The sequence below is a fragment of the Mesorhizobium sp. BAC0120 genome (assembly GCF_033542235.1).
Lineage (GTDB): Bacteria > Pseudomonadota > Alphaproteobacteria > Rhizobiales > Rhizobiaceae > JAWRCU01.
Window position 1 is genome coordinate 1 of the sequence record NZ_JAWRCU010000023.1, and the last position, 55,107, is coordinate 55,107.

Here is a 55,107-nt window from a genome sequence, read left to right on the forward strand (position 1 = left end):
GCTGGCGGACTTACCTTCTGTCTTGGTCATGGTGGCGTTCCTTGCAGGGAATCAGGTGACGTGAACATCACCAGCCTGCCATGACCGCCCTCTCTCAGCGAATTTGCAGAACTCTCAGCACACTACCTCCGACGTTTGAGAGTTGCAGTGAGTTAAATGCCAAACTCCCCCTTCTCCCCCTGTGGGAGAAGGTGTCGGCGCTTGCGCCGAGACGGATAAGGGTCCTCCAGTAGGCGAGTCTGACGGCGGGTTAGCTCACCACACGCCGCGCGTCAGGCCAGTCCAGAGATACTGCCAGACAGTCGGATGATAATACTGCCGCGAAGGCCCGCTAGCCGCGACAGGTCGAAGCTTGCCTTCGAGCGCATCGCGCACGCCCGAAATGCAGATGTCGCGCGAGATCGCGGCGATGCGGTGCGTGTAGGTCATGAGGTTGTCGTCGGGCGCCGGCAGCCCGCGCGCCTGATAGAGGATCGCCCCGGTATCGACCCCCTTGTCGACCAGGTGAACCGTTCCGCCGAAATTTCCCTTGTCGCCGGCAGCAAGCGCCCAATAGCCGCAGTTCATGCCGCGATATTGCGGCGTGATGCCGGCATGGTAGTTCAGGACCGGCATCTTGAGCGATGCAAGAATGGCCGGCTTGGCGATACGACAGCCGACCAACAATATCACTTTCGGACCGAGGCGTTCGACCGCCTTCAGAAAGTCGTCGGAGTTGATCGAGCCGATCTCGGTCACCCGATGTTCCGGCCCGGGCTCCTCTTCCAGGCCGTTTTCCTGGACGATGCGGGCGATGCGGGTGGCGAAGCGCTTCTTACCGAGCCGCACCAGCACCATGGTCCCGAACTGACCGGCGGTAGCAAACCAGCCGATCTTGCGCGCCCGGCGCTTCAGGAACATTCCGCGCGGCTCGGGCTCCTCCAGAATGACGTCGATCGGGCCGAATTCCTTGCCTAGCGCGTTGATGATGATCCACGGATACGGCCCGCCCGCCGTGACGACGCAGATGCCTGCATGAGCCTTTGATTGCAAGGTCGAAACTCCTCGGTTCCGTTCATGCAGGCTTGTAGCAGGAGTTGGTAAATATGTTCTGGAGGTTGGGGCGGTAGCCTGTTCGGCTAATCGCTGGGCGCAGGCGCTGCCCCTCACCCTTACCCTAACCCTTACCCTAACCCTTACCCTTACCCTCTCCCCGTCTTTCACGGGGTGAGGGTGAGGGGCGGCGCAAACCTCAAAGCAGAAGCCACCGAGCGGCGTTCAAGCAATTTCGGTGCAAGATTGCTGCTCCGATTTCTTCACTGAACCGGATCGCTACCCGACAGCTCGTCGAGGATCGGGCAGTCCGGCCGTTCGTCACCGTGGCAGGCATGGACGAGGTGCCGCAGCGTCTTCTGCAGGCTCACCAGCTCGGCGATCTTGCGGTCGATCTCGATGAGCTTGGCCTCGGCGACCGCCTTCACGTCGGCGCTCTCGCGCCGCTTGTCGGCGTAGAGCGAGAGCAGCTGCCGACATTCCTCGACCGAGAAGCCGAGGCCGCGGGCCCGCTGCAGGAAACGCAACCGGTGCACGTCCTCGCTGGAATAGTCGCGGTAGCCGTTCTCGCCGCGCGCCGGCTTCACGAGGCGGATATCCTCATAGTAGCGGATCGTCTTGGCCGGCAAGCCGGAGCGTTCAGCCGCATCGCCGATGTTCATCGTCTTCCTCGCTATAGTTTGATGCTTCTCAGCCTGAGCGCGTTGCCGATCACCGAGACCGATGAGAGGCTCATTGCCGCGGCGGCGATCATCGGCGACAGCAACGTGCCGAACACCGGATACAGGATGCCGGCCGCGACCGGAACGCCGAGCGCATTGTAGACGAAGGCGAAGAACAGGTTCTGCCTGATGTTGCGAAGCGTTGCCTCGGCGAGCGAGCGCGCTCTAACGATCCCGTTGAGGTCGCCTTTGACCAGCGTGATACCGGCGCTCTCCATGGCAACGTCGGCGCCGGTGCCCATGGCGATGCCGACATCGGCCGCGGCAAGCGCCGGCGCGTCGTTCACGCCGTCGCCAGCCATTGCCACCTTCGCGCCACGGGCGTGCAGCTCGTCGATCAGCAGCTTCTTGCCTTCCGGGAGCACGCCGGCGCGGATCTCGTCGATGCCGAGCTTCGCGGCGACTGCACGTGCGGTACGCTCATTGTCGCCCGTCGCCATGATGATCTTCAGGCCGCGCCCGTGGAGCGCCCGGATCGCTTCGGCTGTCGTCGCCTTGATCGGGTCGGCAACCGCCACGATGCCGGCGAGCTTCTCGTCCGCGGCGACGAACATGGCCGTCTTCCCGTGGGCGCGGAGGTCGGCAGCCTGGTTCCCAATCGGCCTGATGTCGATGCCGAGATCGGCCATCAGCGCCTCGTTGCCGATCGCGACGTTTCGGTCGCCCAACTGTCCGGAAACACCCTTGCCGGTCACGGATGCGAAGTTCCTTGCCTCGCCGATCCTTATGCCGCGATCCCGTGCGCCTTCGACGATCGCCTCGGCGAGCGGGTGCTCCGAAGCCTTTTCGAGGGCAGCAGCGAGAGCGAGAACCTCGTCCTCGGCGAAGCCTTCGGCTGCCGCCACGTCGGTGAGCTTCGGCTTGCCTTCGGTGAGCGTGCCGGTCTTGTCGACGATGAGCGTATCAACCGCGGCGAAACGCTCCAGTGCCTCGGCATTCTTGACCAGCACGCCGGCATGCGCGCCGCGGCCCGTTGCCGTCATGATCGACATCGGCGTGGCAAGCCCCAGCGCACAGGGGCAGGCGATGATCAGCACCGAGACCGCCGCGACAATGGCATAGACCATGCTCGGTTGAGGCCCGAGCAGCGACCAGACGACGAACGCTACGATGGCGACCAGCACCACCGCCGGCACGAACCAGGCTGAGACACGGTCAGCCAGACCCTGGATCGGGGCGCGGCTGCGCTGCGCCTTGGCGACCATCTCGACGATATTGGCGAGCATCGTCTCCGATCCGACCTTCTCGGCCTGCATGACCAGCGAGCCGTTCTTGTTGATCGTGCCGCCGATCAGGGCATCGCCTGCAGCCTTCTCCACCGGTACGGGCTCGCCCGTGATCATGGCTTCGTCGACTGAGGAACGGCCTTCCAGCACCGTGCCATCCACTGGAACGCTATCGCCGGGCCGTATGCGCAAGCGGTCGCCGGAATGGACCTCGTCGAGCGGCACGTCGGTTTCCGTCCCATCGGCCGCGATCCGCCGCGCCGTCTTCGGCGCGAGATCGAGAAGGGCTCGGATGGCCGAGCCGGTCCGTTCGCGGGCCTTGAGCTCCAGCACCTGGCCGAGAAAGACCAGCGCGACGATTACGCTCGCCGCTTCGAAATAGACCGGCACCGTGCCGCCATGGCCGCGGAACTGATGCGGGAAGATTTCAGGAAACAGCGTCGCAACAAGGCTGTAGACATAGGCCGTGCCGACGCCGATCGAGATCAGCGTCCACATATTGGGGCTGCGGTTGAGGATCGATTCCCAGCCACGATGGAAGAACGGGATTGCTGCCCACAGCACGACCGGCGAGGCGAGCACCAGCTCGACCCAGATGGCAGCGCGCTCGCCGATCCATTCGCGGACCGGCAGGCCGAGCATCGGCCCCATCGTGACCACCAGCAGCGGGATCGACAGTACTGCGCTCACCCAGAAGCGCCTGACGAAGTCGACCAACTCGGGGTTCGGCCCCTCGTCGCCGGTCGGCACGCCCATGGGCTCGAGCGCCATGCCGCAGATCGGGCAGGAGCCCGGCTTGTCGCGAACGATCTCCGGATGCATCGGGCAAGTGTAGAGCGTGCCCTTGGGCATCGGCTTCTCCGCCGGCCGCGGCCCTTCATATTTATGCGGATCGGCCTCGAATTTCGCCTTGCAGCCCGACGAGCAGAAATAGTGCTTGTGACCCTCGTGGCGCAGGAAGTGCTCGGCCGTGGCGCGGTCCACCTTCATGCCGCAGACAGGGTCGGTGGCCGTGAGATATGCCTCCGGCTCCGCCTCGAACTTCGTCTTGCAGCCCGCCGAGCAGAAATGAAAGGTTCGACCGGCATGCTCTCCTGTCGGCTTGCCCGCATGCGGGTCCACAGTCATGCCGCAGACAGGATCGCGGATGACGGTGTCGTCCGAATGCGTACCGCACGCCCCATTCGCGCTGCAGCAATGATGCTCGTCGCCGCTCGAATGGTGATGGTGATGCGCGTGCCTATCCATGATGCCCGATCCCAGGTCCTTCTTGATTTGCATCAGAGATAAGGGTTCCAGTCACTGGAAGGTCAAGAGGGGGTAAGGCAATAGGGCAATAAGGCAGTAGGGCAGTAGGGCATTAGGCGAGAGAGACTTCAGAGCAGGTAAATCGCGAGAACCTTACCTATTGCCCTATTGCCTTATTGCCCTATTGCCTTGCTGGTTTATCCGCTACTGCCGCCTCTTGACCTTCCAGTAACTGGAACCTGCATCTTCATGCCGAGTCGGAGCGTGGGCAAGTCGCCCCAGGGATCGCCGGCTTCAGGAAATCGAAATTGAAGGATATGTCATGAAGAAGATCGGTCTTGCTCTTTCAGCGGTGGTTCTGCTTTCGGCCGCGGCTTCTGCCGAAGAGGCATTGCCGGAAGCGTGTCGTGGCGGGCAGATGGGTCATATGGGGCACCAGATGCCCGGCAAAATGGATATGTCGGGCATGAACGACATGCAGAAGGCTCTTGCCGAGGGCATGGACAAGATGAACTCGGCAATGATGCCGGGCATGATGATCGAGGACCCGGATGTTGCCTTTGTCTGCAGCATGATTCCGCACCACCAGGGAGCGATCGACATGGCCAAGGTCGTGCGTCAGTATGGAAAGGATCCGTGGGTCAAGGAAATGGCCCAGAAGGTCATCGACGCGCAGACGCAGGAGATCGCCGACATGAAGAAGTGGCTCAGCGAGCACGCGAAGTAGTTTGGTAGCGAATAGTGAGTAGCGAATAGTGAATAGTGAATAGTGAATAGTGGACGACGAATAGTTGTCTGCTATCGCTACTCGCTACTCGCTACTTCACACGAAGGCCGCTTCGCCGCCGCTGACCGTCGACTTCACGCCGGTGATCAGCGAGACGACCTCGTTGCCGTCGGTCTTGTCGCGGTCAACGGCGCCGACGATCCGGCCGCGCCGGAAAACCCAGATGCGGTCGACGAGATCGAAGACCTGCCTGAGATTGTGGCTGATCAGGATGAGCGGGATGCCGCGCTGCTTCAGGCCGCGAATGATGTTCTCGACCTGAGCGGTCTCCTGAACGCCGAGCGCGGCGGTCGGCTCGTCCATGATGATGAGTTTCGAGGCGAAGCTCGCAGCACGGCTGATTGCCACGCATTGGCGCTGGCCGCCCGACATGTTGCGGATCTTGTTCTTCAGGTCCGGGATCTTGATGCCGGTCTGGCGCAACGCCTCCTGCGTGTGGGCGAGCATCTTCTTTTCGTTGAGGAAGCTGAACGGCCCGAGGTTGAAATACCGCTCCTCCCGGCCGAGGAAGAGGTTCGACGGCACGTCGAGGTCATCGGCGAGCGCCAGGTTCTGGAACACCGTTTCGATGCCGTGATTGCGCGCCTCGATCGGGTTCTTGAACTCGACGGGCTGGCCGTCGAAATAGATATTGCCCGCGGTGGGCTGCTCGACGCCGGTGATCTGGCGCACGAAAGTCGACTTGCCGGCCCCGTTGTCGCCGACCACCGCTACGTGCTCGCCGTCGCGGAGCTCGAAATCGGCGTCCTCCAGCGCATGAACGCCGCCATAGCGCTTGGTGAGCCCTTCGGTCTTCAGGATGATCTTCTGTTCGGCGGCCATTTCGCCTCCTGCTGAACTGTCGTTTCTAAAGGGAGCATGCCCCTAGACCCTGCCGCGCAGCCTCTGCCTGTAGACATCGAGCACCACCGCGCCGACGATGATCACGCCCTTCAGCATCTCCTGGTAGTAGGCATCGATCCTGAGGAAGGTGAAGCCGGAGATGATCACGCCGAAGATCAGCATGCCGAGCGTGGTGCCGACGATCGACCCACGGCCGCCCGAGAGCGACGTCCCGCCGATGACTGCCATGGCGATCGCGTCGAGCTCATACATGACGCCCATGCCGGACTGCGCGGTGAGGCCGCGCGCGGACAGGACAATGCCCGCCAGGCCTGCAAGCAGCCCGGCGATGACATAGACCAGGATCAGATGGGTCTCGACCTTGATACCGGACATGCGCGCCGCCTGCTCGTTCGAGCCGATCGCGTAGGTGTGCTTGCCGTAGACCGTGTATCTCAGGATGACCTGGAACAGCACAGCAACCAGGATGAAGATCAGCACCGGCGTCATGCCCGCGCCGATTGCGGCGTAGGAATCGGTCGGGAAGGAGACCGGCTGGCCCTTGGTGTACCACTTCGCGATGCCGCGTGCCGTCACCATCATGCCGAGCGTGGCGATGAAGGGCGGTATCTTCGTATAGGCGATCAGCGATCCGTTGATGAGGCCGGCGAGCAGCCCGCAGCCCAACCCGACAGCGAGCGGCACGATGACCGGCATATCCGTCATGCTCGGGAAAACAGCGCGCGGATAGGTGCTCACCTGCGCGAAGCTCATGGCGATCATCGCGGTCGCCCCCACGACCGAGCCTGCCGACAGGTCGATGCCTCCCGTGATGATCACTTGCGTCATGCCGACGGCGATGATGCCGACGACCGACACCTGCAGGATCATGATGCTCAGCCGCTCTTTGTTGAGCAGGAAGCTCTGACCCTGGAATATCCAGCCGAGGATCTCGAAAAGCAGGGCGATGACGATGAGCCCGATGAGAACATTCGCCTCGGCCGGGCGAGCGCGGCGCGCCCTCTTCTCAGCAGCAGTGTTATGTTCCGCGGAGAGTTTCTTCGCCGTCTGTGCAAGCTCTGCCATGTTCCTCCCCTTCGCGAGATGCGGGGTTCTTGTCGTTAGGCGTTACCCCTCCGCGGGCGTGGAATGCGTCAGGCGTAGGTTACACCCTCGCGCGACCTCGCGGCAGCGGATTCTCGAGGCCCACCGGCGCTAAAAGATGCCGGGTCAGCAGCATTGCTTTCATTCGCTTCGGTTATGATGCTGTCGGCACAGCAGGTAGCCGGAACGACATTTACCGGAGGGCGGCGACGACGCCGCCCTCACGTCGCATTGTGTCGGCCGGATCAGTTCTTGGCCATGAACTTGTCCATGTTTGCCGGCGTCACGAGCTGGAAGGGGATGTAGACCTTCTTGTCGACCTTCTCGCCCTTGACGAGCTTCAAGGCCGTGTCGACTGCACCCTTGCCCTGGCCGGCCGCATCCTGGAACACCGTCACCTTGAGATCGCCCGCCTTCATCGCGGCGAGCGCGTCCTGCGTGGCGTCGACGCCGCCGACGATCATCGTCTTCATGTCGGTATTGGCGGCCTTCAGCGCCTGAATCGCACCGATCGCCATCTCGTCATTGTTGGAGACCACCGCATCGAACTTGCGGCCGGCCGAGAGCCAGTTGGTCATCAGGTCGGTGCCCTGGGTGCGCTGCCAGTTGCCTGTCTGCTCCTCCACGATCTTCATGAAGGAGCATTCGGGAGTTGCGATGACGTCATGCACGTCGGCGGTGCGCTGGCGTGCGGCCTGGTTCGAGAGCTCGCCCATCATGACGACGATGTTTGCCTCCTTCTTGCCGGCTTCCTTGAGCAGACGGCAGACTTCCTTGGTCTCGAGGGTGCCGGATTCGCGCTCGTCGGAAGCCACGAAGGCTTGCTTGTCAGGCAGGCTGTCGACGTTGACCGGCTCGCGATTGACGTAAACCAGCGGGATGCCCGCGTCGGCTGCAATCTTCGACATGGCCGCGGTTGCGTCGGTATCGACCGGGTTGACGATGATAGCGCTCACGCCCGACGCGATGAAGTTCTGGATCTGGCTCTGCTGCTTGGCGACGTCGTTCTGGGCGTCCTCGACCTGCAGGGTCACGCCGTCCAGCGTCTTGGCGTAATCGATCATGCCGTTGCGCAGGACGGTCAGGAAATTGTCGTCGAACAGGGCCATTGAGACGCCGATGTTCTCGGCATGTGCATAGCTCGTCATCAGCGCCGAGATCGCGATGCCCAAGAGATACTTCTTCATTGCACTTCTCCTCCACAATGCAGTGTCCGGTGGCACCGCCTCTTTCCGGATACCCTTGCCTGAAGCGAGGCTTTCACGCCGTTCTCGGGCCTCCTGACCCGAAGCGCCCAATTGCCGCCCGGACCCTGCCCGCCTGCCCAATGCGCGAGCTCGGCGTGATTGCTCCATTCCAGGCAGGAAATAGAACATTCATACCATTCATAGCATTACATGAAACATTTATTCCGAGCAATAGGCAAGTCGAAATGGCGGAATCACGCATTCGCGAATCCCGCGTGCCATTCTCCGTGCCGGTGGAATAATCGTTCTGTTCTGAAACGTTTATTTCGCTTCAGGAGTTCCGTCGCCCAGCCCGCATCAGATGTTTTCCGAAACATGAATGTCGAAGGGCAGGAATGTCTGGCCGGACGTCTCTGCCGGTCCATGCTCGATCGACTGGACCATCTGGGCGACCAGCTCCCGCGACAGGCGCTCGATCGGCTCGGCGATCACCATCGTCACGATATCGTCGGCAAGCGCCTCACGCGATTGCGGCGACATCGTGCTGCAGACCATGGTCAGCTTGCCAGCGGCTTCTTCCTCCCTGAGAGCGTCGATCACGCCCTCGATGCCGCCGCCGGCGACATAGAGACCGCACAGATCGGGCGAGCGTTGCAGGAGGTCCAGCGTCGCCTCATAGGCGATACGTGGCTCCTCCAGATTGACGAGCGTCTCGATCATCTCGAATTCGGGCGCACATTCGCGGAAATAGCTCCTGAAGCCGATCTCGCGCATCTCATGGCCATGGAAGCGGTGACTGCCCACGAAGACGGCGATCTTCCCCGGTTTCGCGGCCGAGCGCGCGATCAGCCAGGCGGCGGTCCTGCCCGCCTTGCGGTTGTTGATGCCGAGATAGTTCTCGCGCACGTCGGCAGCGAAGTCCGACAGCAGCGCAAAAACCGGCACGCCTTTTTCCTTCAGTTCCGCCACGGCTGATGTAACCGTCGGGTGGTCGATGGCGACCATGGCGACGGCGCCGCAGCGCGTCCCGACCTGCCTGAGCTTTGCGGCGATCTCCGGCGGTGTCTGCGATTCCAGAAACTCCACCTGAGCTGTCCCCCGGAAGGTCCCGGCAGCCTTAACCGCGCTTTCGAGCTCACGGGCGAAGGACTGGTAGAAATAGTGGTCCGGGCGCTGCAGGATGAAGCCGAGCCTATATTGCGGAAGACCCACCTGCAGCCTTTGCCCGATGGCGACGGTCGCGTGATAGCCGATTGCCTGCGCCGCCTCATAGACGCGCCGCGCAGTTTCCTCGCGCACCGGCAGGCGGCCGTTCAGAACGCGGTCGACCGTGGCGACACTCACTCCGGAGGACCTTGCCAGGTCGCTTATCGTCGGTCGTCGCGCCATCGCGTCTTCCTGAATGAAAGCTGTCAGCGAATGATAGGGCGAAATGATAGGAAATGATAGAATCTATCATTGCCGGATTGAGCCTTTTTCCAAGTCGGCGTATTTAGATCGGCGCATGATGGTTTCGGGAGGATGCCATGGCGCCATCGAAGCGGGACTACAGCCTCATCGGCCGCGACGCCGAGGCCGCGGTAGCAAATGGGCTTGCTGCAGCCGAGTGGTATCACACCGACATTCCGCGCAAGCAGATGAAGGAGCTGATGAAGCGGAGCGACGGTCCCGCGATCCGCGACACAATCATCTGGCTCGCTGCTCTGATCATCTCGGCCGCCGGCGGCATCTGGTTCTGGGGTGGCTGGTGGTGCGTGCCCTTCTTCCTCGTCTATGGTGTGCTCTACGGCTCCTCGACGGATTCGCGCTGGCACGAATGCGGCCATGGGACGGCGTTCAAGACGCAGTGGATGAATGACGCCGTCTATCAGCTCGCCTGCTTCATGATCATGCGCAACCCGGTGATCTGGCGGTGGAGCCATACGCGTCATCACACCGACACGATCATCGTCGGGCGCGATCCCGAGATCGCTGTGATGCGGCCGCCGGATCTCGTCCGCGTCGTGCTCAATTTCTTCGGGATCTACGATGCCTGGTATGGCATGTCCGACATGGTCCGCAATGCCTTCGGCAATATCAGCGCGGCCGAGAAGACCTTCATTCCCGAGCAGGAGCAGCCGAAGGCGATCCGCATCGCGCGCATCTGGCTCGCGATCTATGTCGCGACGATCGCGCTTGCCGTCTACATGGGCTCGATCCTGCCGCTCATGCTGGTCGGCCTGCCGAGGCTCTATGGCTCGTGGCACATGGTGATGTGCGGCCTGCTGCAGCATGGCGGGCTCGCCGACAACGTCACCGACCACCGGCTCAACAGTCGCACCGTCTACATGAACCCGCTGAGCCGGTTCATCTACTGGAACATGAATTACCATGTGGAGCACCACATGTTCCCGATGGTGCCCTACCATGCCCTGCCGAAGCTGCACGAGATGATCAAGCACGACCTGCCGGCGCCCAGCCCGTCGATATGGGCCGCCTACAAGGAGATGGTTCCGGCTTTCATCCGCCAGCTGCGCAACGAGGACTATTTCCTGAAGCGGGAGCTGCCGGCGACGGCCAAGCCTTACCGGGACGAGCTGCACGGCGAAGCAATTTCGGTTCCTGCCGAGTAATTTTCCCGAGGCAGCCAGCAAAGTGAGCGGCGAGGCAGCCGCCCAGCCGGCAAACGCGTGATTTGCGGAGTGTTCCATGAGCAATTGGATCGAGGCCTGCGCCGCCGACGATATCGAGGAAGAGGACGTCATCCGCTTCGACCATGCCGGCCGCACCTTCGCCATCTACCGCAGTCCGGACGACGAATATTTCGCAACGGACGGGCTCTGCACCCATGAGCAGGTGCATCTCGCCGACGGGCTGGTGATGGACGACATCATCGAGTGCCCCAAGCATAATGGCCGCTTCAACTACAAGACGGGTGCGGCTCGGGGCGCGCCCGTCTGTGTCAATTTGAGGACCTATCCGGTGAAGGTGGATTCCGGAAAGGTCTTCATCGAGATCGGGTGACGGGCGATGAGCGCCGGGATGGTCATTGTCGGCGCCGGCGAATGCGGTGCTCGTGCCGCCTTCGCCCTTCGCGAGAACGGCTATGACGGCCCGGTGACGCTGATCGGCGACGAACCGCACCATCCCTACGAACGGCCGCCCTTATCCAAGGATGTGCTGACGGCCGACGAGCCGCCGGCTCCGAAATGGGTGGGCCTGCCGGAACGGTTTGCCGCGCTGAAGATCGATTGCATAACAGGCATGGCTGCGCTGGCCATCGACCGTCAGGCGAAAACGGTGCGGCTCGCGGGGGGCTCGAGCATCTCCTATGAGAAGCTGCTGATCGCGACCGGGGCCATGCCGCGCCGCCTGTCGCTTGCGCCGGAGGCCTCGGGCCGCATCGCCTATCTCAGAAGCTTCGCCGACGCGCAGCGCCTGCGTGACCATCTCAGACCCGGGAATCACATCGTCGTCATCGGCGGGGGCTTCATCGGGTTGGAGCTCGCCGCGAGCGCAAGGAAGCGCGGCGCCGCGGTGACGGTGATCGAGGCGCAGCCCCGCATTTTGATGCGCGGCGTGCCGGAGGAAATCGCGGAGGTCGTCGCCGATCGACACCGGGCCGAGGATGTCCGGCTCTTCTGCGGCCGCGGCCTTCAGGAGATTTCCGAACAGGGGCGCCGTCTTCTCGTTCGGCTGGCCGATGGGGAGAAGATCGAAGCCGATTGCGCGTTGATCGGCGTCGGCGCCCAGCCGGTGACGACGCTTGCCGAGAGCGCCGGGCTCGCGCTCGACAACGGCATCGCGGTCGATGCCACGCTCAAGACCTCGGACCCGGACATCCATGCGGCGGGCGACTGCTGCTCTTTCCCGCTTGCGATCTATGGCGGCCGGCGCGTGCGGCTGGAATCCTGGCGCAACGCCCAGGACCAGGGCACGCTCGCCGCTCGGAATATGCTCGGCGCGGACGAGCCCATCTCCGCTGTGCCCTGGTTCTGGTCGGATCAGCACGACCTGACGCTGCAGGTCGCCGGGCTCGCGGAGGGAGCGGCAAATGTCGTGCGCCGTGATCTCGGCGAGGGCGCCTTCATCCTATTTCATCTCGCCGCCGACGGCCGCCTCATCGCGGCGAGCGGAATCGGACGCGGCAACGCGGTCGCCAAGGACATCAGGCTTGCCGAGATGCTGATCGCCAAAGGTGCGCGGCCGCTGCCCGACCAGCTTGCCACGCCGGATGTGAGGCTGAAGACGCTGCTCGCTGCCTGAATATTCGGTTCGAGTTCATGCACGAGAGGGAGGGGAAATGAAGAGTTCAAGACCGACTATTGCCGATCTGCTTGCCATGAAGGGCAAGCGGCAGTTTGCCAAGCTGCGCGTCACCACGCTCGAGCAGGCGGCTGCCGCGCAGGCCGCTGGCATAGACATTCTCTCGGTCACGCCCGAACTGATGACCGACCCGCAATATCGCGACGCCGCGCCCGACTGCTTCACCATCCCGGGTAGCGTGAAGATGTTCCACGCGCTGAAAGAGGAGGTGATGGGCGAGGCGTTCCGCATGATGCGCGCCGGAGCCGATGCCGTCTATTGCGCAGCAAGTCTCGACACGATCCGCGCGCTGCGCGACGAAGGCGTTCCTGTATGCGGCCATAGCGGGCTGATCCCCGCGCATGCGACCTGGACCGGCGGCTTCCGTGCGGTCGGCAAGACCGCCGAAAGCGCCATGTTGGTCTGGCGACAAGTCAAGGCGCTGGAGGAAGCCGGCGCCTTCGCCGCCGAGATTGAAGTCGTGCCGGTCGAGGTCGCGACCGCTATCTCGCAGCGCACCTCGCTCTTCATGATCTCGATGGGCGCCGGCGCAGGCTGCGACGCGCAATATCTCTTTGCCGAGGATGTGCTCGGTGAGAACCGCGGCCACTATCCCAGGCATTCCAAGGTCTACCGCAACTTCGCCGCCGAATATGACCGGCTTCAGAGGGAGCGGATCGCCGCCTTCTCAGAATATGCGCGCGACGTGAAGTCCAAGGCCTATCCCGAGCCGCGCCACGTGGTCGGCATAGAGGCGCAGGAGCTGGACGGGTTCCTAAGGCAGCTGGATGGCGAGGCGCGCGGGTGATCGCTGGCAGGCGTCAGCAGCGCGGTCGGCAGGTGGCTGAAGCTTGCTGTTTTTAGGTTGGCGCCGCCCCTCACCCTCACCCTCTCCCCGTAAGGACGGGGAGAGGGGGTTCTGAGACGTTGCCGCCCCCCTCTCCCCGTCCTTACGGGGAGAGGGTGAGGGTGAGGGGCAGCGCCTGCGTCAAGCGAATAGCAGAACGCCCTAGGGCTACTGCCTGTGGAACACACCCTTGTAGGTTGTTCCGGCGAGCGAGTAGGTGCCGGCGAGCGTTCCGTCGGGCTGCATGGTGAAGGTCGTGTCGACGCCGCTCGCGAAACGATCGAGCTTCAGCGTGCTGCCCTTGATCCTTCCCTGGCCGTCGACGATGCCCGGCTTCGTCGCCCCCATCTCGCCCCAGGCATAGGTCACCGTCGCGCTGCCATTCGCAGTCACGCTGCGCACGGCGAGCTTGGCGTCGAGAGGCCCGTCCCAGGTGCCGGCCCAGATGCCGGAGAAGGCGGCGTATTGTTTCGGGACCTTCTTATCAGGCGGCGTGACAATTATGGATGAATCGAGAGCGGCCGAACCCGCCGCAGGGGCCGGCGGCGGAGCCTGGACCGGCGGCGGCGGGGAAGTCGCCGGATCCGAAGACGACTGGCAGGCCGTCAGCGCAACGGCCGCAAGGCCGAGTATGGCTAAGCGCATCATTTCCCCTCTGCTTCACGGATCGGGTCTGAAGCCGCCGCTTCAGCTCGACCGGTATCAGTGGCAGTAGCAGACCGCCGCTCAGAATCAACTCCATTGCGGCCTCTGGACGAGAGCGCAAAGTACTATATTGGTGCTTCCACGATCAGTCGAAACGTTGTTCCAAGGCTGTTAGCTTATTGCGCAAATCGTGGGATATTGACCTCAATGCGATCTTACCTCGATCTGTTTGGATGGCTGCTTCTTTCATTTTCTCTTGCCGGGTGCGGCTGGACCGTGACCGCTTCCCACATGGAGGAAGCGGTCGATTCCATCATCTACGATAAAATCCCGTGCCCCGACCTCATAAGGCAGCGGAATGAGCTTGCCGACAGCAATGGCCTGGCTCGGGACGTGAAATATGTACCCCTGGGGGCCGATGCCTTCTCGATCGACTTCCGATCGGCTTCCGAGAAGGAGAAGGCCAAGGCCACCGCGCGGATCGATGCGATGAACCGTTCGCTGACGAGACGTGCCTGCAAATAGAGTGCGGGCTCAAGACTAGGACTTGCCGGTATTTTACGAATCACTGATATTCAAGCTGCCTCCCCCTCTATAAAGGTAGCTCGAATGCTCCAGCTGAACTGGATTTCGCGAGACACCACAGGACAATTGTTGCGTCTTTATGATGTTAACTTGTCCACGATCGACGTCCACGGCGTTTATGTCATCTACCGATCCGGCACGGTTTCAACCAGCCCGACCGCGATCCGGGTCGGGCAAGGAGACGTTGCCGACCGGCTCCAAGAGCATCGCGGCAATTCGACCATCAAGGCGCACGCGAAGATCGGCAACGTGTATGTCGCCTTCGCATCCGTGGCCCCGTTGCTTATCGATGGTGTGGAACGCTTTCTTGTCGATCGTTATCGACCGCTAATCGGGGACGTAATCCCGAAGGTGCTGCCTGTTCCGGCAAGCCTTCCCTTTGCTGCCTAGCGCGGCTTTCTTCGGTCGCGATAAGAGCCGCCAGCGCTTCTCGCAGCTTCATGAGCTGATACCAGTCCCACGGCGTCTCGTTGCCGGAGCCGATACGCTGCGCCGCCCATTCATCGACTGCCATGAGATCGCTGACCTGCATGGCTCCATTAGCTCCTGAGGAGAGTTAAGGAGCCGTTGACGCGCGGCTTTCGAACGCGTCCTGCCTTGTGGAAGACCTTCTGCGGGCGCTCAGCGCTCCCTTCTCGACGCGGGAATAGACTCCGGCGACCACCGTTAACAGTTCTATCGTGGCGGCTTTGCCCGATCACTGCGGTGCTCGACCGACCGCCACGGAACCATGGAGAGCACAAATGAAACCTGCCACATTCATCGTGTGGCCGGCGCGAGGCTCCGTGTTGCCTGCGGCGGTTGCCATCATCATAGCCACCATACCTGCGCGTGCCGGCGAAACGGTCGGCGTCACCTTGGCCGACCAAGGCATGGAATCCATGCACATGGACCTGAGCACGGACCACATCAAAGCCGGCAATGTGACGTTCAACGTGACCAACTCTTCCCAGAACCTGGTTCACGAGTTCGTCGTAGTCAAATCTGACACGCCCATCCAGGCGATGAAATATAACCAGGATGAGAAGGAGGTCGATGAGAGCTCACTCGAGGTCGTGAACGAAATCGATGACATCGATCCAGGGAAGTCCGGCACCCTCACCGTGAAGCTGGAGCCAGGCTCCTACGTCCTGCTCTGCAACAAGGCCGCCCACTACAAGCTTGGCATGGTCAATCACATCACGGTCACGAAGTAGACATCGCCCCGGATATTCCAGCCCTGGTGGCTGAGCGGCAATGCCGCCGGCGAGAACTATACATTGAGGCCGCGCCGACGGAGTTCGACGGCGCCGCCGTGCAGCATCACGCTCGAGACAGGCTACTGACAGTTCGGTGGAACTGATCGTGGAGACGTGAATTGTGCGTGCTTCGGCTCGCGAAACCGCGCAGCCCAGGAAGTCTGCGCGACCTCGAGAATCCCACACACATTCTGGAGATGACATGGCAATGTCCAACGTCCTCGCTGCACGCCCCGACAATCGTCCCTCCCAAGATCCCCACTCCAACGCTCCTCAGTCCAATGCCCATTGGCTTGCCTCCTACAGACGCGTGCGTGCCGAGACGGAGCGGCGCGCTTCATTTCTGTCGCCGGAAGATCAGATCGTGCAATCGATGCCCGATGCGAGCCCGACCAAGTGGCATCGCGCACATACGACGTGGTTCTTCGAGCAGTTTCTGCTGGCGCCGCATCAAGACGACTATCGCCCATTCGATGAGCGTTTCGCGTTCCTGTTCAACTCCTATTACGTCTCGGCGGGACCCCGCCATGCAAGACCGCAACGCGGGTTGGTCACGCGCCCCAATGCAAAGGAAGTCGCTGACTACCGCAGCTATGTGGACGCGGCGGTCGAGGCGTTGATCGAGACGGCGGATCAGGGCCTGCTCGCCCGCATAGCGCCGGTGATCGAGATTGGCCTCAATCACGAACAGCAGCACCAGGAACTGATGCTGACGGACATATTGCATGCATTTGCACAAAATCCGACGGCACCAGCCTATGATCCCGACTGGCGGATGCCTGAGGCGAAGCCGAGCGATCAGGCGTTCGTCTCCAATAGATCCGGCATTCGCCGCATCGGATATGAGGAAGGTGGCTTCTGTTACGACAATGAGCAGCCGGCTCATGACGTATTGCTGCAGCCGGTCAGGATGGGAGTGGGCCTCGTCACCAATCGCGACTGGCTCGAATTCATGTCGGACGGGGGCTACGCGACACCGACCCTGTGGCTGTCGGACGGCTGGAGCACCGTGCAGGCGCAAGAATGGCAGGCGCCAGGCTACTGGCGCATCATCGACGGCGAGTGGTTCGCGATGACCTTGGCCGGGCTGAAGCCCGTCGATCCCGATTCTCCCGTCTGTCATGTCAGCTACTATGAAGCTGATGCGTTTGCCCGCTGGGCCGGGAAGCATCTGCCGACCGAGGCAGAATGGGAAACGGCAGCTCGGGCGGACCTGCTCGCCGATGCTTTCGGCATCGTCTGGCAGTGGACGCGCAGCGCCTATTCGCCCTATCCCGGCTACTCCGCGACGGAGGGAGCGCTGGGCGAATATAACGGCAAGTTCATGGTCAACCAGATGGTGCTGAGGGGCAGTTCCCTGGCAACGCCGGAAGGGCACGCCCGCGTGACCTACCGCAATTTCTTCTATCCTCCGCATCGTTGGCAGTTCACCGGGCTTCGGCTCGCCGATTACGCCTGACGGCCCAGCCCAGGCTGCAATACCGATCGCCAACGGTAAGCCCTGACGGAGAATCTCTTATGGCTACTTCCTCTGCAGCACGGCAGATGCCGCACGACGAAGCTCGTTGCGAGTTCGCCCGCCAAATCCTTGCGGGGCTGACGGCATCCCCCAAGCACATTGCGCCCAAGTACTTTTACGACAGTACCGGGTCCGAGCTGTTCGAACGCATTACCGAGCAGCCGGAATACTACCCGACGCGGATCGAGATCGCTCTGCTCCGGCAAAATGCCCGGAAAATCGTGGGATTGTTCCCGCCAGGCGGGGCACTGGTGGAATTCGGCATGGGTTCGACCACAAAGGCGCGCATCCTGCTGCAGGCCGCTACGTCACTCTCGGCCTATGTTCCGGTGGACATCTCCGCCGACCACCTCCGCGATGAGGCCAAGCCCCTGGCGCTGGATTTTCCGCATCTCGAAATCCTGCCGGTCGCGGCCGACTTCACCCAGCCCTTCGAGCTTCCGCCATCGATCCGCTCGCAGCCGCGCGTCGGCTTCTTTCCCGGGTCCACGATCGGCAATTTCGAACCGGAGGAAGCGATCTTGCTGCTGCAGCGGTTCGCCAAGGTGCTGGGGGAGGGTGCCTTGCTGATCGTCGGCGTCGATCTGGTGAAGGATCCGGAGGTGCTTGACGCCGCCTATAACGACGCCCGCGGCGTGACGGCGGCCTTCAATCTCAATCTGCTGACCCGGATCAATCACGAGCTGGGCGGCAATTTCGACCTGCGATCATTCGAGCACCGAGCCTTCTATAACCGCAGCCGGAACAGGGTGGAGATGCACCTCGTCAGCCTGAAGCCGCAGCGTGTGCGAGTCAATGGCAAGGTCATCGATTTCCAGGCTGGCGAAACGATCCATACCGAAAACAGCTACAAGTACAGCATCGAATCCTTCCACGCGCTGGCGCGCAGCGCCGGGTCGAAACCGGTGGCGGTCTGGGTCGACACTCAGAAGTACTTCTCCATTCACATGCTGGCGTTCGAAGGCGAGGTCCGTTGAGACAGGAATAGCTGCCGGGAGACGATCGCACGCGACCTGCCCACACGCAACGTGCGCGAGGGAAGGGCGCGCGGCCTCCTGTACGCCGCTTGGCGGTGCGGGGTCCCTTGGGGAGCGGATTTTGCAAAAGGGGATGTCCCCCGTGATGGTGATCCCGACAGGAATCGAACCTGTGACCTACAGATTAGGAATCTGCCGCTCTATCCTACTGAGCTACGGGACCACGCTGGCGAACACATAGCCCTTCCCGGGCGTTTCGCCAACCCGCAAACATGATGCTTCGCACGAACCGGAGCGCGGCGCCGCGCTCCGGCCTTTTATCCCAAACTGTCAGGCGGTTGCGAGTGCCGTCTCGGCGATCCGCACCCAGTAGCTCATGCCGTGCGGGATCGCCTCGTCGTTGAAGTCATAGGCGGGGTGGTGAAGGTTCGCCGTCTCGCCATTGCCGACGAAAATGAGCGCGCCCGGCCGCGCCTGCAGCATATAGGAGAAGTCCTCCCCGCCCATGACAGGCGGCACGCTGCGGTGCACGTTCTGCTCGCCGGCGACGGCCGCGGCCGCGTCGGATGCGAAGACTGTCTCTTCCGCATGGTTGAAGGTGACGGGATAGTTGGGTTGGTACGCGACATGGATCGTGGCGCCATAGGCCGCGGCGAGGCCTGCCGAAATCGTGCGCATGCGCTCCTCGGCCACCGCAGCCACTTCCTTCCTCAGCGAGCGTACGGTGCCCGCGAGCTCCACCTTCTCGGGGATGACGTTATAGGCGTCGCCGCCATGGAACTTGGTGACGGTGACGACCACCGAATCGACCGGATCGACCGTGCGCGAGGCAATCGTCTGTAGCGCGCCGACGAGCTGGCTGCCGATCATGACCGGGTCGATCGTCCGGTGCGGCATCGCCGCATGGCCACCTCTGCCGGTGATGGTGATCGTGAATTCCGCGGTTGCCGCCATGATCGGACCGGGCCGGATTGCGAACTGACCGAGCGGCAGGCCCGGCATATTGTGCATGCCGAACACCCTGTCGATGCCGAAGCGCTCCATCATGCCGTCCTTGACCATCTCGTTGCCGCCGCCGCCGCCTTCCTCGGCGGGCTGGAAGATGACCGCAATCGAGCCGACGAAATTGCGCGTTTCCGCGAGATATTTCGCTGCTCCCAGAAGCATCGCCGTGTGGCCGTCATGGCCGCACGCATGCATGACGCCGGGCGTGGCCGACGCATAGGGCCGGCCCGTCGTTTCGGTGATCGGCAAGGCGTCCATGTCGGCGCGCAGCCCGATGGCGGAACCTTCGCCGAGGCGGCCGCGAATCACGCCTACGACGCCGGTGCGGCCGATCCCGGTGACGACCTCGTCGCAGCCGAACTCCTTCAGCTTTTCGGTCACGAAGTCGGCTGTCTTGAACACGTTGAAATTAAGCTCGGGATTGCGGTGCAGATGGCGTCGCCAGCCGGCCACCTCTTCCTGCATTTCGGCGGCTCTGTTGAGTATGGGCATGTCTTTTGGATTCCTTTCCCGCCGAAGCTGCTTCCTGAGGCGCCGTCGCCGCGACTTTTGCCATTTTGGCGTCACATAGGCTAAATAGCACCGCGTTCACATTTTACACCGTGCGGCCGATTTTTGACTCGGCGCGGCGGTCGGAAAACCTTAAGGACTGACAAGCAAGTTCTGCAAGAGGACAGTTCGGCAAGAGGGCAAGCTCGGCAATGAGTAAGCTCGGCAAGAGGGTCATTCGGAATAGATGATGCGGTCAGCAATTTCCTTGCGCGGGCTCATTTTCGGCCTCGCGCTCGCGGGTACGTCGTTCTGCAGCCCTGTTTGGGCAAATCCCATCATGCTTTTCGACCTGAACACGGGGAAGGTGCTCGAGCATCAGGATGCTTTCCAGCGCTGGTACCCGGCCTCGCTCACCAAGCTGATGACCGCCTATGTCACGTTCCGGGCGATCGCGGCCGGTGAGCTTGCGCTCAATTCGCCGATCAAGGTGACCAAGCATTCGGCAACCGAGCCGCCCAGCAAGATGGGCTTCAAGCCCGGCTCGGTGATGACGCTCGACAACGCCCTGAAGATGATGCTCATCAAATCGGCCAACGACATCGCCATGGCGATCAGCGAGAATGTCGGCGGCTCGCAAGAGGCTTTTGCGCAGCGCATGAATGCGGAAGCGCAGAGGCTCGGCATGACCGACTCCCATTTCGTCAACCCGAACGGGCTCTTTGCGCCGGACCACTACAGCACGGCACACGACCTGGCGCTGCTCGTCTCGGCGATCCGCAAGGAGTTCCCGCAATATGCCCCCTATTTTGCCATCCAAGGGCTGAAGGCCGGGAAGAAGACTCTGATGAGCTACAACAAGCTCGTGGGTCGCTATTCCGGAGCGGACGGCATGAAGACGGGCTTCGTCTGCGCGTCGGGCTTCAACATGATCGGTTCCGCAACCCGCGACGGACGGACGCTGGTCGCGGTCGTGCTCGGCGAAAAATCCGCAACCGCGCGTACCGACGTCGTCGCCTCGCTGCTCGATCGCGGCTTCCAGGCGAAGGGCACGCAGAATGTGACGCTGACTTCGCTGCCTCCCTATGGGGTGTCCAACGCGGCACCCGTCGATATGCGCGAGGAAGTCTGCAGCACGAAGCCGGCAGCGGCGCAGTCGGAAGCGGCGGACGAGCACGAGGCCAAGGATGGCAAGAAGGGCAAGTCGCCCTGGCTGGAGAAGATACCGAACCCGAAGCTGGTGACTGTCGCTCTCGGCGGCGCCACGGGTCCCGTCCCACTCGCGTGGCGGGACCAGGATGTGGAGGAAGCCGCTGATGTGCCGATCCCGACGCCGCGGCCCGACTATCCGCGGGTCACCAAGGCTGCCGCGCAAGGCGACGCGGTGTCGAACTAGCCGCTCTAGCCTATATCCTCGAGCCGCTTGCGCGTTGGCAGAGACTGACCTCGGGCGCCTCGTGAAAGCCCGCCACGCGGCTCCCATATTGGCGCGTAGAGCAGGGCTGGTCTGATATCTCAGGAGCGGGTCTACCGTTCGAACCAACGACCCGAACGACGCCATGCCAAACTTTCCCATTCCCGTCTCCGTCCTGACCGGCTTTCTCGGCGCCGGGAAGACGACCCTGCTCAACCGGCTGCTGAAAGATTCCGCGCTTGCCGATACGGCCGTGATCATCAACGAGCTCGGCGACGTGGCGATCGACCATTTGTTGGTGGAACAATCCTCCGACGGGGTCATCCAGCTCTCGGACGGATGCCTTTGCTGCACCGTGCGGGGTGACCTCGTCGACACGCTCGCCGACCTCGTTGAAAGGCTGCAGACGGGCAGGATCGCCAGGCTCGGCCGCGTCGTCATCGAGACGACCGGGCTTGCCGACCCGGCGCCGGTCCTGCAGGCGGTCATGGGGCATCCGGCACTCGTGCAGGCGTATCGGCTCGACGGCGTGGTGACGCTGGTCGACGCGTTGCATGGCGGTACCACGCTGGATGCTCATGTCGAGGCGGTGAAGCAGGTCGCGATGGCCGATCGTATCGTCGTCAGCAAGACCGACCTGGTGGAGGACGCTGCGTCGCTCTCGGCATTGCGGCAAAGGCTGCGTGGCATCAACCCCGGCGCGGCAATTCTCGACGCGCGCGATAATGCCGCGAACGCAGCAGAACTGGTGAAGTGCGGCCTTTACGATCCCGAGACCAAGAGCGCGGACGTGCGGCGCTGGCTGGGCGAAGAGGCCGGAGACCATGACCACGATCACGCTCATCATTCGCATGGACACGACTATGCGCATCATCACCGGCACGACGAGCGGGTGAAGACGTTCACGCTGAGGCATGAACACCCTTTGCCGTTCTCGGCGATCGAAATTTTCCTCGACCTCCTGATCTCGCAATATGGCGATCGGCTGCTGCGGCTGAAAGGCATCATCGAGCTTGCGGAAGACCCATCTCGACCACTGGTCGTGCATGCCGTGCAGTCGCTGCTTCACCCGCCGGCGCGGCTTCCCGCATGGCCCGACGCCGAGCGCGGCACACGGCTGGTACTGATCGCAGTCGACCTCCCCGAAGACTATGTTCGGCGGCTGTTCGTAGCCGCTGCGGGCACCCCTGCAATCGATACGCCTGATCGCGCGGCGCTTGCGGAGAATCCGCTAGGCATCGCCGGCTACCGGCGGTGAGGGCAATAGGGCAATAGGGCAATATGGAAGGAGAGCACCCTCAATGGCCGGGCCGCTCAAGGCGATCTCTTCCTGCCCTATTGCCCTATTGCCCTATTGCCTTATTGCCCTCACCCCCGCGCTCGACCAGGAACCTATGTCCCCCCTCGAAGGCGGCAGATTCGACGAGCATGTGACCGGCTTCGCTGCAGAAGGCAGGGATGTCGATCACTGCCAGCGGATCCGTGGTTTCCAGCCAGATCCTGCTGCCGACGCGCATGCGATCGAGCCGTTTCCTCGCCTTGAGCACGGGGAGGGGACAGTTCAGCCCCTTGAGGTCGTAGACGGCGGGTTTACGCGCCAAGCCGAAGCTCCCGGAGCATCATCCCGAGCGCTCAAAAGATGTTGCTGATGCGCTTGCGCACGGCGCCGAAGAAGCTGGGCGCTCCGGAGGTGGTGACTTCCTCGGTCTGGGCAGCCGCGGTGGCTGCCACCGGGGCGTCAGCCTGCGGGGGCTGCTGTTCCGGCGCCGCGGCGGCAACGGCCGCAGCCCGCTCCTTTGCTGCCTTTTCAGCGATCTTGGCCGCCTTCTCCGCCGCCAGAGCCAGGGCCTTTTCCTCGGCGATGCGCTTCTTTTCGGCATCGGTCGCTTCCTTGGCGGCCATCTTGCGGCCGACCTCGGAATCGATCCGGCCCATGCGATCGGTTACCTTGACCGTTCCATCGGCCTGCAGATCGGGCGGCTCGATCGTGATACGTTCCCCCCGTGCGCGCCTATGTGTCCAATCAGCCACGAGCTTGGCCTCCTCGAGGCCAAGGATGGTCGGCCGTGGCGGCAGAGGATTCGACTTCTTGAGCGCCTTGTCGAAGGCCGCCTGGTAGGTCGATTGGTATGACTGATAGGCGGTCTGGAGCTCGGGCGAAGTTGTGCTCGATGGGCAGGCACCAGTCGGCGAGAATATCGCGTTCGGGTTTTCGGGTATGCGGTTGAAGACGTAGCGCTTCTCGCAGACATCGACCTTCGGCGGCACCTTGGTGATTTCGAACTGGTCGTAGCCTTCCTTCAGCATCTGCCAGAACTTGTAGTTCGGGTCGTTGCGATAGCGCGCCATGTTCTCCGCCGTCATGCGGAAGGGGAAGGCCTGGATCTGGAACTCCGTCTGCCCGCCCTGGAATGCGTCTCGCCCGAAGGCGTAGATCTGCCCGATCTGCTCGTCGGTCATGGAGTAGCAGCCCGACGACGAGCAGGCGCCGTGCACCATCAGGTTCGAACCCGTTCGGCCGTTGGCGCGATCATAGGCGTTCGGATAGCCAATATTGAAGGCGAGATAGTAGTTCGAGTTCGGATTCATCTGCCCGGGGCGCACCGTGTAGAAGCCCTCGGGAGCCTGCCGGTCGCCCTCTATATATTTGGGACCGAGCTGGCCGGACCATTTGCAGATGTTGTAATCCGCGATCATGGCGTAGCGGCCATTGGTCTTCTGCTTCCAGATCTCGAGCTTGCCTTCCTCCTTGAAGATGCGGGCCACGATGGGCGCGTTGCGCTGCATGCCCATCGAACTCATCTTCGTCAGGATGGCGGGCGGCAGCTCCTTCGTGGCCTTGGCCGGCACAAAATCCTTGATGGAAGATTCGTTACAGCCGATGAGCGCCGCCGAGGCCGCAACGGTTACCGAAAGAAGTGTTGCTCGGGCGAGTTTGGCAAGCATTGGTCGTCCGGTCGTCTTTCGTCCCACGCAGCCGGTCCCCCTCCGGGAGGGCCGGATTCATCAAAGCGGCACGGTAGGCCCGTTAACCTTGAAATTTGATTACCGCAAGCGTTAAGGCGTCTCCCCCTCGCGGCACGTCATGTCAAGCTTGGGCATTTGTGTGGCGGAAATGCGTCGGAGAGCAGGGGAATAGGGCAATAAGGCAATAGGGCAGTAGGGGATTGGAAGACAGAGCGCCGAGCGCGGCAGCAAAAAAAGACCTTGCGAGCAAGGGCGGGAGGATGCCTTTCCTACTGCCCTACTGCCCTACTGCCCTACTGCCCTACTGCCCTACTGCCCTACAGATTGCGTCCCATCGCCAGATACTTCTCCCGCCGCTGCTCGCGGAAATCCATGTTCGAGCCGGCCAGTTCCGCGAGTCCCTTGGCGATCTGATCGCCCGTTGCCGAAATCGCCGTGTCGGGCCCGCGATGCGCACCGCCGAGCGGCTCGAGGATGATGGCATCGATGATTTTCAGCTCCAGAAGATCCTGCGCGGTAATCTTCATCGAGGTCGCGGCATCCTTGGCACGCGTCGAATCATGCCAGAGAATCGATGCTGCGCCCTCCGGCGAGATCACCGAATATATGGAATGCTCCAGCATATAGACGCGGTTGGCGGTGGCGATCGCGATCGCCCCGCCCGAGCCACCCTCGCCGATAATCACCGACAGCGACGGCACCTTGAGCGCGAGACATGCGGAGGTCGAACGGGCGATGGCCTCGGCCTGGCCGCGCTCCTCGGCGTTGATGCCTGGATAGGCGCCGGCCGTATCGACGAGGCTTACGACGGGGACGGAGAAGCGGTCAGCGAGCTCCATCACGCGAATCGCCTTGCGGTAGCCCTCGGGCTTAGCCATGCCGAAATTGTGCTTCAGCCGGCTCTTGGTGTCGTCGCCCTTCTCCTGGCCGATCACGGCGACCGGCTCGCCGCGGAAGCGGGCGAAGCCACAGACGATCGCATGGTCCTCGCCGAAGGCGCGGTCGCCGGCAAGCGGAGTGAAGTCGCTGAACAGGCCCCGCACATAGTCGAGGCAATGCGGCCGGTCCTGATGGCGGGCGACCTGCGTCTTCTGCCAGGGCGTGAGGGCCTTGTAGATGTCGCGCAAGGCATCCCTGGAGCGCTTTTCCAGACGTGCGATCTCCTCGCTCACATCGACTGCCTCGTCGCCTTCGGCGAGCTTCTTCAGTTCGATGATCTTGCCTTCGAGGTCTGCGACGGGTTTTTCGAAGTCGAGATAATTGTACATTCTTGTGCGGGACAGGAAGCCGGCGCCGGGAAACCCGGTGGCCTGTGAGCTTGGCCCCGGTGTGAAACTTTGACCTTCACATAACGATACCGGGACTAGTCGGCAAGCGGGTGGTGCTCGTTGACGAGCCTGACCAGTCGTTCTTCCAGCACATGCGTATAGATCTGCGTGGTCGAAATGTCGGCATGACCGAGCAATTGCTGCACGGCCCTAAGGTCGGCGCCATTCTGCAGCAAGTGACTGGCGAAGGCGTGTCGAAGCACATGCGGCGAGACTTTCGAGGCAGCGATCCCTGCCCGCGCGGCAAGCGCCTTGAGGTCGCGCGCGAAAACTTGACGCGGCAAGTAGCCACTCTCCGACGCTGCGGGGAAAAGCCAAGAGCTCTCCGCAAGCGTCGGGTCCTCCTTGCGCTCCTCGAGCCAGGCGCGCATCGCGCGCCGCGCCTTTTCGGAAAGCGGCACCATGCGCTCCTTGCTGCCTTTCCCGCGTACGACGAAGAAACGGTCATCGCGCAAGGCAACGCTGACCGGCAGCGAGACCAGCTCGGAGACACGAAGGCCTGTGGCGTAGAGCAGCTCGACCAGCGCATGGAGCCTCAGGGCCGCAGCTCTTGCGCCGGGAGGTGCCGCCTGCGCCTCCTTGGCGGCGCGATCGAGCAGCCGGCCGGTCTCGCCTTCGCTCATGATCTTCGGCAGCGAGCGGTCCTTGCGCGGGCTGTCCAGCGTGCCGGTCGGATCGTCGGGCCGCAATCCTTCGGAATAGAGGAACTTGTAGAATTGCCTGAGCGTCGACAGCTTGCGGGCCTGGGACGAGGCGGCAAAGCCCTGCGCAGCGATGCCCGAAAGATAGGCGCGCAGGTCGGCGGCGCTCGCTTCAGCCAGCCCGACCCGGAGCTGCTTTGCCGCGTCCTCGAGGTCGCGGCGGTAGGATTGCAGGGTATTGTCGCTGGCGCCGCGCTCGGCGCTCAGCATTTCGAGGAACGCCTCGATGCGGGCTGCACCCTTCATTGCTGCTTGTAGAGATTGTCGAGCGGCACCCGCACGGTCATCTCGGCCTTTTTCGGCTCGACGAAAGTGGCCAGCGCGAACATCGCCCCGTAGACGAGGCCGGCGATGACGCCGAGGGTCACGAGGAACCGGAGGAGTGTTGGCATTGTCGGTGGGGTGAGTCTTCCCTGGCGATTCTCGCGTTATGAGACGGCGCTCCCGGCAATTCAAGAGCGTGTGCAGGTCCTCGTCGGGCGAGTCAGCTTGACGCATTCGCTTTTTTCATGCGCATACGCTGCTCATGACGGAAGATCATGAACGTGGAAGGCCGGCGCATACTCTCTCCGGCGCAGAACAGGCCGAGCTCAAGCGGCGGCTCGGTGCGCGTTCAATCGTATTCGTGGGGCTGATGGGCGCCGGCAAGACTGCGATCGGCCGCAGGGTCGCGACCGAGCTCAGCCTCCCCTTCGCCGACAGCGACCATGAGATCGAGGCAGCTTCGCGCATGACCGTGCCGGAGCTCTTCGAGCTCTATGGCGAGGCGGAATTCCGCTCGCTGGAACAGCGCGTCATCCTGCGCATCCTCGAGACCGGGCCACAGGTGCTCTCGACCGGCGGCGGCGCCTTCATGAACCCCCATACGCGCGAAGTGATCGCGAGCCGCGGCGTCACAGTCTGGCTGAAGGCCGACATTGACGTGCTGATGGAGCGTGTCTCGAAAAAGCAGAATCGCCCTCTCCTCAAGAACCCTGACCCGCGCGGCACGATGCAACGGCTGATGGCCGAGCGCTATCCAATCTATGCCGGCGCCGACGTCATCGTCGTCACGCGCGACGAGCGCAAGGAGGTCATCGCAGCCGAGGTGATCGACGCGCTTGCCCAACGGCTTGCTGCAATGGAAGGGGCGACGGCGTGAGCGAGGCCGGTGATACGATCGTCAATGTCGGGCTCGGGGAGCGCAGCTACGACATTGTCATCGGCGAGGGCCTGATGCGCCGCGCCGGGGCCGAGATCACCCGGCGCCTGGCCGGCATACGGGCAGCTGTCGTTGCCGACGAAAACGTTGCCGCGGCCCATCTGCCGGCGTTGAAGACAGCCCTCGACGAGGCTGGAATCGGTCACGTGGCGATCGTACTCGCTCCGGGAGAGAAGACGAAGAGCTTCGCTGCATTGCAAGACGTTGTCGACCAGGTTCTTGCAGCGCGGCTCGAGCGCGGCGATGCCTTGATCGCGCTCGGCGGGGGTGTCATCGGCGATCTCGCAGGCTTCGCGGCAGGCATCGTCAGGCGCGGCATGAACTTCATCCAGATGCCGACCTCGCTGCTCGCTCAGGTGGACTCTTCGGTCGGCGGCAAGACCGGGATCAACACTGGGCAGGGCAAGAACCTTGTCGGGGTCTTCCATCAGCCGCGCGTGGTGCTCGCCGACACGGCTGCGCTCGACACGCTGCCTCAGCGGGAGTTCCGGGCCGGCTACGCCGAGGTCGCCAAATACGGGCTTATCGACAAGCCGGATTTTTTCGCGTGGCTCGAGAGAAATTGGAAGGACGTGTTCGTCGGTGGGCCGGCACGCGTCCACGCGATCGCCGAGTCCTGCCGAGCGAAGGCGGATGTGGTGGCGCGTGACGAGTTCGAGACGGGCGATCGGGCGCTCCTCAATCTCGGCCACACCTTTGGCCACGCATTGGAGGCAGCGACCGGCTACGACAGCGGGCGGCTCGTGCACGGGGAGGGTGTCGCGATCGGGATGGCCCTCGCCCATCGCTTTTCGTCACGGTTGAATCTTGTGAGTCCCGACGATGCGGCCCGCGTCGAAGCGCATCTCAGGGATGTCGGCCTGCCCTGGCGCATGGCCGACATACCGGGCGCGCTCCCGGACGCGGAACGCCTGCTCGACTATATCGCACAGGACAAGAAGGTGCGGCGGGGCGCGCTGACCTTCATCCTCACGCGCGGCATCGGCCAGGCCTTCATCGCCAAGGACGTTCCGGCCTCCGAGGTGCGCGCCTTCCTCAGGGACAACCATCCGGGATGACGCCGCTGGAATGGGCCATGGTCGGCATAGCGCTCGCGCTGGCAGTCCTGGCGATCGGTTTCCGCGGTTGGGTTTTCCGGCGGTTCGGCGTCATCGCGAATGGCAATCGCGCGGCGCGGACCGCGCAGGAAGGCGCTGCGCCTGAGGCCGGCCGCGAGGAGCAGACCGCAAAGCCGGAAGGCGGAAAGGCTCGGGGCTTGGCCGATCTCGAGGATTTGGAGGTCTCCGACGTGATGGTCCACCGCACACATATGCGGTCCATCAATGCCGACGATCCCCCTGAAGCGATCATGCGAGCGGTCATCCAGAGCCCGCATACGCGCATGCCGCTCTGGCGCGGCTCGCTCGACAATATCGTCGGCGTGCTGCATGCCAAGGACGTGCTGCGCGCGCTCGACGATGCCGGCTTCGACTTCGCCAAGATCGACGCCATGAAGATCGCCTCGAAGCCCTGGTTCGTGCCGGACACGACCCCGCTCGACGATCAGCTCAATGCGTTCCTCCGCCGCAAGTCGCATTTCGCCATCGTCGTCGACGAATATGGCGAGGTCGAAGGGCTGGTCACGCTCGAGGACATCATTGAGGAGATCGTCGGCGAGATCGCCGACGAGCACGATGTCGATGTCCAGGGTGTCAGGCCGGAGGCCGACGGCTCGGTGGTGGTCGACGGGTCGGTCGCGATCCGCGATCTCAACCGTGCGCTCGACTGGTCGCTGCCGGACGAGGAGGCGACGACGATCGCCGGCCTCGTTATCCACGAAACCCAGACGATCCCTGAGGAGAAGCAGGCCTTCACCTTCTATGGCAAGCGCTTTGTGGTGCTCAAGCGCGAGAGAAACCGCATCACCAGGATCAGGATCAAGCCTGCCGATCCGGCCTGACGTACAGTATCCGGGGCAATCACCTACGAGGTCGACCCCCACTCCGGTTCGCTTCGCGAACCACCTCTCCCCCGATCGACGGGGGAGGAAGCGCCGGCCGCGATGCCTGGCGCCCTTCCTCTCCCCTTTTGAGGGGGAGAGGTGCCGAGCGAAGCGAGGCGGAGAGGGGGTCCGCGCCCCCATATCCGATTGCCTTAGCAGAACTCTGTCAGTGCTTGCCGATAGCCACGCCCAGCGCCGTGCCGAGCAATGCGCCCGCGGCGAAAGACCCGACCTCGGAGCCGCCGTTGTCCACCGGCGCGCCGGTTCCGCGCGGCCTGTAGGGAATGTCGTCCTCGGCGGTCTGCTGCGAGTTCTTCTTGCGGGCTGTGTTTGCCGTTTTCTGCGTCACCTTCGCGGCGCTGGCCGCCTTCGAAGCCTGCTTGCGTGATTCGGCAGCAGCCTTCTGGGTCTCATACTGCGCACGCACTCCGGCCATCAGGGGATCGGTCTGAACAACCAGAAGCATATGTTGCTGCGGCGTCAGATAGGTGGTCTCGGCGATGCCGCTGTCGCGCTGCCATTCGCCGATCGCGGAGCGGGTGCGGGGACCGAGCGACCCGTCGAAGCCGCCGGTGCTGTGGCCAAGCGCGCTGAGCCTGAGCTGCAGGTCGATCCGCTCCTCCTTGCCGAGCTTGATCTGAGCTTCCGTCTCGGGCGTGCCCGGGGTCTGCTTCACATCGTCAGGTATCGCGACGCCTGTACGGATCTGCGACGCCTCTGTCTGGCTCGACACGGCGGCAGCGCCCGCGCCGGTCGGTCCGGCGCTGGCAGTCTGGTTGGCGCCGGCCTGCTTGAGCTGGTCGATATTGAGCCGGGCGACGCTGGCGAAACGGCCATTCGGATATTGTGACAGATAGAGATCGTAATGCGCGATCGTGTTGCGCTTCGAGGCCTCATCCCACAGCTTCTGCTCGACGGTCCAGTCGACCTCTGAGCCGTTGACGGCAGACTGAGGCGCGCCGGTGGCCGCCTGCGGATTGGATCGCGTGTCGGGCGGCGGCGCCCCGAGAAAAACTTCGCGTCCGAGCGACGCATTCGCCCATGGATGCTGGGCTCCATTGGTGGCCTGCGAAACGTCGGCGCGCACCCGGGTCAGTGCGCTCTGGATTTCGAGACCCGGCGTCGTGAGATGCCTGGCAAGCGCGGTGGTGTACGGGCTGTTCGCCCCTTTACCGTCATAGGCGACTGCCTCGGGATCGGTTGCATAGGCAATCAGCAGGCCGCCGGAATCGTGGGTGCGCCCAGCTGCCTGGACCGCGGCTAGGCCGGCACCCATCGAGCGGCTCTTGGGGAGCGCTGCGGCCAAGGTGCGGGCAAGCGGGTTGTCACGGCAGGCGTCGAGGATGACGATGCCGATAGCCGGATCGGGCGGGAGCGCGTTGAGCACGTCGTCTACCGGGATAGTGCGTGTCTGCAGCTGCGCAGTATTTTGCAATTCCGCGTCGACGGGAATGAGGTAGTTGCGCTGATCGACCTGCAGGCCGTGACCGGCATAATAGACCACGGCGATGTCGGCGTCATAGGCAGCCTCCGTGAACTGATCGAGCAGTCTGCCCATGTCGATCTTGTTCAGGTCTTCCCCCTCGATCACCGAAAAACCTGCCTTGCGGAAGGTTTCGGCCATCAGCTTGCCGTCATTGATCGGGTTGGGCAGGGTGACGGCATGGACATAGGCGCTGTTGCCGATCACCAGCGCGACCCTTTTCCCCTCCACCAGCGCAGAAGCGCTGCTGAGGCCAAGTGCTGAGAAGACGATTGCCGCGGCTGCGAGCAGATATCGGCGCATGAGCCCACCCCCGAATTGGGACGGAGCGGGCTCGATCTCGGTGTCACGATCTCGAGGAACTGAGCCGCCTGCGCCCATTCCGTTGCGTAACGTATAGGCAGTGACGCGTCAAATCATGCCATTGAGCAATATCTAGCGACGCGGATGTTTCAGCATTATGCCGGCGCGCAGGCTGGAATTGTTACAGCCGTCCAGCGCAAGAACCGTGGTCGTTGACCATGGTGATATCTGCTAGCTCACCACCTCGTCTTTTCGCCCGGTGCTGCAGGCTCGATTGCCAGCGCGTGCAGGCCGGCTTTCAGCTCCGGCGTCAGCAGATCGTTGACGGCACGGTGGCGCTCGACGCGGCTCATGCCCGCAAAGGCGGGCGAGACGATGCGGACGCGGAAATGCGTCTCGCCGGTCCCGTCGAAGGTCATCTGGTGGCCGGATTCGACGTGGTGGTGCCCGGCGTGGAGATGGCTCTCGTTGATGACCTCCAGCCGCTCGGGCTCAAACGCGTCGGCGAGCTTCTTTTCGATTGTCGTTTTGATGGACATTCTGCCTCGTCCTCACCAAATAAAGCGCATCCAGGAAAATGGCTTCCGGCTCTCTGTCTGAATGCGTCATAAGAAGCGCATCCGGTGGAACGGATTCGGGTCCGCCGGGCGGAGTGCGACAGAGAGATGGGTCGGTGCACTGCCGCGCTTCAAGACGTCTTTAAGCCGCGATTCAGCGGTTAGGGTCATCTTCTGGAAAATGTCAATTCTTGTTTCGCAGCGCGAACGTTCCATAATCGCAAGGCAATGAGCGTCTATACGAAGTCCTTCGACAAGATCAGGGTGCGCCGCGATCGGCAGGCGGAGCTCAAGTCGCACGCGCCCCGCTGCCAGTGGGACGGCTGCGAGGAAGCCGGCACCCATCGCGCGCCCGTCGGCCGTATGAGGGAAGGGGAGTATTTCCGCTTCTGCTTCGAGCATGTGCGCGAGTACAACAAGGCCTACAACTACTTTTCCGGGCTTACCGACAACGATATCGCGCGCTTCCAGAAGGAGGCGCTGACGGGTCATCGCCCGACATGGACGATGGGCGCCAACGGCCACACGCGCGTCGGGCCGGATTTTGCGCAGAAGCGCTCCGGGCGTGCCGGCTATTATGCTCGCATCCATGACCCGTTCGGGATGTTCGGCGACCGAGGGGGCGAGGCGCCACGCGAGCGAAAGGCCAAGCCGCTTGAGGCCAAGGCGCTGGAAACGCTTGGACTTGACGCAAAGGCGACTGGCGCGGAGATCAAGTCCCGCTATAAGGAACTCGTCAAACGCCACCATCCGGATGCGAATGGGGGTGACAGAGGTTCGGAAGACCGGTTCCGTGACGTGCTCCAGGCCTACCGAGTGCTCAAGCAGGCTGGTTTGTGCTGAGCCAGGTTTGTATTGAGTCTACGGTCTGCTAAAGACCGCCTCCGACTTGAGAGATGTTAGCCGGCAGGTCCCAAGCTGCCGCGCGCGAGGATGGAATGAACAAGGTCGATCGCGATATCGCCAACCTGCCGGACACGACTGTCTCGGTGAAAGACACTTTCGGCTTCGATTCCAAGATGGTGGTGCCGGCCTATTCGGTTGCCGACTCCCACGTCCCGGACATCGATCCCGACTATATTTTCGACAGGCAGACGACGCTCGCGATCCTGTCTGGCTTCGCCTATAACCGCCGCGTCATGGTAGCCGGCTACCACGGCACCGGCAAATCGACGCATATCGAGCAGGTGGCGGCCCGGCTCAACTGGCCCTGCGTGCGCGTCAACCTCGACAGCCATGTCAGCCGTATCGATCTCGTCGGCAAGGACGCGATCGTGCTTTCCGACGGAAAGCAGGTCACCGAATTCCGTGACGGCATCCTGCCCTGGGCCTACCAGCACAATGTCGCGCTCTGCTTCGACGAATACGATGCGGGCAGGCCGGACGTCATGTTCGTAATCCAGCGCGTGCTGGAATCCTCCGGACGCCTCACGCTGCTCGACCAGAGCCGCGTCATCAGGCCGCACCCCGCCTTCCGGCTGTTCGCCACGGCCAATACGGTCGGCCTCGGCGACACCACCGGCCTCTATCACGGCACGCAGCAGATCAACCAGGCGCAGATGGACCGCTGGTCGATCGTGACGACCCTGAATTACCTGCCGCACGACAATGAGGTGGCGATCGTGCTCGCCAAGGCGAAGCACTACCGCGACGCCAAGGGCAAGGAGATCGTCAACAAGATGGTGCGGGTCGCGGACATGACGCGCCAGGCCTTCATCAATGGCGACCTCTCGACCGTGATGAGCCCTCGCACCGTGATCACCTGGGCCGAGAATGCCGAGATCTTCGGCGACCTCGGCTTTGCTTTCCGGCTCACCTTCCTCAACAAGTGCGACGAGCTCGAGCGGCCGGTCGTCGCCGAATTCTATCAGCGTGCCTTCGGCGAGGAATTGCCTGAGTCGGCGGCCAACGTCGTGCTCAGCTGACGGGGGTGCATGGCGGGTCCGGGCGACAATTCACGCGGCAAATCGCGCAGCAGCGCGGAGACGGACGGCTTCAAGCGGGCCGTCGGCATCTGCATGCGAGCGATTTCCGGCGATAATGAGCTGGAGGTCGGCTTCGCCAAGGACAAGCCGGCGCTGGCCGGCAACCGCGCGCGGCTCCCCGACCTGCCGAAGAAGCCATCGGCCCAGGACATAGCTGTCACCCGGGGGCTCGGCGACTCCATGGCGCTCAGGCGCGCCTGCCATGATATCCGCATTCACAGCAAGCTCGCGCCCGAAGGCAAGCAGGCGCGCGCCATCTTCGACGCGGTCGAGCAAGCGCGCGTCGAGGCGATCGGCTCCCGCGCGATGAGCGGGGTCGCTGCCAATCTCGGTTCCATGCTCGAGGACAAATTCGCCCGCGCCAATCTTGCCGATGTGCGCGACCAGGCCGATGCGCCGCTCGAGGAAGCCATAGCGCTGATGGTGCGCGAACGGCTGACGGGCAGGCAGGCGCCGAAGAGCGGCGAGCGGGTCGTCGACCTCTGGCGCGAATGGGTGGAAACCAAGGCCGGCACCGACATAGACGGGCTCTTGGACAAGCTCGACGACCAGCAGGCTTTTGCGCGGGTCGTACGCCATATGCTCGCCTCGATGGACATGGCCGAGGAACTCGGCGACGAGCAGGAAGCCGAAGACAGCGAGGACGACAGCGACGACCAGCCGCAGGGCGAGGAACGCTCGGAGGAAGGCGACCAGGACGATTCCGGCGCGGACCAGTCGCAGTCGGAGGATGCCGAAGCCTCGGCCGACGAGGAGCAGGCCGGTGAGATGGAGGCGTCCGACGCCACGGCCGACGATGTCTCGGACGACGAGGACACCGACGCCGAGACGCCGGGCGAAGCCAAGCGCCCGGAGCACCCGCTCACCAACCTGCCGCGCGACATCGACTACAAGGTCTTCACCACCCAGTTCGACGAGACGGTCGGGGCCGAGGATCTCTGCGACGAGGAGGAGCTCGACCGGCTTCGCGCCTTCCTCGACAAGCAGCTCACCAACCTGCAAGGCGTCGTTGGGCGGCTCGCCAACCGGCTGCAGCGCCGCCTGATGGCGCAGCAGAACCGGTCGTGGGACTTCGACCTCGAGGAGGGCTATCTCGACACCGCGCGGCTCGTTCGCGTGGTCATCGATCCGATGCAGCCGCTTTCGTTCAAGCAGGAGCGCGACACGAAATTCCGCGATACGGTGGTGACGCTGCTTCTCGACAATTCCGGCTCGATGCGCGGGCGGCCGATCACCGTCGCGGCGACCTGCGCCGATATCCTCGCCCGCACACTCGAGCGCTGCGGCGTCAGCGTCGAGATCCTTGGCTTCACGACCCGCGCCTGGAAGGGCGGTCAGGCGCGCGAGAAATGGCTGAAGGAGGGCAAGCCCGGCAATCCAGGCAGGCTCAACGACCTCAGGCATATCATCTACAAGTCGGCGGATGCGCCCTGGCGTCGCGCCCGCCGCAATCTCGGCCTGATGATGCGTGAGGGGCTGCTCAAGGAAAACATCGACGGCGAGGCGCTGCTGTGGGCGCATCAGCGCCTGATCGGACGGCCGGAGCAGCGGAAGATCCTGATGATGATCTCGGACGGCGCGCCGGTCGACGATTCGACCTTGTCGGTCAATCCCGGCAATTATCTGGAGCGGCATCTGCGAGCCGTGATCGAGCTTATCGAGGACCGATCGCCCGTCGAACTGCTCGCCATCGGCATCGGCCATGACGTCACGCGCTACTATCGGCGCGCCGTCACCATCGTCGACGCCGAGGAGCTCGCCGGCGCCATGACCGAGCAGCTTGCCGCCCTGTTCGCCGAGGAAGGAACCCGCGACGCACGTCGCAGTCCGGCACTGCGGCGGGCTGGATGAGAGGGGGCGCTCGCCCCAGAACCGCTGCCGTTGTCGCGCTTGCAGTGCTTGGGCTTGCCATTCCTGCCCCGGCCGGCGCGCCGCTCGAACCGATCACGATTCACAGCCGTCCCATCAGTCAATTCCATATCCGCCGCAACGAAAAGGGGTTCGGCCCGCTCGAATTCGTCGGAGGGCTCGAGATGACCTCGTCTTCCGCCGATTTCGGTGCGCTGTCCGCAATGCGGTTCACCAAGCCGGGGAGCGATTTCGTCGGCGTCGCCGACACCGGCTTCTGGTTCTTCGGTACGATCAAGCGTGACGCCGAACAGCGGCCGTCGGGAATAGCGGACTTTCGCATGGAGCAGATGGTCGACGAGAACGGCAAGGTCATCAACGAGAAATGGCTGGCCGACGCCGAGGGGCTCGACGTGAAGGATGGCGTCGCTACGGTCGGCTTCGAGCGCGAGCACCGAATCGCGCAGTTCAGAATCAAACCTGGCGACATGAAAGCCGCGTTCCGCACGCTCGATTTCCTGGTGCCGAAGAACGAACTGCGCAAAAATCGCGGCTTCGAGACGGTGACGCGGGCCGATCCGCAGAGTCGGCTGAAGGGAGCACTGGTCGTCGTCTCCGAAAAGAGCCTCGATAAGGACGGCAACATCTTAGCAGCGATCATCGAAGGGCCGGCGAAGGGCATCTTCACCGTTAAGCGCAGCGGCGATTTTGACATAACCGACGGCGCCTTCCTGCCCGACGGCGACCTCCTTATCCTCGAGCGTTCCTTCAGCATGGCTTCGGGCGTGAAGATGCGGCTCAGACGCATCCACGGCGAATCCATCGCCAAGGGCTCGGTGGCAGACGGGCCGATCCTGCTGCAGGCCGATATGGGTTACCAGATCGACAACATGGAAGCGTTGGACGTCTGGCGGCGCGCCGACGGCGCGCTGATGGTTTCCCTGATGTCCGACGACAACCACTCGATCCTGCAGCGCAACCTCTATCTGGAATTCATCCTGCACGAGGGCGAGGAGTGGTCGTCGCAGACGATGAAGAGCGAGCAGTTCGGGTTTCCGGATAAAGGGCCGGAGCAATAGGGGCCAGAACCTTCAGTTTTCAGCTTGGCGCTGCCCCTCACCCTTACCCTCTCCCCGTAAAAGACGGGGAGAGGGGGCGGCAACGTCTCAGAATCCCCTCTCCCCGTTTTTCACGGGGAGAGGGTGAGGGGCAGCGCCGACATAAAGCGAGTTGCAGACCGCGCTAACCGCCAAGATCGAGCGCCGCGGTGAGGTCACCGAGCGGCGGTTGGCCGTTGGCCCTCAGCGCCGCGTCGCGTGCGGTGAGCCCATCCAGCATCGGCAGTCGATAGCGCGCGGTGATCAGCCGCAGGATCGAGGTCGTGTCGTATTCGGTGTGGTCGACCGTGCCCTTCTTTGCGAAGGGCGACACGATGATCGTCGGAATGCGGTTACCCGGGCCGAAGCGGTCTGCCTTCGGCGGCGCTACATGATCCCAGAACCCGCCATTCTCGTCATAGGTGACGATGACCACCATGCCCGGCCATTGTGGGCTCTTTTCCAGATGCGAGACGACGTCGGCGATGTGCTGGTCGCCGGAGAGGACGTCGGTATAGCCGGCATGCTCGTTGAGATTGCCTTGCGGCTTGTAGAACGTGACCGCAGGCAGCTTGCCGGCATCGACATCGGCCAGGAACGCGGCGCCGTCCATGCCGCCGTCCTTGAGATGCTCGGCGCGCGCCGGCGTGCCAGGCGCCATATTGGCGAAATAGTTGAAGGGCTGATGATGATATTGGAAATTCGGGACCGGCGTTGCGTTCTTCCCGTCGAGCGCAGCCTGCCAGGCACCGGCATACCACGCCCACGGAATGCCTTTCTGGGTGAGACGATCGCCGATATTGGCCATCTTCTGGGGCGGCAGAGTGGTCGGCTTGGCCGGATCGGCGTAAGCGGGGTCGCTGCCGTCAGCCGGCTTGTTGCCGCTAGGCTGGTAAGGCGGCTGCATTGTGTTGACGGCGTAGAAATCGGGCGTGAGATTGCCGTCGGACACGAATTTCGGGATGCCTTCGAGCGCCGACTTCGGCGAGTCCGCGGCTACCGTCAAGGTCACGCCGTCCTGGTCCACCGCCGCGATGGTCGGCTTGGCCGGGCTCTTGTCGGCATCGGGGTAGCTCGGCGCGCAGGCGCAGATCAGCACGAAGTGGTTGAGGAAAGAGCCGCCGAAGGCGCCCTGGAAGAAATTGTCGGCGAGCACGTATTTTTGCGCCACCTTCCACATGGGCAGCTTCGAGCCGTCATAGTGGCCCATCACCAGACCACCTGAATCGGCCCAGGCCACGAACTTGTCGTTCTTGCCACCGTCGATCTGCATCTGCTCCTGGTAGAAGCGATGCCAGAGATCATGGGTGGCGATTGAGATCGGTTGGTTGAAGCCGTTCGGGTCGTCGATGGCGAAGACGGCGTTGGGCAGATGCGCCGACTGCTGCTCGGCTATCGCTGGGATGACGCCTTTGGCCGTAAGACCGCCCCACACCGGCGGCAGCTCGCTCAGCACCTTGCCGTCGCGATCGAGTTGCTGCGCCTGATCCGCTGAGACCACGTGAAGTCCGTTTGCGCCGGGAAAGCTGCCGTAAAGATTATCGAAGCTGCGGTTCTCCGCATAGATGACCACGATGTTGGAGATCTTCTCCAGGCTCGCTTGCTGGGCGAAAGCGCTACCGACGAGGCAGGCGAACGTGATGGCGGTCCCTGCCAGCAGGGAAGCTTCGGACAGCAATCTGGGGGTGTTCATGGCTCAGCCTCTTTTGCAGGCGAAAACCCATCTCTCGCGCAATGGCGAGGCCCCACCGCTCACCAGCATCAATGGCTACGGTAGCCTTTTAATGACATCGCACCGCTATGTGTCCTTGTCCAGGGCGGCCGTATGCATTGGTGATGCAGAGCTTTGCCGAAGAACAGTTGCGTTGCGATCGTTGTTGCAGCTGGAGATCCGCCGCTTAGTGTCTCAGGCGCCGGCGACAGCCGGCGGTTGTGACCAGCGGGCCGCAATCAGGCGATAGGGGATCAATGCGAAGACCGCGATCGCGAGCTTTACCGACAGGTCGCCGAGCGCCCAGGACACCCAGCGCGGCGCTTCCATGGAAAGCGCGCCGAACAGCGGCGCGCTCTCCAGCGCGAAGGCGTCCTCCGGGCCGACAAAGGCGAACAGCGCCGCAAAGGCTATCGAGAAGAAGATCGCCGTGTCTAGCACCGAGCCTGCGAGCGAAGCAAAGACCGGCGCCCGCCACCAGGACTGGCGCCTGAGATGATTGAACACCGTCACGTCGAGTAGCTGGCCGATCAGGAAAGCCGTGCCCGAAGCTGCTGCGATGCGCACCAGCCGGCCGGCAGCCGTCTCGAACTCGACGAGCCCGAAACGATGGAGCAATGGCGGAAAGACGATCGAGCAGATCACAGCCGTCATGAAGCCGACGAAGACGACGCGGCGCGCAACGAGCGGGCCGTAGCGACGGTTCGCAAGGTCGGTGATCAGGAAGGAGAACGGGTAGGTGAATGCGCCCCAGGTCAGAATATCCGCGAGCGCGAGGCCGCCAAGTGTGCCTTGCATCGGAAACTGCACGAGCACATTGGAGGCCACGACGACCAGCGCCATGGCGACGACAAACGGGATATAGGCGGAGGGCCGATTCATTTTTTTATCCTGGGTGATGGAACCAGTTGGGGTCGCAAGTTCAGCAGCTTGCGCGCGACCGGACGCAAAACCGGCGCCCAGATTTGCTGATCGCGCCGGGCGGCAGAAACCCACTCACACTTGGAATTCTGGAAGCCGGCGAGGCCGGGAGCGGCCGATCAGGCTGCCGGCTGCTCGGCGAGCTTCTTGGCGACCTGCTTCTTCAGCAGGCGGGCGCGCTGCGAGAGCTCGGCTGCGTCGGCCTTGATCAAGAAGGCGTCGAGACCGCCGCGATGCTCGACCGAACGCAGTGCGTTGGCCGAAATGCGCAGCCTGACATTGCGATTCAGCGCCTCTGAAATCAGCGTCACGTTGACGAGGTTCGGCAGGAAGCGGCGCTTGGTCTTGTTGTTGGCGTGGCTGACGTTATTGCCGGTCAGCACCGCCTTGCCGGTCAGTTCACATTCGCGCGACATTTTTCACGTACCTTATCGTTCAAAGCCGTATTCCAAAGCGATATGCCCGCAACGTATCGGCGCGCGGCATTCTTTGGCGGCCCTATGGGAAAAGTCGGCGTTCCATAGTGACATTTGCCGGCTGCGTCAAGCCGGGCGGGGCGCCGCCTTGATTTCCACAAAGCCGCCGGAATGCGGCCATACGGAACGTTCTTGAAGGGAAATGAGGCTGGCGGCTAGCGTTCGAATTCACGGCATCGGCAGCCGACAGAGCATCATATGGCATTTCGACTTTCGGCAATAGCCTTTGTCGCAGGACTGGCGCTGCCGCTCTCGGCAACAGCGGCCGTCGAGCCCGTGCAGACCTTCTCGGCCGACTATTCGGTTACCTTCTTCGGGTTCACCGTTGCGCGCTCGAGCTTCGTCACCAGGATCGGAACCGATCGCTACGATGTCGACGGCTCCGTGGAGAGCGACGGGCTTGCGAGCTTTTTCTACGATACGACCGCGAAAACCAAGGTCTCCGGCCGGATCGACAAGGGCCAGCTGTCGCCCGAGGTCTACTCCGTCAACTATGTCTATGGCGAAAAGTCGAAGAGGACGTCGCTGCAGTTCGCCAAAGGCAACGTAGTAAAGGTCTCCAACTCGCCGCCCTTGCCGCCACGCCGTGCCGACTGGGTGCCGGTCGGCGCGAAGGAGCTGGAGGCGGTGCTCGATCCACTCACCGCCACTCTGATCAGGGCCAAGGACCTGCGGTCGGTCTGCGATCACACGGCGAAGGCGTTCGACGGCGAACTGCGCGCTGACATGCAGCTCTCTTACGTCGACATCGCGCCTGTCTCGATCGGTGGGTATGAGGGCGATGCCGTCACCTGCGCCGGTCGCTTCAAGCCAGTCGCTGGCTATCATCGCGGCAACAAGTCGCTCAACTATCTCTCGACGAAGAGCCGAATTCTGGTGAAGTTTGCAGAGCTCGGCAAAACCGGCATATATGCGCCAATTCAGGCGAGCGTGAGCACCAGGGTCGGCACCGTCTCGATCCGCGCCAGGCGGCTCGAAGCATCGCGGTAGCGCATGATCCCGCTGCCGTTCACGGGCGGCGTGTGCCGATGGGAACCATCTGTATGGGACGTGCGACACTGATCGGGTTCTCGGCAGTCGCCATGTGGGCCCTGCTTGCGCTCTTCACGGGGGCGTCCGGCGCGGTGCCGCCATTCCTGCTCTCGGCGATGACCTTTGCCATCGGTACGTGCGTCGGGCTCGTTGCGCGGCTGGTATCGCCTCCGAAGGAACGATCGAAAATCCCGGCCCAGGTCTGGCTGATCGGAATCGCCGGGCTGTTCGGCTATCACTTCTTCTACTTCACCGCTTTGCGTAACGCGCCGGCCGTAGAGGCAAGCCTGATCGCCTATCTCTGGCCGCTCTTCATCGTGCTGGGTTCGGCGCTGATGCCCGGCGAAAGGCTCGCCTGGTATCACGTCGCCGGCGCGGTTCTCGGCCTGGCCGGTACGATGCTCATCGTCACAAAGGGTGGCGGCGTCTCCTTCGAGAGCCGTTATGCCTTCGGCTACGCCATGGCTGGCGTCTGCGCCTTCATCTGGTCGGCCTATTCGCTGCTGTCGCGACGCTTTCCGGCGGTGCCGACCAGCGTCGTGACATGGTTTTGCGCCGCGACCTCGGCGCTTTCGCTGATCTGCCATTTCGCGCTGGAACAGACCGTGCTGCCTGAAACCGCCGGACAGTGGCTGGCCGTGCTCGGCCTCGGCCTGATGCCGGTTGGCGCCGCCTTCTATGCCTGGGATCACGGCGTGAAGCGCGGCAACATCCAGGTGCTGGGCGCGGCCAGCTATGCCGCGCCCCTGATCTCCACCCTGGTGCTGATGGCAACGGGTTTTGCAGAGCCCAGCCTCACCATCTTCGCCGCCTGTCTGCTGATCACGGGTGGGGCGGTGCTCGCCGCGAAGAACCTGCTGTTCGGCCAACGCACAGCGGTAGCGAGCGGGGCGGGCGCCTGACGACGAGCGAGTAGCGAATAGTGAGTAGCGAATAGGGAGACTTGGTGACAGTGAGCAGGTCCTAGAAGGTTTCCTAATCCCTACTCGCTATTCGCTATTTCCTACTCGCTGTAAGGCTCCGATCCCGCCTCTGCCAGCTCGAAGTCAGAATACGTCCTTGCGCTTGCGGATCTCCGCAAAGACTTCCACGTCGGACGCATTCTCCATTCCGAGATTGCGGCGGATCACCGGGTCGTGCCAGCGCAGGAACGGGTTGGTCGAAAGTTCCAGCCCGATCGTGGTCGGCAGCGTCATCTTGCTTTCAGCGCGCAGCCTGTCGACTTCGGCCGCGCGCTCCTTCAACGCCGAGTTCGTCGGATCGACGGTAAGCGCGAAGCGCGCATTGGCTTGCGTATATTCGTGGCCGCAATAGACCTTGGTTTCGAGCGGTAGCGCCGCGAGTCGTTTCAGCGATTCGAACATCACCGGCGGTTTGCATTCGAGCAGGCGGCCGCAGCCGATGGCGAACAACGTGTCGGCGGCAAACAGCACGCCCGAATCGGGGAAGAGATAGGAGACATGGCCGGCCGTATGCCCGGGCGTCTCCATCACCCTGATCTTTTCGCGCCCGAAGGGGATGGTGTCGCCCTCGGCGACCGTCTCGTCGATACCGGGGATCTTCGCGGCCTCCTTTTTCGGGCCGATGATTGTCAGGTTCAGCTTCTGCTTCAGCGCGAGGTTCGCCTCGACATGATCGCCGTGGTGATGGGTGACGATGAGCAGGTCCGGCTTCCAGCCCGTGCGGGCGATCGCGTCCTGGATCGGGGCCTCCTCCGGCGCGTCGACGAGGAGCGTGCGGCCGCTTTCATCGTCATGGACAAGCACGCCGAAATTGTCGCTGCGGCAGATGAATTGCTCGATGCGGACGGCCATCGCTGATCTCCTGTTCTTGCGGCGGACGATAGGGCGGTCGACCCTGGCTGTTACCCGCTTTCCTGAACGCGTCAAGCTTCACAATCGGGGCGGGATGAAGAGCCGTCGTTCATCCTGGTCTAACATTTGGTTTTTGCAGCATGATCTCATCCGAAAACTCTGCAACTTTTTGCTGCGCTGACCTTCGGTTCGGGATCACGGTGCTTGGTTTCTGCAGCATGATCTTATCCGAAAAGTCTGCAACTTTTCGGGATCATGCTGTAGCGTCTCTTCATGAACTCGGACATCGTCGATCTACGCTCCTTCTACGCATCGCTAATCGGCCGGCTGGCGGAGCGCGCGATCGCAGTGGCCCTTGCGGAGGTGTGGGCGAATCTGCCCAACGAGCGGCTGGTCGGCCTGGGTTACGCGCTGCCCTGGCTCGACCGATTCGGATACGACGCCGAACGCGTCTTTGCCTTCATGCCCGGCACGCAAGGCGCGGTGAGCTGGCCGCCCGGCGGCCCGTCGACGACCGCGATGGTGTTCGACGAGGAACTGCCGCTACCGGATTCCGCGATCGACCGGATCCTGCTCGTCCACCTCCTCGAACATTCCGAAAACCCCCGCGAGACCTTGAAGGAGATCTGGCGCGTGCTCGCCCCCGGCGGTCGTGTGGTGATCGTGGTGCCGAACCGGCGTGGCGTATGGGCACGATTCGAGCACACGCCCTTCGGCACAGGTCGGCCTTTTTCTCGCGCGCAGCTCACCGAACTGCTCAGGGAAACCAATTTCACCCCAAGCTCCTGGAGCGAGGCTCTCTGCTTCCCGCCGTCGAAGCGGCGCTGGGTGATGCGCTTCCATCACCTGCTCGAGCGGACCGGCAGACGGTTCTGGCCGATATTTGCCGGTGTCGTGATCGTGGAGGCTCAGAAACGGCTGTACCAGGGCATCCCTGTCACGCAGCGCGCCTCCCGCCGCGTTTTCGTGCCGGTCCTTTCGCCGCAGGGCGCAGCCGGGGCGGCGGCGCGGCAGGGAATGGTGAGTAGCGAGTGGCGAGTAGCGAATAGTGAATAGTGAATAGTGAATAGTGAATAGTGCCTTCTATCTCAGCAATCCGCTGCTGTCATTCACCATTCACCATTCACCATTCACCATTCACTATTCACTATTCGCTATTCGCTATTCTTCCCAATCTTCTCCACGTCATAAGGCGCGGTTTGGTAGACTTGGTTGATCCAATTGCCGAAGAGCAGATGTGCGTGCGAGCGCCAGCGGTTGAGCGGCGGCCGGCTTGGATTGTCTTCGGGAAAATATCCGTGCGGCACCTCGATCGGCGTGCCGGCGGCTACGTCGCGGTCATACTCTTCCTTGAGCGACGTGGAGTCGTATTCGATGTGGTTGAACATATAGAGCCGGTTGCCGGTCTTTTCGGCAATCAGGCTGGGCCCGGTTTCATCTGAATCCATGAGCATCTCCAGGCCCGAGCCGGCAGGAATGTCGGCGGCTCGCACCTCCGTCCAGCGCGAAACAGGAATGGCGAAGTCGTCCGAGAAGCCGGCGAGATAGGGCGAGGCCGGAGCGTTGTTGCGATGGCGGAAGACGCCGAAGGCCTTTTTCTCAAGCGTATGTTTGGGAACGCCATGGAAATACCGGGCTGCCGCCATTGCTCCCCAGCAGATGAAGAAGGAGGAATGGACGTGGGACGTGGTCCAATCGAAGATGCGCGTCAGCTCGTCCCAATAGGTGACCTCCTCGAAGGGCAGGAGCTCGATGGGCGCGCCGGTCACGATAAACCCATCGAATCTGCGCCCCGCTACCTCCTCCCACGTCTGGTAGAAGGAGATGAGATGGTCCTCCGGCGTGTTCTTGGCCTTGTGATTGCCGATGCGCACCAAGGTCAGTTCCACCTGAAGGGGCGTGGCGCCGATCAGCCGTGCGAACTGCGTCTCCGTGCGGATCTTGTTGGGCATGAGGTTCAAGAGCCCGATCTGCAGCGGACGAATATCCTGCCGCAGCGCCGTCCGTTCGTCCATCACCGATACGCCCTCGCGCACGAGCACGTCGTGGGCGGGAAGCTGATTGGGAATTTTGATAGGCATGCGTAAGCTCTAAACAACAAAAAACCGGCGGCGAAAGTCGCAACCGGTCCAAATGGCCTCTGGGCCTTACGGTCCTTTAGCGACTTCTTTAACGTGGCTGCAAGCCGACCGGCCAAATCACCACGGAACACTGCACATTTAGAGCCGCCAAACCTTTGCGTCAACAAGGAAGCTTTGCTAGACGCATCGCACATCCTGACAGAGAGTCTTCCCGTGAACAAACCGTTGCGCCCCTTGCCGAAAACCGGCGTCCTGGACATCGCACCCTACGTGCCCGGCAAGAGCACCGCGCCTGCCGGTGTCGCGAAGGTCCATAAGCTCTCGTCCAATGAGAACCCGCTCGGCGCCTCGCCAGCGGCGATCGAGGCAGTGAAGAAGCTTGCCGCCAAGATGGAGTTTTATCCCGACGGCTCGGCGCAGCGGCTGCGCCAGGCGATCGGCGCCGCGCATGGGCTCAATCCCGACAACATCGTCTGCTCGAACGGCTCCGACGAAATCATCGGGCTTTTAGCGCAGACCTATCTCGGGCCGGGCGACGAGGGCATCATCACCGAGCATGGCTTCCTCGTCTATCGCAATTACATCCAGGCGGCGAGCGCCGTCCCGGTCGTGGCCAAGGAAAGCAACGAGCGCGCCGATGTCGACGCCATCCTCGCGGCGGTCACCGACAGAACGAAGATCGTCTTCCTTGCTAACCCGAACAACCCGACCGGCACCTATCTCCCGTTCGAGGAGGTGCGCCGGCTGCATTCGGCGCTGCCGAAAAGCGTGCTCCTGCTGCTCGACGCGGCCTACGCGGAATATGTCCGCCGCAACGACTACGAGGCCGGAATCGAGCTTGTCTCGTCGTCCGAGAACGTCGTTATGACGCGCACCTTCTCGAAGGTGCATGGGCTAGGCGGGATGCGCATCGGCTGGGTCTATGCGCCCGGCCATATCGTAGATGCACTGAACCGCATGCGCGGGCCGTTCAACGTCAACGCCGCCGCGATCGAGGCTGGCGTCGCCGCAATGGGCGACCGGGACCATGTCGAGGCGAGTGTCGCGCACAATAGCGAGTGGCTGCCCTGGGTGGTGGCGGAGCTCACCACGCTCGGCCTGAGAGTCACTCCGAGTGTCGGCAATTTCGTGCTCGTTCATTTCCTGGACGACGGCAAGCACACGGCGGAAGTGGCCGACGATTATCTCACCCAGCGTGGCTATATCCTGCGGCGCGTCTCGGCCTACGGCTTTCCGAATGCCCTGCGCATGACGGTCGGCACCGAAGAGGCCAATCGTGGCGTCATTTCGGCTCTTTCTGAATTCTTGAAGAGCTGATTGAGAGTTCGGAACAGATGTCGCGCCCCTTCGCGCCCCCCTCTGTCCTGCCGGACATCTCCCCCACAAGGGGGGAGATTGCGCCTTCACCTATGATTTCGCCAATCTCCAAGGATGGCGGTTGGCGAAACCAAAGCGGCCGGCCAATCTCCCCCCTTGTGGGGGAGATGTCCGGCAGGACAGAGGGGGGCGCGAAGGGGCGCGGTCGTCTCCGCCATTCCATCAATGCCACACCGGTCCAAGCCCTTGTCTGATCCTCTTTTCAACAAAATCGCCCTCATAGGCATCGGCCTCATCGGCTCGTCTCTTGCCCGCGTCGTGCGGCGCGAGAAGCTTGCCGGCCACATCGCCATCTCGACCCGCAGCGCAGCGACGCTCAAGCGCGCCGAGGAGCTTCGTCTCGGGGATTCCTATTTCGTGGACCCCGGTGATGCCGTGCGCGGGGCCGACCTCATCATCATCTCGGTCCCTGTCGGCTCGTCAGGCGAGGTCGCTCAAGCCATAGCGCCGGCGCTCAAGCCGGGGGCGATCCTCACCGATGTCGGCTCGACCAAGCGTTCGGTCATTGCGCAAGTCGAGCCGCACGTGCCGGAAGGCGTTCATTTCATTCCGGGCCATCCGCTGGCCGGCACGGAGAAATCGGGACCAGACGCCGGCTTTGCCGATCTCTTCGAGAACCGCTGGTGCATCTTCACGCCGCTGCCCGGCACCGACACTGAAGCGCTCGAACGCCTGTCGGAGTTCTGGCGCCGTTGCGGCTCCAATATCGATACCATGGATGCCGAGCATCACGACATGGTGCTCGCCATCGTGTCGCACCTGCCGCACATCATTGCCTACAACATCGTCGGGACGGCCGACGACCTGCAAGCGGTGACCAAGACGGAAGTCATCAAATATTCGGCCTCCGGCTTCCGCGATTTCACGCGCCTGGCCGCCTCTGACCCGACCATGTGGCGCGACGTGTGCCTGCACAACAGGGACGCGATCCTCGAAATGCTGGCGCGCTTCTCGGAGGATCTGTCGTCTTTGCAGCGGGCGATCCGATGGGGCGATGGCGACAAGCTATTCGACCTCTTCACCCGCACGCGCGCCATACGGCGGTCGATCATCGAAGCGGGGCAGGAGATCGACGCGCCCGATTTCGGCCGCCAGGCGGTCGAGCACCCGCAGGGCCTCGATCAGGTGAAGAAATCATAGAGCAGGATGAATCGGATCGGATTCATTCATCCTGCTCTAAGTCTTTGTTTTGACGCATGATCTTATCCGAAAGGTCTGCAACTTTTTTTGCGTCGCTGACCTTCGGTTCGGGATCATGCTATAGAGGCGGGATCACGCCGAGCGGGATGAAGCCGAGCGTCGCCTTGCCCCCCTTTACCTTCAGCGGCAGCGATGGGTTGCTGCCGAGTACCGCAAGGCCGCCGAAGCTCGACCTGATCTGATCGGCATTGGACGGAAAAGCCTGCGCAAGGTGCTCGGCAAGCGCTTTCGGGTTGTGAATCGTGACCTTCAGGTCGGCATCCAGCAGTCCGTCATTGGCCACCGAGAACGGCCCGGATAGCGAGAGACCGGTCTGCGTGTCAGCGGAAAGGTCGAATGTCCGGATCGTGCCGGAATGACCGCGCAGGCTGTTCTCTCCGGACAGCACGAGATTCACGCCACCCACGATCGTGAGGTCGGCCGCGCCGGCGAACGGCGGCAGGCGCACCCCTTGCGTCAGCGTCGGATCAATCGCTGCATCGGTGATGCTTGCGGCCAGGTCGAGATCGCCATCAGTGCGGCGCGCATGCACTTCCACATGGGTGGCGCCGAACAGGCTTGCCGCCGAACCGCCTGCAGCCGCCTTCACGGCAAGCTTGTCGATTGCGGTCGATACGCGCTCGGGAAAGTCGGTCGCAAGCCGCACGCTGGCGCGCAGCTTGTCCCAATCGAAGCCGAGCGCGCCGATATTGGGCGCCGTCACCATGGCCGGGCTGTCCAGTTCCGCGACGATATGGAGGGGATCGTAGACCTGCGCCGCGGAACGGAACGCGGCCGCGGATGCCGTGAGACCTTGCCGCGAATCTTCGTAGCGCACGCTGTCGCAGAACAAGCCTATGCGGAACGGGAAGCCTCGCGCCCTGGGCTTCGTGCAGTCGGCCGCTGTGCCGTTACGGTTCAACGAGGCAATGACTGTCGCGACCGTCGTCTCCAGCCTGTTCGCAAAATAGAACCAGGCGATGCTGTAGCCGCCGAACAGGATCACAATGAAGACGGTGAGCCAGAAGAAGCGGCGGTTATAGTTTGGTTTCGCTTTGCTTGACGCCATCCAATGGTTCTCGCTAACGGATGATCCCGAACCCAAGGTCACGCAGCAAAAGCTGCAGATTTTGGGACAAGATCACGAGGTAATACAAACAGTTAGGGCAGTGGGGCGCCCCTTCTCCATTCGCCCCGTCCTAAACCACCATGTCGCGGCGACCGCCGCAATCCTACTGGCTAGCCGATATGGGCGATTTTTGGGTGTTTGGATACGGTTCGCTGATGTGGCGGCCAGGCTTTGCGCATGTCGAGACCGCGCGGGCGCGGTTATTCGGGTTTCGCCGCTCGCTCTGCGTCTACTCCTGGGTGCATCGGGGCACCGAGGCGCGGCCGGGTCTGGTGCTGGGCCTCGACAGGGGCGGGTCATGCATCGGGCTAGCTTTCCGCGTGCCGGGCGAATTGCGCGACGAGGTGATCGCCTACCTGCACGAGCGCGAGCTCGTCACCAGCGTCTATCTCGAAAGGCTGCTGCCTGTGCGGCTCGACACCGGCGCGAGCGCTATGGCGCTCTGCTATGTCGTCGACCGAACGCACAAACAATATGCCGGCTGCCTCTCGGTCGAGGAGGCTGCCCAGGTCGTATCCGGCGGTGTCGGCCAGTCCGGCCGCAACGAGGAATATCTCTTCAACACGGTCAACCATCTGGAAGCGCTCGGCATACGCGATCACTGGCTGGAGAGCGTCGCCTCGCGCGTCCGGGAAGAGGCTTCACCCGTACCGGCACGAAGATACGGCAGCGGCCCCTGAAATGTCGTCTAAGGGAGCATGAACCCGCGCCTGATGCGACGCCGAAGCTCACCGACTGTTTAGCTGCGCTGACCTTCGCTCCGGGATCGTGCTCTAACGATAGCGTGAGGATTGGCGGTTTGAACTTCAGGCGGGCGGCGAGTAGGTTCGGGCCGCTTCCTCCTCGCATGATTCCACGGAGATATGGTCATGGAAAAACGGCGTCTCGGTCGGACCGGCCTCGCAATCGCGCCGCTGGTGCTCGGCGGCAATGTGTTCGGCTGGACGGCCGACGAGAAGACCTCCTTCGACCTGCTCGATCGCTTCTTCGATGCCGGATTCAACGCGATCGACACGGCCGATGCCTATTCGCGCTGGGTGCCCGGCAATAAAGGCGGGGAGTCGGAGACCATCATCGGCAACTGGATGAAGAGCCGCAAGAACCGCGACAGGGTCATCGTCATCACCAAGGTCGGCTCTGACATGGGGCAGGGCAAGAAGGACCTTTCCGCTACATGGATCGAAAAGGAATCCGAGGCGTCGCTGAAAAGACTGCAGACCGACGTCATCGACCTCTATCTTTCGCACTGGCCGGATCCAACCGTTCCTTATGACGAGACGCTCGGGGCTTATCAGAAGCTGATCGAGCAGGGCAAAATCCGCAGTATCGGGGCGTCCAATCTCGATGCTTCCCAACTTGAGACGGCGCTCAAGGTGGCTTCGCAGAAATCGCTGCCGCGCTACGAGGTGCTGCAGCCCGAATATAATCTCTACGACCGGTCGAGCTTCGACGGCCCGTTGCGCGACCTCTGCGTAAGGGAGGAACTCGGGGTCATAAGCTATTACGGCCTCGCCAAAGGCTTCCTGAGCGGCAAGTACCGCAGCAAGGCCGATCTTGGCAAAAGCCCGCGCGGCGGCGGGGTCGAGCAATATCTCGATCAGCGCGGCTTTCGCATCCTCAAGGCGCTCGACGCCGTCTCGGGGCGGCATTCGGCCAAGCCGGCGGAGGTAGCGCTTGCGTGGATTATCGCGCGGCCGGGCGTCACCGCCCCGATCGCCAGCGCGACCTCGCTGCCGCAAGTCGAAAGCCTGATCCGTGCCGCGGAGCTGAAGCTCAGCGCGGCTGATATTGCGGAGCTGGACGCGGCGAGCGCGTTGTAGGGCTGCGTCGCGCGGCTTGGCGCTGGGGGACAGTTTACTTTTTTCCGCTTGCGCCAGCTTTGAGCCGCCACGGCCTTTCTGCGGAAAAAAGTAAACTAAACTGTCCCGGCTACTTCCTTGCCGGCGCTCGCTTGTCAGCCTGCCACCTCCACGCCCAGCTCCCTCAGCCGCTTTACTGCCGTCGGTGGGAGCCGGGGCGGATTCTCGGAACGCGCTGCCTCGATCAGCAATTGGTCGCAGGCGGTCTCGGTGTCCCCGATCAGCCGGCCCATGAATTCCTCCTTGCTGAGCCCTGGCGGGATGGGTTTCAAGAAGCGTGCATGAATCGTTCCGGGATAGCGCAGGAAGGCGCGGCGCGGCCAATAGAGCCCGGCGACATGGGCGACCGGCACCACGGGGACGCCGAGCTGAGAATAGAGCTCGACGATGCCGTATTTATAGGCCGGCTCGGCGCCTGGCGGCCGGCGCGTGCCTTCCGGATAGATGATGAGCTGGCGGCTGTTCAGCGCAAGCTCTTCCTTGGTGGCCCTCACCACGGCCCGCAGGGCCTTGGCGCGGCTGCCACGGTCGACCGGGATCATGCGCATCTTGGCGATATACCAGCCGAAGAAGGGGATCCACATCAGCTCGCGCTTCAATATGTAGAGCCCGTCATCGATATAGGGGAGGAAGGCGATCGCATCCCAGAAGGACTGGTGCTTCGGCGCAAGGATATATGAGCCTTCAGGCAGGTTCTCCTGTCCGGTAATCTCGACCTTCGTGCCGGCGAGCTTCTCGTGCAGCCAGAGGGAGCTACGCACCCAGAGTTTGGGGACGAACCAGGCCTTATGGCGCGGCCAGAGGAAGTAGAGCGGCGTCCACAGGATCATCTGCGCGATCAGGTTCGCGTAAAAGGCGATGTTGAAGACGAGCGAACGGAGAACGAGCATGAGGCGGCGCCGGAAATATGGACAGGCGCCGTTGGTTACACCATGCGTAAAAAAAGGAAAGCTTCGCGAACGGGCTCACGCAGCCGTCAGCCTCCGGCCGCGACCGCCGCATCGACCACGGTGAGATTGCCCGGTTTGGCGTTGGGGGGCTGGACAAGGCCGCGCAGGATCGCCGCCAGATATTTCGTGTATTCGGTCAGCAGCACGCGGATCGCGTCGGGCTTGCCCATCCAGCCGCCATTGTCGAGCCGGCTGTTCACGACAGGATAGGGTTCTAGCCTGGCCTTCTGCAGCAGGCGGTGCATCTCGAGCAGGCTTCGCGGCATGTGGTAGTTGTTGGTGACGAGGATAATGCTCTGATAGGCATGTGCCTCGACCCATTTGGCGCTCTCCTCGGCATTGCCGATCGTGTCCAGCGCGGCGTTGTCTATGTCGACGCAGCATCTGAAGAGCTGCCTGTCGGCGCCGGTCGCCGCGCGCAGCGCCTCGCGGCTCGCGGTCGGGTTGACGCCGCTGATCAGCAGCCTTTCACCCTTGCCGGACTTCAGCAGGTCGAGGGCGGCGTCTATCCGCGACTGTCCACCGGTGAGCACGATGATCGCGTCGGCAGCGGCCATGTCTTTGGGCGCGGCCAGGCTGCCGACATGGTCTGCAAACAGTGCGAAGCCGCCGAGGAAGGACACGCAAAGCAACGAGAGTATTATCGCCGCATATTTCACGGTGTTGACCGTGCGCAGGCGCCAAGCCGACTGGCTGAAACTGTTCCCCTTCCCCGGCCGGCCGTTTGCCGACAACGGGAAATCCTGTCCCTTCATGGCCACAGGAATAACCCCGAATTGCGCCAAAGAACAGGGTGGAGGGCAAGAAAACGCCGGGGTCCGTGTGCCGCGGTCCGAAACGTCATCGCCTATCCTCCATCGGGCGTGCGCATGTCGATGTCGGCGAGATAGGACACCACCGTGATGTGCGAGGTGATCGCGGTCAGCGCCCCGATCACCAGCACGATCAGCGCCACCCCGAGATAGCCGCTGAGCCCAATTGCGAAATTGCCGAACAGCGCGCTGGTCTGATCGCCTTCCGGCGTGGCGAAATTCATCGACGACCACCAGGAGAAACCGATGAAGACGACCACCGCTGCGGCGCCGCCGGCGATCGCCCCTTTCATGCCGGTGACTAGGAAATGGCGACGGAATTCGGCCGCGATGAAGGTCGCTTCGGCGCCGACGAAATGCAGCACCTCGATGATATGGCCGTTGCCGGCCATCGCGCCGCGCGTCGCGAAGACCACCGAGAGCACCGTCGCCGAAAGCATCAGGATCAGCACCGCCATGCCGATCGTCACCGTGGTGCGCGCCATCGCGACCAGTCGGTCGACCCAGGTGCGGTGATCGTCCAAGGTCGCCGTCGGCACTTCGGGAGTGATCATCGCCCGCATCTGCTCGAAATCGGGCGGGTGATCCTCGTCAATTGTGATGACGACGAGCCGCGGCACCGGCAGGTCGTCGACATCGAGGCCAGCGCCGAGCCACGGCTCCAGAAGCCGCGCCGTGGCCTCCCGGTCGACGATGTGGGCATTCCGCACGCCGGCAAAGCCGCTGGCGATACGCGACACGGTTTCGAGCGCCGCGTCCATGTCGACCCCGTCAGCGGGCTTCACCTGGATCGTCGCTTCGCGCGAGATCTGGCTTTCCCAGATCACTGCCGAACTGCTGACAAGGGTCACACCCCCCAGCGTCAGGCAGGAAAGGAACGTCATGATGGCGATGACGGAGATCAGCGAGCGGCCCGCAACGTTCTGCGAGGGAACGATCGGCGCGGTCTTGCGCTGCGGCCGCGCCACGGGCATCGGTCTTGGCGGGGGGGCCTCGGCGGCCGCCTGGCCTGCGTGTTCGGCTTCCTCAATCATGAATTTCCAGCCTTCCCGCATTGAGAACCATGCGGCGCGCCTCGACCTGGTCCATCAGGCCGAGGTCGTGGGTGGCGATGACGACAGCCGTCCCCAGCCGGTTGAGCTCGATGAAGAGGCGGAGCAGCCGCCGCGCCAGCGGCGGATCGACATTGCCGGTCGGCTCGTCGGCAAGCAGTATCTCCGGCTGTTCGATGAGCGCCCGGGCGATCGCGGCGCGCTGCTTCTCGCCGCCCGACAGCACCGGAGGCAACACATGCATGCGCTCGCCGAGGCCGACCCATCGCAACAGTTCCGTCACGTCGGAACGGTAGCTGGCCTCCTCGCGGCCACGAACGCGCAGCGGCAGCGCGACATTCTCGTAGGTGGTCATATGGTCCAGCAAGCGGAAGTCCTGGAACACCACGCCGATCCGCCGCCGCAACAGGGGCAGCTCCTGCTTGGTGATGCGCGAGCGGTCCTTGCCGAAGATGGTGACCAGCCCGCGAGTCGGCTTGAGCGCCAGGAACAAAAGCCGGAGCAGCGTCGTCTTGCCCGCGCCCGAAGGCCCGCTCAGAAACTGGAACGAGCGCTCCGGGATATGAAAGGAGATGTCGCGGAGGATTTCCGGACCCATCCCGTACCGCAGGCCTACATTCTCGAAGCGGATCACTGGAGCGACCTTGTTGGGGCGACCTTCATTGGGCGGTCTTCTGATTTTGGCGGCTTTTCCGGCAGCCTTCGCCCGACGCAAATGCTGTCCGCGCCGCAGCCTGGAACCATGGTCCGGCGTGGTTAATGGCGGGTTAATTTCGTCCATTCCGGCCGGCTTTGCCCAGCCTTTGGTCGCGAAAGATTAACCATTTTCGTTTACGCCTGAGAAACGAACCCGAAGGAGGGCGTCGCCGCATGTCAGACGAGCGCAACGCACGCCCGGTTTCCGGCGAAATCATGACCGCAGGCACTGTCGCAACGGAACCCGCCAGGGCCGGCGCGCGCGCGCTCGATGTGGTAGATGCCGAATTCGAGACGCTGCGCTCCGATCCGGCCGAACGCCTGCCGGCCGTGCCGCTCAAGCCCGCGATCGCCACGGTGGTGCCACCTGCGCAAGGCCTCGACACTCTGCGCCGGAGCGATGCTGCGAGCGCAGCGCGCGGCGGCCCGATCTTCTGGACTGCCGGACTGGCTGTCGCGGTCGGCGCATTCTGGGTTTCCGGCGGGCATGCGCTGCTGCGACAGGCCCCGTTCATGCCCGGCGCGCCGCAGATCCAGCCGGCCAATCCTATGAGGATCTCCGGCGTCACCTCCCGCATCGAGGATCATGCCGGGCGCATGATCCTGTTCGTCGACGGCAAGGCTCTCAACGACGGTGCACAAAATCGCGCTCTCCCCCCGATCGAGATCAGTGTCACGGCCAATGACGGTCACATTGTGCGCTACAATCTGGGGACATCGCAGCATCCGCTCGGGGCCGGCGGCGAGATCAGCTTTTCCAGCCGGTTCGAAGCGCCTAAGGAGGGAGTGAAGTCGATATCTGTCGCGTTCAAGGAGTAGAGCAATGCCGATCGTGAGGGGCAAGGATATCGAGGTGCTGTTCTCGGCTTCGGCGATCGCAAGGCGCAATCTCGAGCTCGCGAAGGAGGTCGCCTCGCGCGACTATCACGACCTGCTGGTCATCTCGATTCTGAAGGGCTCGTTCATCTTTGCGGCCGACCTGATCCGGGCCATGCATGACACCGGTCTGTCGCCGGAGGTCGAGTTCATCTTCATCTCAAGCTACGGCAAAGGGACGGTAAGCGGCGAGGTGAAGATCCTGCGCGACATCGACAACGACGTCGCCGGCCGTGACGTTCTCCTGATCGACGACATTCTGGAATCGGGCAAGACGCTGCAATATACGCGCAACCTGATGCTCGACCGCGGCGCGAGAAGCGTCGCCATCGCCGTTTTGCTCGACAAGACGACGCGGCGGCAGACCGCCCTCGAGGCAGATTTCGTCGGCTTCGAGTGCCCTGATTCTTTCGTGGTCGGCTATGGCATGGACGTCGCCCACGCTTTTCGTGAACTGCCGTTCGTAGGCGTGGTCAAAGGCGACGCCTGAACGCGGCGAGCAGCGGAAGCGGCCATCTGCCTGTGCCAAACGAGGCGCCCTTCCCGCGCGATTCAGGGAA

The 55,107-nt window shown here is 62.9% G+C and carries 54 protein-coding genes, 1 tRNA gene and 1 riboswitch; of the genes, 28 read left to right on the top strand and 27 right to left on the bottom strand.

Translation table 11 applies throughout. From position 1 onward, the window contains the following. Positions 1-255 precede the first annotated feature (255 nt). The 3 genes from SAZ10_RS30260 to SAZ10_RS30270 all read right to left on the bottom strand — a co-directional run bounded on the left by SAZ10_RS30260 (position 256) and on the right by SAZ10_RS30270 (position 4,261). Positions 256-1,032, bottom strand: a complete 777-nt coding sequence (locus tag SAZ10_RS30260) for a formyl transferase (protein WP_318613190.1) — start codon at positions 1,030-1,032, stop codon at positions 256-258. Between the two features lie 263 nt (positions 1,033-1,295). Continuing rightward, on the bottom strand, positions 1,296-1,694 hold the full coding sequence (gene cueR / locus SAZ10_RS30265) for a Cu(I)-responsive transcriptional regulator (protein WP_318613191.1): 399 nt from the start codon (positions 1,692-1,694) through the stop codon (positions 1,296-1,298). Positions 1,695-1,705: 11 nt separating this feature from the next. Further along, positions 1,706-4,261, bottom strand: coding sequence for a heavy metal translocating P-type ATPase (locus tag SAZ10_RS30270; RefSeq protein WP_318613192.1), 2,556 nt, complete (start codon positions 4,259-4,261; stop codon positions 1,706-1,708). Between the two features lie 289 nt (positions 4,262-4,550). Between SAZ10_RS30270 and SAZ10_RS30275 the strand changes: the two genes are divergently transcribed. Beyond that, positions 4,551-4,955: a DUF305 domain-containing protein gene (locus tag SAZ10_RS30275; RefSeq protein WP_318613193.1), complete on the top strand. Its 405-nt coding sequence runs from the start codon at positions 4,551-4,553 to the stop codon at positions 4,953-4,955. A gap of 96 nt (positions 4,956-5,051) precedes the next feature. On the opposite strand, the gene SAZ10_RS30280 is transcribed toward SAZ10_RS30275, so the two are convergent. The 4 genes from SAZ10_RS30280 to SAZ10_RS30295 form a co-directional block, all read right to left on the bottom strand. After that, positions 5,052-5,837: an ATP-binding cassette domain-containing protein gene (locus SAZ10_RS30280; protein ID WP_318613195.1), complete on the bottom strand. Its 786-nt coding sequence runs from the start codon at positions 5,835-5,837 to the stop codon at positions 5,052-5,054. Positions 5,838-5,879: 42 nt separating this feature from the next. Continuing rightward, positions 5,880-6,923, bottom strand: coding sequence for an ABC transporter permease (locus SAZ10_RS30285; RefSeq protein WP_318613196.1), 1,044 nt, complete (start codon positions 6,921-6,923; stop codon positions 5,880-5,882). 263 nt (positions 6,924-7,186) lie between these two features. Further along, positions 7,187-8,128 carry a sugar ABC transporter substrate-binding protein gene (locus SAZ10_RS30290; RefSeq protein WP_318613197.1) on the bottom strand — a complete coding sequence of 314 codons (942 nt, stop codon included), beginning with the start codon at positions 8,126-8,128 and terminating at the stop codon, positions 7,187-7,189. Positions 8,129-8,485: 357 nt separating this feature from the next. Next, a complete protein-coding gene (locus SAZ10_RS30295) occupies positions 8,486-9,517 on the bottom strand; it encodes a LacI family DNA-binding transcriptional regulator (RefSeq protein ID WP_318613198.1) in 1,032 nt (343 codons plus the stop codon). A 137-nt stretch (positions 9,518-9,654) separates the two neighbouring features. Here SAZ10_RS30295 and SAZ10_RS30300 point away from each other — a divergent pair, with 137 nt between their 5' ends. The 4 genes from SAZ10_RS30300 to SAZ10_RS30315 all read left to right on the top strand — a co-directional run bounded on the left by SAZ10_RS30300 (position 9,655) and on the right by SAZ10_RS30315 (position 13,220). Further along, a complete protein-coding gene (locus tag SAZ10_RS30300; RefSeq protein ID WP_318613199.1) occupies positions 9,655-10,740 on the top strand; it encodes a fatty acid desaturase family protein in 1,086 nt (361 codons plus the stop codon). 76 nt (positions 10,741-10,816) lie between these two features. Then, a complete protein-coding gene (locus tag SAZ10_RS30305) occupies positions 10,817-11,131 on the top strand; it encodes a MocE family 2Fe-2S type ferredoxin (RefSeq protein ID WP_318613200.1) in 315 nt (104 codons plus the stop codon). Positions 11,132-11,137: 6 nt separating this feature from the next. Continuing rightward, entirely contained in the window at positions 11,138-12,373 is a 1,236-nt protein-coding gene (locus tag SAZ10_RS30310) for an NAD(P)/FAD-dependent oxidoreductase (protein ID WP_318613201.1), read from the top strand. 37 nt (positions 12,374-12,410) lie between these two features. Continuing rightward, the gene (locus tag SAZ10_RS30315) at positions 12,411-13,220 is read left to right on the top strand and encodes a 3-methyl-2-oxobutanoate hydroxymethyltransferase (RefSeq protein WP_318613202.1); all 810 of its coding nucleotides are present in this window, start codon (positions 12,411-12,413) and stop codon (positions 13,218-13,220) included. Between the two features lie 207 nt (positions 13,221-13,427). On the opposite strand, the gene SAZ10_RS30320 is transcribed toward SAZ10_RS30315, so the two are convergent. After that, entirely contained in the window at positions 13,428-13,907 is a 480-nt protein-coding gene (locus SAZ10_RS30320; RefSeq protein WP_318613203.1) for a hypothetical protein, read from the bottom strand. 204 nt (positions 13,908-14,111) lie between these two features. On the opposite strand from SAZ10_RS30320, the gene SAZ10_RS30325 reads away from it, so the two are divergent. The 5 genes from SAZ10_RS30325 to egtD all read left to right on the top strand — a co-directional run bounded on the left by SAZ10_RS30325 (position 14,112) and on the right by egtD (position 18,223). Further along, the gene (locus tag SAZ10_RS30325) at positions 14,112-14,429 is read left to right on the top strand and encodes a hypothetical protein (RefSeq protein ID WP_318613205.1); all 318 of its coding nucleotides are present in this window, start codon (positions 14,112-14,114) and stop codon (positions 14,427-14,429) included. An 84-nt stretch (positions 14,430-14,513) separates the two neighbouring features. Beyond that, complete coding sequence (locus tag SAZ10_RS30330) at positions 14,514-14,879, top strand: hypothetical protein (RefSeq protein WP_318613206.1); 366 nt, start codon at positions 14,514-14,516, stop codon at positions 14,877-14,879. A 353-nt stretch (positions 14,880-15,232) separates the two neighbouring features. Beyond that, on the top strand, positions 15,233-15,685 hold the full coding sequence (locus SAZ10_RS30335) for a plastocyanin/azurin family copper-binding protein (RefSeq protein ID WP_318613207.1): 453 nt from the start codon (positions 15,233-15,235) through the stop codon (positions 15,683-15,685). A 250-nt stretch (positions 15,686-15,935) separates the two neighbouring features. Next, the gene (gene egtB, locus SAZ10_RS30340; RefSeq protein WP_318613267.1) at positions 15,936-17,186 is read left to right on the top strand and encodes an ergothioneine biosynthesis protein EgtB; all 1,251 of its coding nucleotides are present in this window, start codon (positions 15,936-15,938) and stop codon (positions 17,184-17,186) included. Between the two features lie 59 nt (positions 17,187-17,245). Continuing rightward, positions 17,246-18,223, top strand: coding sequence for an L-histidine N(alpha)-methyltransferase (gene egtD, locus SAZ10_RS30345; protein ID WP_318613208.1), 978 nt, complete (start codon positions 17,246-17,248; stop codon positions 18,221-18,223). Between the two features lie 146 nt (positions 18,224-18,369). Here the strand turns inward: egtD and SAZ10_RS30350 are convergent. Both SAZ10_RS30350 and SAZ10_RS30355 read right to left on the bottom strand, forming a co-directional pair. Then, a tRNA-Arg gene (locus SAZ10_RS30350) sits at positions 18,370-18,446 on the bottom strand. Positions 18,447-18,553: 107 nt separating this feature from the next. Then, positions 18,554-19,720 (bottom strand): M20 aminoacylase family protein, encoded by a 1,167-nt coding sequence (locus tag SAZ10_RS30355; RefSeq protein ID WP_318613209.1) that lies wholly within the window; start codon positions 19,718-19,720, stop codon positions 18,554-18,556. A gap of 244 nt (positions 19,721-19,964) precedes the next feature. Between SAZ10_RS30355 and SAZ10_RS30360 the strand changes: the two genes are divergently transcribed. Then, the gene (locus SAZ10_RS30360; protein WP_318613210.1) at positions 19,965-21,113 is read left to right on the top strand and encodes a D-alanyl-D-alanine carboxypeptidase family protein; all 1,149 of its coding nucleotides are present in this window, start codon (positions 19,965-19,967) and stop codon (positions 21,111-21,113) included. 163 nt (positions 21,114-21,276) lie between these two features. Beyond that, positions 21,277-22,389, top strand: coding sequence for a GTP-binding protein (locus SAZ10_RS30365; protein WP_318613211.1), 1,113 nt, complete (start codon positions 21,277-21,279; stop codon positions 22,387-22,389). Between the two features lie 85 nt (positions 22,390-22,474). On the opposite strand, the gene SAZ10_RS30370 is transcribed toward SAZ10_RS30365, so the two are convergent. The 5 genes from SAZ10_RS30370 to SAZ10_RS30390 form a co-directional block, all read right to left on the bottom strand. After that, entirely contained in the window at positions 22,475-22,732 is a 258-nt protein-coding gene (locus tag SAZ10_RS30370) for a sulfurtransferase TusA family protein (protein ID WP_318613212.1), read from the bottom strand. A 31-nt stretch (positions 22,733-22,763) separates the two neighbouring features. Continuing rightward, positions 22,764-24,077 (bottom strand): murein L,D-transpeptidase family protein, encoded by a 1,314-nt coding sequence (locus SAZ10_RS30375; protein ID WP_318613214.1) that lies wholly within the window; start codon positions 24,075-24,077, stop codon positions 22,764-22,766. A gap of 338 nt (positions 24,078-24,415) precedes the next feature. Beyond that, positions 24,416-25,366 carry an acetyl-CoA carboxylase carboxyltransferase subunit alpha gene (locus SAZ10_RS30380; protein WP_318613215.1) on the bottom strand — a complete coding sequence of 317 codons (951 nt, stop codon included), beginning with the start codon at positions 25,364-25,366 and terminating at the stop codon, positions 24,416-24,418. A gap of 95 nt (positions 25,367-25,461) precedes the next feature. Further along, positions 25,462-26,373, bottom strand: coding sequence for a site-specific tyrosine recombinase XerD (locus SAZ10_RS30385; RefSeq protein WP_318613216.1), 912 nt, complete (start codon positions 26,371-26,373; stop codon positions 25,462-25,464). After that, positions 26,370-26,519 carry a histidine kinase gene (locus SAZ10_RS30390; protein ID WP_318613217.1) on the bottom strand — a complete coding sequence of 50 codons (150 nt, stop codon included), beginning with the start codon at positions 26,517-26,519 and terminating at the stop codon, positions 26,370-26,372. The genes SAZ10_RS30385 and SAZ10_RS30390 overlap by 4 nt, the downstream gene beginning before the upstream one ends. Before the next feature lie 134 nt (positions 26,520-26,653). Here SAZ10_RS30390 and SAZ10_RS30395 point away from each other — a divergent pair, with 134 nt between their 5' ends. From SAZ10_RS30395 to SAZ10_RS30405, 3 genes are read left to right on the top strand one after another with little or no spacing between them, the layout of a single operon-like run. After that, a complete protein-coding gene (locus tag SAZ10_RS30395) occupies positions 26,654-27,268 on the top strand; it encodes a shikimate kinase (protein ID WP_318613218.1) in 615 nt (204 codons plus the stop codon). Continuing rightward, the gene (gene aroB, locus SAZ10_RS30400; RefSeq protein ID WP_318613219.1) at positions 27,265-28,386 is read left to right on the top strand and encodes a 3-dehydroquinate synthase; all 1,122 of its coding nucleotides are present in this window, start codon (positions 27,265-27,267) and stop codon (positions 28,384-28,386) included. The genes SAZ10_RS30395 and aroB overlap by 4 nt, the downstream gene beginning before the upstream one ends. After that, positions 28,383-29,267 (top strand): transporter associated domain-containing protein, encoded by an 885-nt coding sequence (locus SAZ10_RS30405; protein ID WP_318613220.1) that lies wholly within the window; start codon positions 28,383-28,385, stop codon positions 29,265-29,267. The genes aroB and SAZ10_RS30405 overlap by 4 nt, the downstream gene beginning before the upstream one ends. 208 nt (positions 29,268-29,475) lie before the next feature. On the opposite strand, the gene SAZ10_RS30410 is transcribed toward SAZ10_RS30405, so the two are convergent. Both SAZ10_RS30410 and SAZ10_RS30415 read right to left on the bottom strand, forming a co-directional pair. Beyond that, positions 29,476-31,095, bottom strand: a complete 1,620-nt coding sequence (locus SAZ10_RS30410; RefSeq protein ID WP_318613221.1) for a caspase family protein — start codon at positions 31,093-31,095, stop codon at positions 29,476-29,478. 236 nt (positions 31,096-31,331) lie between these two features. Continuing rightward, complete coding sequence (locus tag SAZ10_RS30415; RefSeq protein WP_318613222.1) at positions 31,332-31,634, bottom strand: BolA family protein; 303 nt, start codon at positions 31,632-31,634, stop codon at positions 31,332-31,334. Positions 31,635-31,880: 246 nt separating this feature from the next. Here SAZ10_RS30415 and SAZ10_RS30420 point away from each other — a divergent pair, with 246 nt between their 5' ends. The 4 genes from SAZ10_RS30420 to SAZ10_RS30435 all read left to right on the top strand — a co-directional run bounded on the left by SAZ10_RS30420 (position 31,881) and on the right by SAZ10_RS30435 (position 36,564). Beyond that, positions 31,881-32,495, top strand: coding sequence for a J domain-containing protein (locus SAZ10_RS30420; RefSeq protein ID WP_318613223.1), 615 nt, complete (start codon positions 31,881-31,883; stop codon positions 32,493-32,495). A gap of 95 nt (positions 32,496-32,590) precedes the next feature. Further along, the gene (cobS, locus tag SAZ10_RS30425) at positions 32,591-33,577 is read left to right on the top strand and encodes a cobaltochelatase subunit CobS (protein ID WP_318613224.1); all 987 of its coding nucleotides are present in this window, start codon (positions 32,591-32,593) and stop codon (positions 33,575-33,577) included. Positions 33,578-33,586: 9 nt separating this feature from the next. Next, complete coding sequence (cobT, locus tag SAZ10_RS30430) at positions 33,587-35,488, top strand: cobaltochelatase subunit CobT (RefSeq protein ID WP_318613225.1); 1,902 nt, start codon at positions 33,587-33,589, stop codon at positions 35,486-35,488. Beyond that, positions 35,485-36,564 carry an esterase-like activity of phytase family protein gene (locus SAZ10_RS30435; protein ID WP_318613226.1) on the top strand — a complete coding sequence of 360 codons (1,080 nt, stop codon included), beginning with the start codon at positions 35,485-35,487 and terminating at the stop codon, positions 36,562-36,564. Before cobT ends, SAZ10_RS30435 begins: the two co-directional genes overlap by 4 nt. Before the next feature lie 163 nt (positions 36,565-36,727). Here SAZ10_RS30435 and SAZ10_RS30440 read toward each other — a convergent pair whose 3' ends face one another. From SAZ10_RS30440 to rpmB, 3 genes are all read right to left on the bottom strand, one after another. Further along, positions 36,728-38,275 carry an acid phosphatase gene (locus tag SAZ10_RS30440; RefSeq protein WP_318613227.1) on the bottom strand — a complete coding sequence of 516 codons (1,548 nt, stop codon included), beginning with the start codon at positions 38,273-38,275 and terminating at the stop codon, positions 36,728-36,730. A gap of 213 nt (positions 38,276-38,488) precedes the next feature. Then, positions 38,489-39,175 carry a queuosine precursor transporter gene (locus SAZ10_RS30445; protein ID WP_318613228.1) on the bottom strand — a complete coding sequence of 229 codons (687 nt, stop codon included), beginning with the start codon at positions 39,173-39,175 and terminating at the stop codon, positions 38,489-38,491. Positions 39,176-39,333: 158 nt separating this feature from the next. Then, entirely contained in the window at positions 39,334-39,630 is a 297-nt protein-coding gene (rpmB, locus tag SAZ10_RS30450) for a 50S ribosomal protein L28 (protein ID WP_318613229.1), read from the bottom strand. 258 nt (positions 39,631-39,888) lie between these two features. Between rpmB and SAZ10_RS30455 the strand changes: the two genes are divergently transcribed. Further along, positions 39,889-40,680, top strand: coding sequence for a DUF3108 domain-containing protein (locus tag SAZ10_RS30455; protein WP_318613230.1), 792 nt, complete (start codon positions 39,889-39,891; stop codon positions 40,678-40,680). A gap of 53 nt (positions 40,681-40,733) precedes the next feature. After that, positions 40,734-41,624, top strand: a complete 891-nt coding sequence (locus SAZ10_RS30460; protein WP_318613231.1) for a DMT family transporter — start codon at positions 40,734-40,736, stop codon at positions 41,622-41,624. Positions 41,625-41,768: 144 nt separating this feature from the next. Here the strand turns inward: SAZ10_RS30460 and gloB are convergent, their stop codons facing one another. Then, the gene (gene gloB / locus SAZ10_RS30465; RefSeq protein ID WP_318613232.1) at positions 41,769-42,536 is read right to left on the bottom strand and encodes a hydroxyacylglutathione hydrolase; all 768 of its coding nucleotides are present in this window, start codon (positions 42,534-42,536) and stop codon (positions 41,769-41,771) included. A 273-nt stretch (positions 42,537-42,809) separates the two neighbouring features. Here gloB and SAZ10_RS30470 point away from each other — a divergent pair, with 273 nt between their 5' ends. Then, positions 42,810-43,592 carry a class I SAM-dependent methyltransferase gene (locus tag SAZ10_RS30470; RefSeq protein WP_318613233.1) on the top strand — a complete coding sequence of 261 codons (783 nt, stop codon included), beginning with the start codon at positions 42,810-42,812 and terminating at the stop codon, positions 43,590-43,592. A 98-nt stretch (positions 43,593-43,690) separates the two neighbouring features. Here SAZ10_RS30470 and metA read toward each other — a convergent pair whose 3' ends face one another. Continuing rightward, positions 43,691-44,617 carry a homoserine O-acetyltransferase MetA gene (gene metA, locus SAZ10_RS30475; protein WP_318613235.1) on the bottom strand — a complete coding sequence of 309 codons (927 nt, stop codon included), beginning with the start codon at positions 44,615-44,617 and terminating at the stop codon, positions 43,691-43,693. Between the two features lie 56 nt (positions 44,618-44,673). Beyond that, positions 44,674-44,751, bottom strand: a riboswitch (SAM riboswitch). Positions 44,752-44,830: 79 nt separating this feature from the next. On the opposite strand from metA, the gene hisC reads away from it, so the two are divergent. Further along, positions 44,831-45,934 carry a histidinol-phosphate transaminase gene (hisC, locus tag SAZ10_RS30480; RefSeq protein WP_318613236.1) on the top strand — a complete coding sequence of 368 codons (1,104 nt, stop codon included), beginning with the start codon at positions 44,831-44,833 and terminating at the stop codon, positions 45,932-45,934. 225 nt (positions 45,935-46,159) lie between these two features. Then, positions 46,160-47,134, top strand: coding sequence for a prephenate/arogenate dehydrogenase family protein (locus tag SAZ10_RS30485; RefSeq protein ID WP_412535329.1), 975 nt, complete (start codon positions 46,160-46,162; stop codon positions 47,132-47,134). 118 nt (positions 47,135-47,252) lie between these two features. Here SAZ10_RS30485 and SAZ10_RS30490 read toward each other — a convergent pair whose 3' ends face one another. Next, the gene (locus SAZ10_RS30490) at positions 47,253-48,242 is read right to left on the bottom strand and encodes a DUF2125 domain-containing protein (RefSeq protein WP_318613238.1); all 990 of its coding nucleotides are present in this window, start codon (positions 48,240-48,242) and stop codon (positions 47,253-47,255) included. Between the two features lie 179 nt (positions 48,243-48,421). Between SAZ10_RS30490 and SAZ10_RS30495 the strand changes: the two genes are divergently transcribed. Both SAZ10_RS30495 and SAZ10_RS30500 read left to right on the top strand, forming a co-directional pair. Beyond that, positions 48,422-48,982, top strand: coding sequence for a gamma-glutamylcyclotransferase (locus SAZ10_RS30495; RefSeq protein ID WP_318613239.1), 561 nt, complete (start codon positions 48,422-48,424; stop codon positions 48,980-48,982). Positions 48,983-49,171: 189 nt separating this feature from the next. Next, positions 49,172-50,122 (top strand): aldo/keto reductase, encoded by a 951-nt coding sequence (locus tag SAZ10_RS30500; protein WP_318613240.1) that lies wholly within the window; start codon positions 49,172-49,174, stop codon positions 50,120-50,122. A gap of 134 nt (positions 50,123-50,256) precedes the next feature. On the opposite strand, the gene SAZ10_RS30505 is transcribed toward SAZ10_RS30500, so the two are convergent. From SAZ10_RS30505 to ftsE, 4 genes are all read right to left on the bottom strand, one after another. Continuing rightward, the gene (locus tag SAZ10_RS30505; protein ID WP_318613241.1) at positions 50,257-51,051 is read right to left on the bottom strand and encodes a 1-acyl-sn-glycerol-3-phosphate acyltransferase; all 795 of its coding nucleotides are present in this window, start codon (positions 51,049-51,051) and stop codon (positions 50,257-50,259) included. Positions 51,052-51,137: 86 nt separating this feature from the next. Next, positions 51,138-51,866, bottom strand: a complete 729-nt coding sequence (locus SAZ10_RS30510; RefSeq protein WP_412535331.1) for a YdcF family protein — start codon at positions 51,864-51,866, stop codon at positions 51,138-51,140. 92 nt (positions 51,867-51,958) lie between these two features. Next, positions 51,959-52,957, bottom strand: a complete 999-nt coding sequence (locus tag SAZ10_RS30515) for a cell division protein FtsX (RefSeq protein ID WP_412535330.1) — start codon at positions 52,955-52,957, stop codon at positions 51,959-51,961. Next, positions 52,950-53,609, bottom strand: coding sequence for a cell division ATP-binding protein FtsE (gene ftsE / locus SAZ10_RS30520; protein WP_318613243.1), 660 nt, complete (start codon positions 53,607-53,609; stop codon positions 52,950-52,952). Before ftsE ends, SAZ10_RS30515 begins: the two co-directional genes overlap by 8 nt. Positions 53,610-53,845: 236 nt before the next feature. Between ftsE and SAZ10_RS30525 the strand changes: the two genes are divergently transcribed. Together SAZ10_RS30525 and hpt are read left to right on the top strand one after the other, a co-directional pair. Continuing rightward, entirely contained in the window at positions 53,846-54,490 is a 645-nt protein-coding gene (locus tag SAZ10_RS30525) for a hypothetical protein (protein WP_318613244.1), read from the top strand. Between the two features lie 4 nt (positions 54,491-54,494). Continuing rightward, positions 54,495-55,037: a hypoxanthine phosphoribosyltransferase gene (gene hpt / locus SAZ10_RS30530; protein WP_318613245.1), complete on the top strand. Its 543-nt coding sequence runs from the start codon at positions 54,495-54,497 to the stop codon at positions 55,035-55,037. Positions 55,038-55,107 lie beyond the last annotated feature (70 nt).

What these genes read in the sequence shown, in the direction of transcription:
- SAZ10_RS30455 (WP_318613230.1), top strand. Translation starts at nt 39,889, where the DNA reads ATGGCATTTCGACTTTCGGCAATAGCCTTTGTCGCAGGACTGGCGCTG.
- egtD (WP_318613208.1), top strand. Translation starts at nt 17,246, where the DNA reads ATGGCTACTTCCTCTGCAGCACGGCAGATGCCGCACGACGAAGCTCGT.
- hpt (WP_318613245.1), top strand. Translation starts at nt 54,495, where the DNA reads ATGCCGATCGTGAGGGGCAAGGATATCGAGGTGCTGTTCTCGGCTTCG.
- SAZ10_RS30410 (WP_318613221.1), bottom strand. Translation starts at nt 31,095, where the DNA reads ATGCGCCGATATCTGCTCGCAGCCGCGGCAATCGTCTTCTCAGCACTT.
- SAZ10_RS30330 (WP_318613206.1), top strand. Translation starts at nt 14,514, where the DNA reads ATGCTCCAGCTGAACTGGATTTCGCGAGACACCACAGGACAATTGTTG.
- SAZ10_RS30270 (WP_318613192.1), bottom strand. Translation starts at nt 4,261, where the DNA reads ATGCAAATCAAGAAGGACCTGGGATCGGGCATCATGGATAGGCACGCG.
- SAZ10_RS30490 (WP_318613238.1), bottom strand. Translation starts at nt 48,242, where the DNA reads ATGGCGTCAAGCAAAGCGAAACCAAACTATAACCGCCGCTTCTTCTGG.
- SAZ10_RS30320 (WP_318613203.1), bottom strand. Translation starts at nt 13,907, where the DNA reads ATGATGCGCTTAGCCATACTCGGCCTTGCGGCCGTTGCGCTGACGGCC.
- SAZ10_RS30295 (WP_318613198.1), bottom strand. Translation starts at nt 9,517, where the DNA reads ATGGCGCGACGACCGACGATAAGCGACCTGGCAAGGTCCTCCGGAGTG.
- SAZ10_RS30365 (WP_318613211.1), top strand. Translation starts at nt 21,277, where the DNA reads ATGCCAAACTTTCCCATTCCCGTCTCCGTCCTGACCGGCTTTCTCGGC.
- SAZ10_RS30380 (WP_318613215.1), bottom strand. Translation starts at nt 25,366, where the DNA reads ATGTACAATTATCTCGACTTCGAAAAACCCGTCGCAGACCTCGAAGGC.
- cobT (WP_318613225.1), top strand. Translation starts at nt 33,587, where the DNA reads ATGGCGGGTCCGGGCGACAATTCACGCGGCAAATCGCGCAGCAGCGCG.
- SAZ10_RS30445 (WP_318613228.1), bottom strand. Translation starts at nt 39,175, where the DNA reads ATGAATCGGCCCTCCGCCTATATCCCGTTTGTCGTCGCCATGGCGCTG.
- SAZ10_RS30495 (WP_318613239.1), top strand. Translation starts at nt 48,422, where the DNA reads ATGGGCGATTTTTGGGTGTTTGGATACGGTTCGCTGATGTGGCGGCCA.
- SAZ10_RS30275 (WP_318613193.1), top strand. Translation starts at nt 4,551, where the DNA reads ATGAAGAAGATCGGTCTTGCTCTTTCAGCGGTGGTTCTGCTTTCGGCC.
- SAZ10_RS30405 (WP_318613220.1), top strand. Translation starts at nt 28,383, where the DNA reads ATGACGCCGCTGGAATGGGCCATGGTCGGCATAGCGCTCGCGCTGGCA.
- SAZ10_RS30435 (WP_318613226.1), top strand. Translation starts at nt 35,485, where the DNA reads ATGAGAGGGGGCGCTCGCCCCAGAACCGCTGCCGTTGTCGCGCTTGCA.
- SAZ10_RS30375 (WP_318613214.1), bottom strand. Translation starts at nt 24,077, where the DNA reads ATGCTTGCCAAACTCGCCCGAGCAACACTTCTTTCGGTAACCGTTGCG.
- SAZ10_RS30390 (WP_318613217.1), bottom strand. Translation starts at nt 26,519, where the DNA reads ATGCCAACACTCCTCCGGTTCCTCGTGACCCTCGGCGTCATCGCCGGC.
- SAZ10_RS30510 (WP_412535331.1), bottom strand. Translation starts at nt 51,866, where the DNA reads ATGAAGGGACAGGATTTCCCGTTGTCGGCAAACGGCCGGCCGGGGAAG.
- rpmB (WP_318613229.1), bottom strand. Translation starts at nt 39,630, where the DNA reads ATGTCGCGCGAATGTGAACTGACCGGCAAGGCGGTGCTGACCGGCAAT.
- SAZ10_RS30385 (WP_318613216.1), bottom strand. Translation starts at nt 26,373, where the DNA reads ATGAAGGGTGCAGCCCGCATCGAGGCGTTCCTCGAAATGCTGAGCGCC.
- SAZ10_RS30315 (WP_318613202.1), top strand. Translation starts at nt 12,411, where the DNA reads ATGAAGAGTTCAAGACCGACTATTGCCGATCTGCTTGCCATGAAGGGC.
- metA (WP_318613235.1), bottom strand. Translation starts at nt 44,617, where the DNA reads ATGCCTATCAAAATTCCCAATCAGCTTCCCGCCCACGACGTGCTCGTG.
- SAZ10_RS30355 (WP_318613209.1), bottom strand. Translation starts at nt 19,720, where the DNA reads ATGCCCATACTCAACAGAGCCGCCGAAATGCAGGAAGAGGTGGCCGGC.
- gloB (WP_318613232.1), bottom strand. Translation starts at nt 42,536, where the DNA reads ATGGCCGTCCGCATCGAGCAATTCATCTGCCGCAGCGACAATTTCGGC.
- SAZ10_RS30505 (WP_318613241.1), bottom strand. Translation starts at nt 51,051, where the DNA reads ATGCTCGTTCTCCGTTCGCTCGTCTTCAACATCGCCTTTTACGCGAAC.
- SAZ10_RS30525 (WP_318613244.1), top strand. Translation starts at nt 53,846, where the DNA reads ATGTCAGACGAGCGCAACGCACGCCCGGTTTCCGGCGAAATCATGACC.
- SAZ10_RS30515 (WP_412535330.1), bottom strand. Translation starts at nt 52,957, where the DNA reads ATGATTGAGGAAGCCGAACACGCAGGCCAGGCGGCCGCCGAGGCCCCC.
- SAZ10_RS30395 (WP_318613218.1), top strand. Translation starts at nt 26,654, where the DNA reads ATGACGGAAGATCATGAACGTGGAAGGCCGGCGCATACTCTCTCCGGC.
- SAZ10_RS30305 (WP_318613200.1), top strand. Translation starts at nt 10,817, where the DNA reads ATGAGCAATTGGATCGAGGCCTGCGCCGCCGACGATATCGAGGAAGAG.
- SAZ10_RS30415 (WP_318613222.1), bottom strand. Translation starts at nt 31,634, where the DNA reads ATGTCCATCAAAACGACAATCGAAAAGAAGCTCGCCGACGCGTTTGAG.
- SAZ10_RS30290 (WP_318613197.1), bottom strand. Translation starts at nt 8,128, where the DNA reads ATGAAGAAGTATCTCTTGGGCATCGCGATCTCGGCGCTGATGACGAGC.
- egtB (WP_318613267.1), top strand. Translation starts at nt 15,936, where the DNA reads ATGTCCAACGTCCTCGCTGCACGCCCCGACAATCGTCCCTCCCAAGAT.
- cobS (WP_318613224.1), top strand. Translation starts at nt 32,591, where the DNA reads ATGAACAAGGTCGATCGCGATATCGCCAACCTGCCGGACACGACTGTC.
- SAZ10_RS30485 (WP_412535329.1), top strand. Translation starts at nt 46,160, where the DNA reads ATGCCACACCGGTCCAAGCCCTTGTCTGATCCTCTTTTCAACAAAATC.
- SAZ10_RS30500 (WP_318613240.1), top strand. Translation starts at nt 49,172, where the DNA reads ATGGAAAAACGGCGTCTCGGTCGGACCGGCCTCGCAATCGCGCCGCTG.
- SAZ10_RS30285 (WP_318613196.1), bottom strand. Translation starts at nt 6,923, where the DNA reads ATGGCAGAGCTTGCACAGACGGCGAAGAAACTCTCCGCGGAACATAAC.
- SAZ10_RS30280 (WP_318613195.1), bottom strand. Translation starts at nt 5,837, where the DNA reads ATGGCCGCCGAACAGAAGATCATCCTGAAGACCGAAGGGCTCACCAAG.
- SAZ10_RS30420 (WP_318613223.1), top strand. Translation starts at nt 31,881, where the DNA reads ATGAGCGTCTATACGAAGTCCTTCGACAAGATCAGGGTGCGCCGCGAT.
- SAZ10_RS30300 (WP_318613199.1), top strand. Translation starts at nt 9,655, where the DNA reads ATGGCGCCATCGAAGCGGGACTACAGCCTCATCGGCCGCGACGCCGAG.
- SAZ10_RS30360 (WP_318613210.1), top strand. Translation starts at nt 19,965, where the DNA reads ATGATGCGGTCAGCAATTTCCTTGCGCGGGCTCATTTTCGGCCTCGCG.
- SAZ10_RS30440 (WP_318613227.1), bottom strand. Translation starts at nt 38,275, where the DNA reads ATGAACACCCCCAGATTGCTGTCCGAAGCTTCCCTGCTGGCAGGGACC.
- SAZ10_RS30335 (WP_318613207.1), top strand. Translation starts at nt 15,233, where the DNA reads ATGAAACCTGCCACATTCATCGTGTGGCCGGCGCGAGGCTCCGTGTTG.
- SAZ10_RS30310 (WP_318613201.1), top strand. Translation starts at nt 11,138, where the DNA reads ATGAGCGCCGGGATGGTCATTGTCGGCGCCGGCGAATGCGGTGCTCGT.
- SAZ10_RS30460 (WP_318613231.1), top strand. Translation starts at nt 40,734, where the DNA reads ATGGGACGTGCGACACTGATCGGGTTCTCGGCAGTCGCCATGTGGGCC.
- SAZ10_RS30325 (WP_318613205.1), top strand. Translation starts at nt 14,112, where the DNA reads ATGCGATCTTACCTCGATCTGTTTGGATGGCTGCTTCTTTCATTTTCT.
- cueR (WP_318613191.1), bottom strand. Translation starts at nt 1,694, where the DNA reads ATGAACATCGGCGATGCGGCTGAACGCTCCGGCTTGCCGGCCAAGACG.
- SAZ10_RS30470 (WP_318613233.1), top strand. Translation starts at nt 42,810, where the DNA reads ATGAACTCGGACATCGTCGATCTACGCTCCTTCTACGCATCGCTAATC.